The organism is Neorhizobium descurainiae (assembly GCF_051400715.1).
Lineage (GTDB): Bacteria > Pseudomonadota > Alphaproteobacteria > Rhizobiales > Rhizobiaceae > Neorhizobium.
In genome coordinates this window covers 111,631-166,858 of the sequence record NZ_JBLFFK010000005.1, presented here as the reverse complement: position 1 = coordinate 166,858, position 55,228 = coordinate 111,631, and the positions used below count along the sequence as shown (strand labels likewise).

The following is a 55,228-nucleotide window of genomic DNA, read 5'->3' as shown; positions in this document are numbered from 1 at the left end:
GCGATCCGTTACCAGGCGGCACTCGATCAAACGCCTCATGCAAACCGCCGCGATGCCGATAGCCCTTTCCAGCATGTGATAGGGATTGTGCTCGGTGTCCGCCTCCGCAAGCGCCTCAGCAAGATGTTGAACGATCCTGCGCTTCTGCTCGACGAGTTCATTCTTCCACGTATATGATTGCCAATCGGCGGAGGCCACGCTCCCTAATTTGCGCGCTTCCGCAATCCGCCGCTCTATTTCCTCGTCCGACATCGCCATTCCGAAACCCTCTAAGCGCAAGAGACTTATCCCACCTGTTCGACCGCGAGTGCGCCGGCCGGAAGAGGTTTGATGAGCGACTTCGCTGAAACGGACTGATCGAGCCAGTCGGCCCAGGCGCTGCGCTCGAGGATGACGATCTGGCGATCGTGATACGGCGCGATGTCGGAGCCCGGCTCCATCGTTAGCATCGTGAAGGCCTCACCCACCTCCGGCACCTCGCGCCAGATGCCGGCGATGCAGAAGATCGGTTCATCGCGCTTGGTGAAGAGCCACTTGTCCTTGCGCTTCTTTCCCTTCTCGGCCGGATCGGTGAACTCGTAGAAGCCGTCTGCAACAATAAGGCAGCGGTTCGACGTGAATTCACGTCCCTCCGAACGGAAATTGTACACCGGCCGCTTGTTTGGGCCCGGCCAGCTCCAGCGCCGCTGCACCATGTCGCCTTCGCCACGCAACCCCTCTACGGTGCGGATGATCGGCGCGATGTCGGTGATCTTGATGTCCTCGCGCGCCTGAATGTTCGGCGCCCCTTCGCCGAAGCGGATCTTGATCTTGAGGTCGGCGAAATCGTCCACGATGGAAGCGACATCCACCAGAAGTCGGTAATCATTACACATCGGTCCTCCGTCTCGATCGCCATTGCATCACGACCGTGTTCTTGTTATGTTCGCATGGTTATGAGCGCGAAGGTTTTCGATTCCAACGCATCGCTCGACGAACGCCGCGTCATCATAAGGCGCTACGGCGGCGATGTTGAGATGGTGGAGCTGTCCTGGGGTCTGCAGCCTCGCGAAGTGGGAGGCAGACCGTTCACCGTCGTGCGTGCCGAGGGCCGGACATTTCCCAGTCATCGCTGCCTTGTACCGGCTTCCGAGTTTCGCCATCGCGACCGCGGCAAGGCCTACAGCTTCTCTCTCGCTGACGGCGACTGGTTCTATTTCGCGGGCATCTGGCGTCCGGCGACGCGCGATTGGCCGGAGGCTTATGCGATCCTGACCATCGCAGCCAATGACGACGTGGCGCCGTTCCACGATCGTCAGATGGCGGTGCTCCGTCGTGACCAACGCATGGCGTGGCTGGATCGGACCTGCCCGGAAGAGGATCTGCTCCGGCCCTTGCCCGCCGGTGCGTTCTCGGTTTCGCGCCTTCGCGAGCCTTCGCAGCAACCAGCGTTCGCGTTCTGAAATCCGTAAAGCCTGAGTTCCGCAAATGCGGAATCACGAACATGAGGGGAAGGCCTTCCCCTGCGGCCGAGCCATCTCGTCTCGGCCGACCCCTTCTGCGGGGAGACCCCGCAACGCCCCCAGAGTGAGAGTACGGACCGGCTTTGCCGTGACGGGTTGAGGGCTGGGAGAGAGGCTCCCGGCGCCCGTCGCGGAGACCCGCGATGTCCAGACAGACCGCATCCGCTCGCCCCGGCCAGGACCGGACGAGCCTCTATGACGAAATTACCGGTAAGATCATCGGCGAGCTGGAGGCCGGGCGCGTACCCTGGGTCCAGCCCTGGGGAACCGCAGCGGCGAAAGCGCCGCTCGCCATGCCGAGGAACGCTGCGACCCGCCGGCAGTATTCTGGGATCAACGTGCTGATCCTTTGGGGCGCCGTCATCGAGCACGGCTTTCCCGGCCAGAGCTGGCTCACCTTCCGCCAGGCGCTGGCGCTCGGCGGCAATGTCCGCAAAGGCGAGCGCGGCACGACCGTGGTCTATGCCGACCGCTTCGTGCCGAACGATGAGAAGCGACGCGCCCGCGAGACCGGCGACGACGCTCAAGCGATTCCGTTCCTGAAGCGCTTCACCGTCTTCAATGCCGCGCAGTGCGAGAATCTGCCGGATGACATCGCGACCGTCGCACCGCCTCCGCCCCCTGGCCTAATCGAGCCGAGGGTCGAGACCCTGATCCGCGCGACGGGCATCGACTTCCGCATCGGCGGCGACCGCGCCTTCTATGTCCCGGCGCTCGACTATGTGCAGGTCCCGCCACCACAGGCCTATTTCGAGCCGATCAACTGGCACCGCACGGCGCTGCACGAGCTCGGCCACGCGACCGGCCATCCATCCCGTCTCGGACGCGACATGACCGGAGGCTTCGGCACCAAGAAGTATGCGTTCGAGGAGCTGGTCGCCGAGATGAACGCGGCCTTCTGCTGCGCCTCGCTCGGCATCGTGCCGACCGTCAGGCACGCGGACTACATCGGCTCATGGCTTGAGGTTCTGCGCGAGGACAATCGCGCCATCGTCCGCGCCGCGTCAAAGGCCAGCAAGGCGGCGGACTGGCTCCTTACCTTCCTCCCGGATGAAGAAACCGGCGTCGAGAGTGAGCTCTCAGCTGACACGAGGGCGGCATGACCCTCGTGTCCCCCGAGCTTCGCGAGCGGCTCCTCGCCAACGGCCTTAATCGAAGCACCGACCAACATCCCCATGTGAACTTCTTCAACCCGATTGGCGAAGGTGTCTGGCTCGCCACCGAACTCGACGAGGGCGGAGACACATTGTTCGGTGGAAACGAGGTTAGGCTAGGTTAGCTTGCTCTTCCTATTCCACGGGGCTCAGATAGCCCAGTGTCGGCGCCTCGGGTTGTAGAAGCGCTCGATATAGTCGAACGCATCGTCGTCTAGGCTATCCGCCCGCGTGGTCGTTGCCACCGTGCGCGGCGATGAACATGGCGACGGCCGACCGGCAATAGGATTCGATTTCGTTGTCGTCCTCTGCTCTCGCCTCATCGAAGCGTGCGATAATCAGGAGATCGGATCCTTTGAAAAGCGCGGCAAACAAGCGGGCGGACCCAAGAGGATCGGGCACGTTCAGAACCGCCTTGGCGTGCAACTGACGCAACAGGGCCTCGATTTGGGCGATGACATGAGCGGGGCCGGCTTCGTAGTGGAGCTTGCTTAACGACGTTTGATTCGTCTTGTCGGCCATGATCATGGCTTCGACACTGCGCACGTCCGGGCTCAACAGCGTGCGAAGCAGTGATGTTCCCGCCGCCATGAGCTGCTCTTCGACCGAACCGTCGACGCCTTCAAAAAGGGCCTGTGGTGCAAACTGATGGCAGCGGGCCGCGATGGCCGCGCCGAACAGCGCCTCCTTGTTCTCGAAGTGCCGATAGATGCTGAGCTTGGATATCTTCGCTCGCTGGGCGACCTTGTCCAATGTCGTCGCATGAAAACCCAACTCCACAAAGAGTTCGTATGCTGCGTCGACTATCGTTTGGCCAAGCGCCTCGTTGGCAGGCCGGCCGCGCCGGCCCTGGCTATTTTCGGTCACGTCAATTCCAGTCCTTGACAGTATCCTAATTCCTACATTACGATACCATGTAGTATCTGAAATGTGCAAGCCAATGTGGGTTTCAACCAGGCCCACCACACGGAGCCCATCACCATGGATGACGTCATCATTATCGGCGGCAGCTTTGCCGGCCTCGCCGGTGCCCTGCAGCTCGGCCGTGCCCGCCGCAAGGTCACCGTTCTCGATACCGGCCTGCCGCGCAATCGCTTCGCCGGCCACTCGCATGGCCTGCTCGGTCACGATCACAAGCCACCGCTGGACATCCTGGCAGAGGCGCGGCAGCAGCTGGCGCGCTATCCCACGATCAGGCTGGTCAATGCCCGGGCCGACAGCGTCTCCGGCGCCATCGACGATTTCTCCGTCCTCACTGCCGATGGCGCAAGCCTTGGGGCGCGCCGCCTGATCCTGAGCTATGGCGTCGCCGACCAGATGCCTGATGTTCCGGGCTTTGCCGAAGGCTGGGGCACGTCCATCGTGCCCTGCCCCTATTGCGACGGCTTTGAAGTCGCCAGCCAGCATTGGGGCCTCGTCTGGTCCGGCCCGCAGTCGCACAATCAGGTCAGGCTGTTCCACGATTGGACCGACAGGTTGACGCTCTTCGCCGATGGTCACGACATTCTGCCCGATACCCGGGCCGATCTGGCGCGTCGCAACATACCTGTCGTCGAGGGCCGGATCACCGAGATCGCCCATCACGGGGGCCATAGCGCCACCGTCAAGCTCGATACCGGCCCCGATGTCGCGGTCGACATCCTGTTCGCGCATCCGCGCAACAAGCCGTCCGCAAGCCTGCATGAATCACTGGGTCTCGCCACGGTCGATACGCCCCTCGGCATCGCCCTCAAGGTCGACGAGCGCCGCGAAACCAGCATGCCCGGCATCTACGCCGCCGGCGACCTCGCCAACCCCCTCATGCCCTCGGTCACCACGGCATCATGGCAAGGCGCGATGGCGGGTATCTTCGCCCAGCAGTCGATGCTGGTTTGAGAGCACAGATTGGAGATGAGCATGGCCGTCGAACCGGACAGCGCGGGTGTGCGCTTCCCTCCGCCCTTCGTCTATCTCGGAGCGCTGCTGTTGGGGCTGGCGGCGGAGCGGTTCGTCACCCTGCGCTCTTTCGGCATCGACTGGCGGTTGCTGGTCGCGACGGGCGCGCTGCTGTTCGTTGCCGGCGCGGCGATGATGCTTGCGGCGGCGGGGCTGTTCCGGCGGCTGGGCACCAACGTTCCGCCGTCGCAGCCAACGATCCTCATCGCAACGACCGGTCCTTATCGGTGGACCCGAAATCCCATGTATCTCGGCATGGCGCTTATCTATGCCGGCCTTGCGATCGGCTTCGACGGGCCGATCGCCTTTGCCTTGCTCCCGTTGGTGCTGATCGCGATCCAGACGCAGGTGATCGCCCGCGAGGAGCGCTATCTCGAAGCGAAGTTCGGCGACGACTACCGCCGCTACAAGGCCGAGGTTCGCCGCTGGCTCTGACTATTCCGCCGCCTCCGCCTGCAGGGCCTTCTGATAAACAAGCAACGGCTTCCTTGCCGCGAGCTATCATATTCTGAAGGTTGCGGGCCAGTGTCACGGAAAACCGACTGGCCGGCTGTCCCCGCAGGACACTCGGCGCCTGAGGAGACGCACATGTCCAAAACCGGAGACAAGGCATTTCGAGCCTTGCGGACCACTTTTCTCGTCAATGTTTGTTTGTGCAGGCCGTAGACGGGTAAGGCAGCGCCAGCCTTTCGCCATTTGGCGGGCCGTGCCCGCCGTTCGGATACGGCCACACAAACAGAGAGTGAGAGGGAGGACGGGATTTCCGTGACGGGTTGGAGGTTGAGAGAGAGGCTCTCGGCCGCCCGTCGCGGAGTAAACCCCCGATGGCTACTGCAGTTCAGAAGATCGTCCTGTCGTCCTCGCGCGACATTCCCTTCAACAAGCTGGTGCTCAGCCAGTCCAATGTCCGGCGCGTGAAAGCCGGCGTTTCGATCGAGGACCTTGCGGTCTCGATCGCCCGCCGCGGCCTGATCCAGAGCCTCAGCGTCTTCCCCGTCGTCGACGCCGAGGGCAACGAGACCGGCATGTTCGAAGTGCCGGCCGGCGGCCGCCGTTTCCGCGCCCTGGAGCTGCTGGTGAAGCAAAAGCGCCTCGCCAAGGTCGCGCCGGTGCCCTGCGTCGTTCGCGAGCGCGACGGCGCCATCCTCCCCGAGGAAGTGTCGCTCGCCGAGAATATCGAACGCGCACCGCTGCATCCGTTGGATCAGTTCCGCGCCTTCCAGGACATGCGCGGCAAAGGCATGTCCAAGGATGAAATCGCCGCAGCCTTCTTCGTGCAGGTCTCTGTCGTGAAGCAGCGGCTCCGGCTGGCTTCCGTCTCGCCCGCGCTCCTCGACGTCTATGCCGACGACGGCATGACGCTGGAGCAACTCATGGCCTTCACCGTATCGGAGGATCATGCCCGCCAGGAGCAGGTCTGGGACGCGATCAAGGATGCCTGGTCGAAGGAGCCCTATCAAATCCGGCGCATGCTCACCGAGACGACCATTCGCGCCTCGGACAAGCGCGCCGTCTTCGTCGGCGTCGACGCCTATGTGGCCGCCGGCGGCATCGTCATGCGCGACCTGTTCCAGTCCGACGATGGTGGCTGGCTGCAGGACGCCGCGCTCCTCGATCGGCTCGTCGCCGAAAAGCTGAAGGGGGCGGCCGAGGATATCGCCGCCGAAGGATGGAAGTGGATCGAGGTTGCGGTCAGCTTCCCCTATGACGCCACGAGCGGCCTGCGTGCGCTGCAGGGTGAACCGCTCGACCTGACGGCCGAAGAACAGGCGACGATTAACGCACTTAACGCCGAGTATCAGAAGCTCGAGGCCGAATATGAAGGCGCCGACGAGCTGCCCGAAGAAGTCGATCAGCGTCTCGGCGAGATCGAGACCGCGCTCGCGGCCTTCGAAACCCGGCCGGTCCGCTTCGAGGCCGACGACATTGCCCGTGCGGGCGTGTTCATCAGCATCGCTCATGACGGCAGCCTCGATGTCGATCGCGGCTACGTTCGCCCGGAGGACGAGGCGTCGATCGCCCCCGAGGGCGAAAACCGCATCGATGCAGGCTCCGATCCGACCAAGCCGGTCGTGCAGCAGGCCGTCATCACGATCGGCGGCCAGCCTGCCGAGCCGGAGGACGACGAGGAGGATACGATCAAGCCGCTGCCGGACCGTCTCGTCACCGAGCTGACCGCCCATCGCACGCTGGCGCTTCGCGATGCGGTCGCCAACAACCCGCATGTCGCCATGACCGCGCTGCTGCACAAGCTGGTCTCCGACACCTTCCAGCACAGGATGTACAAGGGCGCGCTGGAGGCTTCGGTCAATCACGTCTTCTTCCCCGTGCAGGACGAGGCGCTGAAGGACAGCCCGTCGGCCCGCGCGGTACAAGAGCGGCACGAAGCTTGGGCCGGCGATATCCCGGCCGACGACGATGCCCTATGGGATTGGCTGGCAGGCCTCGACGACACGAGCCGCATGGCGCTGCTCGCGCATTGCGTCAGCTACGGCGTCAACGCGCTTTACGAGAAGCCCAATCCCTATGGCGGCAACGGCGTCTCGCAGCATGGCCTCGACATGCGGCTTAGCCAGGCCGACCGGCTGGCGCGCGCGACCGGGCTCGACATGGTGGAGGTCGGCTGGCGCCCGACGGTCGGCAACTATCTCGGCCGGGTCACCAAGCCCCGCATCCTCCAGGCGGTCCGCGAAGGCGTCGGCGAGCAGGCCGCGCAGCTCATTGACCACCTGAAGAAGGCCGACATGGCCAAGGAGGCCGAGCGCCTGCTGGCGGAGACCGGCTGGCTGCCCGAGCCGCTGCGCCTTGTCGGCGATGCCGACGCGCCCGCGCCGGAGGTCGAGACCGGCGGCGAGGACGACAGCGCAGCGCTGCCCGCATTTCTCGCCGGCGACGACGAGGACGTCGCGGCCGAGGCCAACGGCGATGAAGCGCCCCTTGTCGCGGCCGAATGAAAGCACCCGGAGCGGCTTCGGCCGCTCCGGCCATTTCCCCGATCGAAGGAGCATCGCCATGCCGCGATCCACCCCGTCGCCACGCCGCGTTGTTTTCCAGTACCTCGTTCCCGTGCATGTCGCGGTCGAGGACGGGATCGTCGGCCGCGTGACGATCATCGACGAAACCCCGGTGCGCGACCCCGTCGTCGTCGAAGGCGATGCCGCCTATCTCGCCGACGCCGTGCGCGCCGCCGACGATGGCCAAGCCTGGCCATCCTGGCAGTTCGGCTACTAGCCGCCGCCCCGAACCCATCCCGAGCCCGGCCCGAGCGCCGGGCTCTTTTCGTTTCCGGAGCCCGCCATGACCGATTTCTTCATCCGCTATTCCTGCCTGCTCGACGTCGGCACCTCCGCCAACGCCGCGCGGGCCTTCGACATCTATGCCGCCCTTATGGCTGAGAACGGCCGAGAGGACCCGCCAGCCGAGCCGTTTCACCTGTCTGTAACACCTGAACATGGCGCATCAAGGCTGTGGTTGCAGGCCCCCGGCAGCGCCGATCCGCAGCTCGCGATCACCTTCGTGACGCGCTGCGCCGAAGCGTTGGGCCTGACCGGGCGCTGGGGGATTCCAGTGGGCCGGAATTGCCTCCAACCCCATGGTCGACGGCTTCTCCGGCGGCGCCCATGTCCTCGATCTCGCCACAGGTCAGACCATCGCATGGGTGAGCACCGGCCGTTGGCTTGCCCATCGCCTTGCCGAGGGAGGCGCGCGATGACCATTCGCGACTATGCCCCGGAGCTGCAACGCACTTTTCATCGCAGAACCATGCTTGCGCGGATTGAGCGCTCAGCAAAGGCAGCTTTCGACACCATTACGGTCATTTGCGAGCTTCTAAACCAATGGCAGCTTCTGGCCCACAGCCGACGTCTGGAATGTCTGCTCGTGGGCGGTCGTCGCCAAATTTATTCCCTTCCGATTGCAAAGCTCCTCAATGGTTCAAAACGCATTCAGCAAGGCATACTCTGTCAGATGGGCCGGCACACCAAGCGATTCCATGCGCTTACGCAGCTCATCAAGATCCCCGTAGTAGCTGACTTTCCAGCGCACCCGCTTGACGTCGATATTCGCGATGACCTCCTCAAAATACGGGTGATCGACCTCCGACACCGAATGTCCCATCACAACAATCCGATCTACATCTGACAGCCCAGCAAAGAAGGCTGCGTTTTTCTCGATGACTTTGGCGGTGGGTTTGAACGTGTCGCTGAAGTAGTCGTCGACAATCCCCTGCCCTTCGACGACACGCATATCCGCATCCTCCGGATCCTGCTCGAAACGGTAGGGATCCGGGTTTGGATCGGGCTCCCATCCATGACCCAGCACCAACGTCTCCGTTGGGTTCGCCGCCGCGCCATGGATGTGCAACACGTTGATATCGGGAACCCCATACAGGCGTTGCAGCGACGGCGTGTAATTGAAGTTCAAGAAGACCGCCGACGAATTTAGCGGCACGCGCTGCCCGCTGAACTCAGCAGCCCATGGGACAGGAAGCTGGCGTATCCATTCGGCGAAACGCAACCGCAACGTCGTCGAGATCGCCTCGACCGCCTGCTGAATCTCGTACTGGTAATCGTGGTGGTATGCGTCGCTCCAATCCTCGGCACCATATCCGACCAGAAAGTTGGACGCGTCCTCGATCAGCGAATCGCTGTCGAAAGAGGCCAACCGATCCTCGAATTCAGCCCAGAGCTGAGCATCCATCGCGAAGTATTTCTCGACGACCTCATAGGTCTTGGCATCCGACAGCCGGAGATACTCGCCGAACGCCTTATAGGATGATGGAATTCCGTGGTGGAGATCGAAGCCGTTTCCGATGATGTAAAGCGTTTTCTCCATCCCAGCCCTTCACTGCTTTCCCGTTTGCCAACACATTCGCGCATCTGCGATGCTCTTCAATCGCTCACGTCCATATCCGGCTCCGCGATCAACTCCTCCGCCAATTCCGAAAGCCAGGGCGAAACATCCTCGATCTGAACCGCGCTGGCGTGAGCCGCGTAATAATCGCCGACCGTCCGGAAGCGCTCCCCGAACCGCTCCGTAAACATCCTCTGCAGCTTGGCGTTTCTGCTCAAGACGCTCGACATGGCGCGACCACCTCGCAAGAACCTGATCGCATGCTCCGTTCCGAGCAAATAGAGGTGCTTGCGCTTTGCCGTTGGATGCTCCGCAAGCAGCAGGTAATCCTTGAAAACCGAATTCTGACGGATCGTCTCGGGCCCGCCTCTCCACTGAATGAATTTGAACTCGGCAACCCGAACATTCGTCTCCAGATCGAAATCGCGGCCCGTATTTCCCGCACCGAGAGACACAGATTCGACGCGCTCGTCCGGCTCGAGAATATGTGGCAGGCACATGAGGATGCCGAGCGCGTGGATTGTGACATTGATCTGTCCGGCAAGTCGCTTCATGCCGGCCGCGGCCGCCAACACCTCTCGGCCAGCCCCGGCATTTGCGAGAAAGCCCGTGCAATCGCCGGCCGACACGCCTCGCACCGCACCTTCTATGCGCGATAATGTCCGCGTCAAATCCGGCCCCGTAAAGCGGCCGAGCAGTTTTACGATCTCAACAGGATCCGCAGTCAATCTGCTCACTCCAGCTCGGCGCGCATCCACTCTGTCAACTCTTCGTCCAACGCAGCGTCGACATAGACATCGCAACGCGGCGCGATCCCTGCCTTCACGTCGATCACCAGATGAAGCCCAACCAGATACCCGTAAGCCCCGGCCTGCTCCGTCATTCCCTTCAGTTTCCAGATGTCCCCATCGAAGTCCTTGTTGGTCGACTTCTTGACCTCGACGACGAGCAAATTTTCACGCTTCCCGACCCGATGTACGATCAGGTCAGGCACGATCGCGTCCTTCCCAATCAACTCATCATCGCTCAGGTCATAGCGAAGGCGCTTGATCACATCCTCGCGGCGGTTCCATTCCAAATCAATCGACCAGCCGGCATATTCCCCATGCAGGAAATCCCGAATCCGAGCGACAAGCGCCCGCTCGGCGGGATCCGCATAGGCAAGATCCTTATCCAGCAAAAGTGCTCGCACTGCAGCCGCGAATACCGAAAGTATTTCTTGCACATCATCTCTCATAACTTTCATCTACCACGAAATACCTCAATGAAATCGGGACCGCGACGTGAAAACCGAATTCGCCCGCAAGAACACGAGACCCAACACTGTTTGCTTTTCCTATATCCGTGTCGATGGCATCGGGGTCCCGCGAAATTCTGTCAGGAAACCCCAGCCACTTGCCGGGCTCTCACTTGGTACCGCGATCGCAAAGTTGACGTTCGGCCTGGCGCACGTGCCTGAGCTCGCAGCAAGCGCTCCCTCGCCTACGATCAAGGTATTTCAGGCAATCGAGCGCGATGCGATCACAGTCGATTTCGAGTTGGAAGACGATCACCAATTCTCGACATTGCAGGACATCCTGAAGGCCGCGACGCCGGTGTTGAAACCTTTGCCCATCTCGCCGATCACGGCCGTCGACGATCCTGGTTTCATCCCCGCGTTGAAAGCCAACATCAACCTCCCGGCTATGTGAAGCAAGCCCTCTAGCCGGACCGAACAGCCGAAGGCGACGTAATGCGAAAAGTCTCGCAGTGGGAGTTCGATTTCTACGCATTGTCGCTCCCCCGCGGGCACGGTTTCGGCGAAGAGCCTCCCGTCGGAGCATGGGGTGGGTCGGACGGCCTCGCCTGCGGGATTGTCACCCGGAATGTCGCCACCGAGACGTTTGGCACGATTGTGATGCGCCGGCGCGTGGACTCGGTCTGGACGATCACCGGGCGAGCGAGCGGCTTCAGCTCAATGGATGCGGCAGTCGAAGCTTTAGAGCCCTCGCTGGCGGAGGGCATGCCGCCGGAACCTGTCCCCTCCGGCGTTGTCGCACACCCGCCCCTTTTTGACCTCAAGGATCGTGAGCCGAGCGATTCATTTCGACTACTGGCAACTGCCGCGCGTCGGCCAGCCGCCTGGGCTCTGAACCAACTCTATCTCGCCCTGCCAAGGCCCGACCGCAATTGGGTCAGCGACTGCCAGACCACCAATTTTCACACGCGCATTTGGGAGGCTCAGCTCCTCGCCTCGTTTCGAGAACAGGGACTGCTGGTCGAGCAGCCCTTCGAGTCACCCGATTTCCGCATCGAGAGCCGCCTTGGCGGAGAAGCTTGGATCGAGGCAGTCACGGCAAATGCGCCGGTGCCCTACAATCACGTCAATGCGCCTTTCGCGGAGATACCGACGGACAGGGAGGAGATTTTCTTCGGCAGCGCCGCCCTGCGCTTTGCAAAGACGATCGGCAACAAGCTCGCGAGACGGTACGATCAGCTCCCCCACGTCATTGGAAAACCCTTCATCCTGGCGGTCGCCGATTTCCACGCGTCCGGATCGATGATGTGGAGTCGTGAGGGCCTAATCGGCTATCTCCAGGGGTCCGGCGCGACCGTGGCCGAGGTCGACGGCCGGCTTCAAGCTGTGCCGATGCCAGCTGAAACGCTTCTTGGGCCTGCCCAATTCCCGGCCGGTCTGTTCGCAAATGACCGCCATGCAGAGCTTTCAGCCGTCATTTTTTCTAACGCGTGCTCAATCTCAAAGCTCAACCGAGTGCCTATTTCCGCATCGGGTGCGCCAGCTGGCTACCGGTATACGAGGTTCGGAGAGTTCTTTGATCGGGCACCGGGCGCGCTGAAGGGCATCCCGTTTTGCCTCGACATAACGAGCGAAGAATATCGCAACCTTTGGCCACATGGGTATGAACCCTGGACCGCCGAAATGGAGGTCTTTCACAACCCCTTTGCCCGCCATCCCGTACCGTTCGAACTGCTGCCGGAAGCACAACATTGGTTCGAGGCCAATGGCGAGTGGCAGTGCAGCTCGGTCTACGAGACATCAATCCTGTGGTCGCAGACATGGGTCACCGACGCTGATAAGCCGGCCCCCACCCTGCAAGATTTTATGGAGGGAAAGAAGCGCAGCACTGACGCTTCTTCATTCGGCGATAGATGAACCGAATTCGGCGAACGCCGAGCGTCTCGGCAATGAGGGCGAGCGTCACGGACGCCGAGACTTTTATCCCAGAGATACGAACCGATAAGCGAGACAGACCTCGCGCGACAGGCGTTCTGCTTGGATGTTCGCTTTTCGGCTCGGCGCCAATGACGGCTATTTGCACGAAGCGGCCGTTGCACGTTGGATAGCTGCCTGTCCGCTTCCCACCCCACTTGCGCCATAGGCGATTGCGTGCCGCCTCCACCAGACCGCCACCTCCCATTGCCCATCGACGCGGGCAAAGCCGATCGGCCGGTTCTGCGGGGCGGCGTTCGGCTTGGTGGAATCGAGGACGATCTGCGTCATGCAGGTCAAGTCGGGGCCGACGCCGCCCGGCGAGCAGTCGCCGAGCTTCAGCGTCGCGTTCGCCAGCGACGTGCCCGTGAACAGGCGATGACGCCGAACGGCTGCGCTGGCCTCGTCCTCGCTCGGTTGGGCGACGCCGGCGGCGACAGCCGGAGATGCGGCGACCGGCGCGATCACCGGGCCGGAGCACGAAGCCCGCGCCGAAGCCCACCGCCAGACATGCCGCGCCAAGAATACCGATCGCGCTGCCCTTCATCTCGCCTCCCATGCTCATCATCCGGCGCAGCGCCCGGTGTGCGAGGCGCTGCGGCTTCTATTCCTACGAGAGCTTAGCGTCCCATCCGTGCGGCCGGAAGCCGGTGCGACAGGCCGGGTTCTGCCCGCGCCAGAGTGAGAGGGTGGCCGGGACGGGTTTGAGCCCGTCCGGTCCAGAGAGAGCGCCGGGCCGGCTCGTCCGTGTCCCGCTCTCCGAGGTTCCCTCCATGCTTCATGCTCCGATCCCGGCCGCCGAGGCGGCTTCGCTTCCGCTCGCCCCGTCTGCGCCGCCGGCCGCCGCCATCCTCGCCGCCGCCGAGCGTATCCTCTCCCGGCTCGAACACGGCCGCACCGTCGATGCCGCCATGCTCCGCAGCGCCATGGAGGACGCCTTCGGCGCGTCGGACGCCACCGGCGCGTGGGATTGGAAGATGGCCTATGACGCCTGCGAAGTCGCGACCGTCCTGTTCCTGCGCAAGTTCGGAAAGCCGCTTTTCCGTAAAGCCGCTTCGCCGGGTTCACGCTTGTCGGCGCTGGCCAAGATCGTCGGACTGCTGCCGACGCACACACGCCGGTCTGAGGAGGCGCAGGCCTTCCAGCAGTTCTCGACGCCGGTCCCGCTGGGTCTTGCCGCGCTGACGGCGGCAACATTGTCCTCGGCCGATCGCGTGTTGGAGCCGTCCGCCGGCACCGGGCTGCTCGCCGTCCTCGCCGAGACCGCGGGCGCAGCGCTCATCCTCAACGAGCTGGCCGAAATCCGCGCCGATCTTCTTGACCATCTCTTTCCGGCCGCGTGCGTCACGCGCTTCAACGCGGCCCAGATCGACGACCATCTCGATCCGGCCGCCGTCCCGAGCGTCGTCATCATGAACCCGCCGTTCTCGGTGATGGCGAACGTCACCGGGCGGGTTGCTGACGCTGCCTACCGGCATATCGCCTCAGCCCTTGCCCGGCTTACCGATGGCGGGCGCCTGGTCGCGATCACCGGCGCTAATTTCTCGCCCGAGCTGCCGGCCTGGCGGGACGCCTTCGTGCGCCTGCAGGCACGCGGCCGGGTCGTTTTCACCGCGGCGATCGCGGGTTCGATCTATGCCAAGCATGGCACGACCATCGAAACCCGACTGACCGTCATCGACAAAGCGCCGGCCGAAGATCCCGAGTGCTTTCCCGAGTCTGCCGGGACCGCGCCGGATGTCACGACGCTGCTCGGCTGGATCGACACGCAGCTTCCCGCGCGCCTGCCGGTCGCGATCGCGCGTCCCGCCGCGATGCCGGCCGCCGGGCCTCGCACTGTGCGTGGCTATCTCGCCCGCGCGGCGACGACCCAGGCCGCCCGTCGGATCACCCAGCTCGAAGGCGAGCCGCTCGCCTATGAGACCATCGACTGGTCGCCGCCCAAGAGCGGGCGCCTTTCGGATTCGATCTATGAGGCCTATGCGCTCCAGTCGATCCGCATCCCGGGCGCGCAGCCGCATCCGACCAAGCTGATGCAGTCCGCCGCCATGGCCTCGGTTGCGCCGCCGAAGCCGAGTTACCGGCCGATGCTGCCGGCGCCGATTGTCGCCGTCGGCATCCTGTCCGACGCCCAGCTCGAGACGGTGATCTATGCCGGCGAGGCTCATAGCGAATACCTCGCCGGGTCCTGGGCCGTGGACGAGACCGGCGATCTCGTCACCGCCGCGCCGGACGATGCCCCGAACGCGGTCCGCTTCCGCCGCGGCTTCATGCTCGGCGACGGCACCGGCGCCGGCAAGGGCCGCCAGTCGGCCGGCATCATCCTTGACAACTGGCTCCAGGGTCGCCGCAAAGCCGTCTGGATCTCCAAGTCCGACAAGCTGCTCGAGGATGCCCAGCGCGACTGGTCGGCGCTTGGCATGGAGCGGCTCCTGGTCACGCCGCTCTCACGCTTCCCGCAAGGCACGTCGATCCGGCTGAACGAAGGCGTCCTATTCACCACCTACGCCACGCTACGGTCCGACGACCGCGGAGAGAAGCTTTCGCGGGTCAAGCAGATCGTCGAATGGTTGGGCTCCGATTTCGATGGAGTGATCATTTTCGACGAGAGCCACGCGATGCAGAACGCCGGCGGCGGCAAAGGAGAACGGGGTGACGTGGCGCCGTCGCAGCAGGGCCGTGCGGGCCTCCGGCTCCAGCACGCGCTCCCGAACGCCCGCGTCGTCTATGTCTCGGCGACCGGTGCCACCACCGTCCACAATCTCGCCTATGCCCAGCGCCTCGGCCTGTGGGGCGGAGAGGATTTCCCCTTCGCCAACCGCGCCGAGTTCGTCGAGGCGGTCGACAATGGCGGCGTCGCGGCCATGGAGGTGCTGGCGCGCGATCTGCGCGCGCTCGGCCTCTACACGGCCCGGTCGCTCTCCTATGACGGTGTCGAATACGAGCTCGTCGAGCACCAGCTCACACCCGAGCAGACCCGCATCTACGATGCCTATGCCGGCGCCTTCGCCATCATCCACAATCACCTCGACGCGGCGATGCAGGCCGCGAACATCACCGGCGAGACAGGCACGCTCAACCGGCAGGCGAAGTCGGCTGCACGCTCCGCCTTCGAGAGCGCCAAGCAGCGCTTCTTCGGCCATCTCCTGACCAGCATGAAGACGCCGACGCTGATCCGCTCGATCGAGCAGGACCTGGCCGAAGGCCATTCCGCCGTCATCCAGATCGTCTCGACCGGCGAGGCCCTGATGGAGCGCCGCCTGGCCGAGATCCCGACCGAGGAATGGAACGACGTGCGAGTTGACATCACGCCGCGCGAATATGTGCTGGATTATCTCGCCCATTCCTTTCCGGTGCAGCTCTACGAGCCGTTCTCGGACAGCGAGGGCAATCTGTCCTCGCGTCCGGTCTATCGCGACGGCCAGCCCGTCGAGAGCCGCGAGGCCGTCGCGCGCCGGGACGAGTTGATCGAACGGCTCGCCTCGATGCCACCTGTCCCGGGTGCGCTCGACCAGATCGTCCAGCGCTTCGGCACCGATGTCGTAGCCGAGGTGACCGGGCGATCGCGGCGCGTTGTGCGGAAGGGCGAACGCCTTGTCGTCGAGAACCGCGCGGCTTCTGCCAATCTCGCCGAGGCGGCCGCCTTCATGGATGACGACAAGAGGGTTCTCGTCTTCTCCGACGCCGGCGGCACCGGCCGCAGCTATCACGCCGATCTCGCGGCGAAGAACCAGCGCCTGCGCATTCATTATCTGCTCGAACCGGGCTGGAAGGCCGACGCCGCGATCCAGGGGCTCGGCCGCACCAACCGAACCAACCAGGCGCAGCCGCCGCTCTTCCGGCCGATCGCCACCAACGTGAAGGCCGAGAAGCGCTTCCTCTCGACCATCGCGCGCCGGCTCGACACGCTCGGCGCCATCACGCGCGGCCAGCGCCAGACCGGCGGCCAGGGCCTGTTCCGGCCTGAGGACAATCTCGAATCCCACTATGCGCGCGACGCGCTGCGCCAGCTCTACCTGCTGCTCGTGCGCGGCAAGGTCGAGGGATGCTCGCTCGATCGCTTCGAGACCGCCACCGGCCTCAAGCTGATGGACAACAACGGGCTCAAGGACGAGTTGCCGCCCATCACCACCTTCCTCAATCGGCTGCTGGCGCTGACCATCGAGCTGCAGGGCATCCTGTTCACCGCCTTCGAGCAGCTCCTGACGGCGAAGATCGAGGGCGCGATTCGCAGCGGCCACTACGATGTCGGGCTGGAGACGCTGCAGGCCGAGAGCGTCGTAATCACCGACAGCCAGGTCATCCATATCCATCCCGGCACCAGCGCGGAGACGCGGCTCCTGACCATCACGCGCCGAGAGCGCAATCGCCCGGTCACGCTGGAAGGTGCGCTCGACCATCTCGGCGATCCGCGCGCGCGGCTGCTCGTCAACGGCCGCTCCGGACGCGCCGCGGTGCAGATGCCGGCCCCGTCGATGATGCTCGACGACGGCGAGATCGAACGCCGCGTCTGCCTGATCCGGCCGATGGAGCAGCATTATGCGCCGCTGCGCATGATGGACGAGAGCCATTGGGAGGAAGCCGATCGCGACCGCTTCGCCGCCGCATGGGAGGCCGAGCTTGCCGACATCCCGGAGTTCTCCGACAGCACGATCCACATCGTCGCCGGCCTGCTGCTGCCGATCTGGAAGCGTCTGCCGGACGAGTCGACACGAGTCTACCGGCTCCAGACCGACGCGGGCGAGCGCATCATCGGCCGCCGGGTCTCGCCGGCCTGGGCCGCCAATGCCGCCTCGCAGGAGGCGAGCACGCTGACGCCAGAACATGCGTTCGCCGCGCTGATGGAGGGCGCCACGATCCTCGACCTCGCTGAAGGACTACAGCTTCGCCGCGCCCGCGTCATGAGCGCCTATCGCCTGGAGCTGACCGGCTTCACCGAGGCGATGCGCGATCGGCTGCGGGCCTATGGCCTGTTCAGCGAGATCATCTCCTGGAAGCTGCGCTTCTTCGTGCGGATCGACTCCAGCGGCGTGAGCGTGCTCGCCAAGCTGCTCGACACCTATCCGGTGGCGCGCATCTCCGAGCGGGAGGCCGCGTGATGTCCCGTCACGATGCTTCCGATCTCGCGCAGCGTCTCGGCCGGCAGGCCGAGGCGGTATGCCGGCAGTACCTGTCGAGCGGCAGGCGCGAGGGCCGCTACTGGCTGGTCGGCGACGTGCGCAACACGCCGGGACGCTCGATGTATGTGCGGCTCAAGGACTCGCCCAAGGGGCCGGCCGGCAAATGGACCGACGCCGCGACCGGCGAGCATGGCGATCTCCTCGACGTGATCCGGGAGAGCTGCGGCCTCATTGACTTCAAGGATGTCGCCGACGCGGCGCGGACGTTCCTCAGCATGCCGCCGCCCGAACCGATGCCCGCACACCCGCGTCAGGCCCCGGCGCCGCACGGCTCGCCCGAGGCAGCCCGCCGCCTGTTCGGCATGTCGCAGCCGATCACGGGCACGCTCGTACAGTCGTACTTACGCGAACGCGGCATTACGGATTTACGCGGAACAGGAAGCCTGCGCTTCCACGCGCGCTGCTATTATCGGCCCGACGAGCACCCGCCGACCGAGACCTGGCCGGCGATGATCGCCGCCGTCACCGACCTTAGCGGCAAGATCACCGGGGCGCATCGGACCTGGCTCGACCCACGACGCCGCGACAAGGCGCCGCTCGACACGCCGCGGCGGGCGATGGGCGATCTCCTCGGCAACGCGGTCCGCTTCGGCATCGGTGGCGAAGTCATGGCGGCCGGCGAAGGCATCGAGACCGTGCTGTCGGTCAGGCAGGTCCTACCCGACATGCCGATGCTGGCGGCGCTCTCGGCAGCCCATCTCGCTGCCATCCTGTTCCCGGACACGCTGCGCCGGCTCTACATCCTGCGCGACGACGATCCGGCCGGTGACGGCGCGCGAGACACCCTGGTCGAACGGGCGAACGCGGTCGGGATCGAGGCGATCGTCATCTCGCCGCAGCTCGGAGACTTCAACGAGGATCTCCGCACCCTCGGCCTTGATGCTCTCCGCAGCCAGACGCGGATGCAGATCGGGCCGCAAGACGTAGCGCGCTTCATGGCGCTCGCGGCATAGTCGGCAAGGAGGATGGTGGCGACGGTCGTGGCGTGCCCGTCCGGATGCGCCAAACCGTCTGAGAGAACCGCGCCTCGGCCTTCGAGAGGGCGATCGGCCCACAGTCGGGCCGGCCCGGCAATGGCGGCGGCCGACTATTTTCCGGCGCGGCCTTCGGCCGCTTTCCATCGCGAGGCAAAATAGCCGGCCTTAGCCATCAGGCCCTGCGCTGCGCTCCGGGTGCAGGGCCGTCCCGCCGGTGGGCTTCGTCGCCATGAAGGCCGCGACGGTCGCGGTCTCAACCGACGGAGCATCCCATGGACGACCACGACAACTTCGAACCGCACCACGAATCCTCGCCCACCGACCATGTCCTCAACGAACTGCAGCTTCACGGCTACCGGCCCTTCGCCGACGAACCGGACCGGCGGCTTCTTCCGGACGGCAATGCAGTCGCAGGAGCTGTCGCCGACATCTTCGACGCCCTGATCGTCACGTTGGAGGACACACGCCTCGAACCCGACCTCGACGATCTTCTCTGGTCGACCGTCAACGTCTTCCATCGGGCCGCCGAGCGGATCGCACGCGAGCTCGACGACAATGAGCAAGCCCAGAAGCGCTCGCAACGGGAGCAGGACGGCAGCGAGGTGAAGTCATACGATCTCGAGCGCCTGATCGCCGAGGGCAAGACGCTGATCGAGCGCCAGAACGCCTTCGAGCTGATGCGTGACCAGGCCGCCGAACACTACGAGCGCCAAGTCGGCAAAGCTTGGCTTCCGCGCAGCGGGTCGAAGGTCAACCATCGCAATCTCACCTCGGCGATGATCGACAGCCGCGACTTCCTCACGGCGAAGAAGCGCGCCGAGCAGGAGGTACTCCTGCCTCCCGGCCCGAAGATCGTCGTCACCGGCGGGCTCGACTTCAACGATCACCGGCTCATCTGGGCCAAGCTCGACCAGGTCCACGAAAAGCACCCGGACATGGTGCTCGTTCACGGCAAGTCGCCAAAGGGCGCCGAGAAGATTGCCTCGCTCTGGGCGAGGAACCGCAACGTGCCGCAGATCGGCTTCGCACCTGACTGGACGAAGCACGGCCGGGCCGCGCCCTTCAAGCGCAACGACGAGATGCTGCAGATCGTGCCGAGGGGCGTGATGCATTTTCCTGGCACCGGCATCAACGACAACCTCGCCGACAAGGCGAAGAAGCTCGGCATCCCAGTCTGGAAGTTCGGCGGCGCCTGAGCGCCGCCCATCTCCCTTGCGAACCGCTCGTTCGAACTTGCGAGTTATTAGCCTATTATTACACCGCTATCCGAGGAGACCCGGGATTGGACTGGACGCACATGCTGTTAGATCGAGCGTTCGATTGGATTCCCGTGAAGACTGGAGAATCGAGCGACGCAGTTTATCGACGCAGCGATGGCCTCGCATACGCGAAAATCGCGCCCGCCCACCGATCTGTCGACCTTGCAGGCGAGCGTGATCGACTCGCTTGGCTCAACGGATTGGGGGCCGCCTGTCCGGAAGTCGTTGATTGGCGCGAAACTGAAGATGGCGCCTGCCTGGTGATGACCGCCATTCCCGGCGTGCCAGCGGTCAATCTGCCCGGAACCGATTTGCTCACGGCCTGGCCATCGATCATACGTCAGATTCGAATTCTTCATGACCTACCGGTCGACCAATGCCCTTTCGATCGCAGTTTGACGTTCATGATCAAGCGTGCCGCGGACGTTGTTGCGCGTGACGCGGTGAACCCTGAGTTTCTGTCCGATGAGGACCAAGAAACGCCTGCAAGCGAGCTGTTGGCGCGCGTCGAACGTGAACTACCAACCCGGTTCGATCAGGAGGCCGTTGATAAGGTTGTCTGTCATGGCGACGCCTGCATGCCGAACATCATGATTGACCCGATCGGCTTCCAATGCACCGGCCTGATCGACCTCGGCCGCCTCGGAACTGCAGATCGTTATGCCGATCTCGCGTTACTGGTTGCCAACGCAGGCGAAAGCTGGGTCTCGCGAGAACAAGGGGCTCAGGCTTTCGCTATCCTCTTCGATACGCTCGGAATCGATAAGCCCGACAAGGAGCGGCTCGCGTTCTATCTCCGACTTGATCCGCTTACTTGGGGCTGACCGACGACGTGGCGTTGCGTTCGGGGACCCAACCTCGACTCGGTGACATCGGCCAAGCAGTGCCACCGAGCCGGCACGTCTCCTTTGAGGCTCGCACCGTTCCCGCTTCATTGCGCTGATCCTTGGTCGGACTGATCGCTTGTCGCCATCAACCCATAAAGGGTCGGCTATGCGAGCATGCCGCCACTGCGGCTGCGCCTGCGCGGTGATCGCAGCGGTCAGTCCGACACATCGGGCGCCTGTCAGCGGGGGATGGTCCTCCGCTCAAAACAGGAGCCGGATCGATGTCCCTCAATGACGCACACGCCTTCGCCTTCAGCCTCGCCACCACCCTGATGGCCGCCATCATCATCTTCCAGGCCGGCGACGGCACCCTCTCGGTGATGCCCGCCAGCGAGTATGATGGCGACCTGGCCGCGATCGTCCATGAGATCGATCCGTTCGACCCCTGAGCTGGGCGAACCGACCGGCCGAGCGGAGATCGACGCAGATTTCCGCTCCCGGCGCGGTCCGTCTTGCGCTATATTTCTGGTGCGCCGTGGTGGTGGTGGAAGGCGCGACCGTCAGACCTTGTCCTAACGGAGTCCACCGCCATGTTCATCATCGCAATACTTGCATCCCTTGCAGCAATCGGCCTGCTTTGCTGGCTGCTCTTCACGCTGGCCGTCTTCGCGCTGCCGGCATTCGTCGGTGTGACCGTGGGTGCCTGGGCGCATGGCACCGGTGCCGGCATTCCCGGGGCCATCCTTGTTGGCGCCGTCGCGGCCGCCATCACCCTGGCAGCCGGATATCTGCTGATAGCCTTCGCCCGTCCGATGTGGCTGAAGCTGATCGTGGCTGCCACCTTCGTCGCACCCGCGGCGATCGCCGGCTTTCATGCGACCCATGGCATCGTGAAGCACCTCATGCCGTCAGACGCATGGCAGACCGTATTCTCCGTCATCGGCGCGGCAGCAGTCGGCGTCACCGCCTTCGTGCGGGTCGCGGGAATGGCGGCGGCGCCGGGCGCGTCCGGGCGGGATCTTGCGTGAGCCTGACCTTCGTCATCGCCATTAAGAAGGCCAGACCAGCGGTGGCCGACGACTCCGCGTCGTCTCGGGCTGTTGCGATGGACGTATGCAGCGGATCGCGTCTCGGCGCGGGAAGCGGTGACCGTCGGAGCGCTGCGGCGGCAAGACCATGTCTCGGCCGCATACCGAAAACCTGGCACGGCGATCCCCCCGCGGCGGTCAAGGGCCAGGATTGCAGCAAACTCGGCCTGCCGGGAGGAGACGAAGCCGGTGAGGATCCGGGACGGTCTGCCGGTGCGGGGCGGTCGCCATCTTCTCCGTTGTCTGACCGTGCCAAGACCGCTCCAAACGGCCTCTTCAATGGCCTGATTTGGCCGAAGGCTGGCTGCGCCTCGATCGCCTATGACGCAACAGCCGCGTCGGACTTTCTTCCCCTGCCGGCTGCGCCGCCATTCCTCGCGAAACAAGAAAGTCCTCCTTAGCTGTCAGGCCCCTTCGGGGTGCGCCGTCGATCGCCTCCGGCCTGCCGATCGCCATCGAGGCTGCAATGGTGCGGGCTCGAATACGAGAAACGGAGACTACAATGGCTACCATCGGCACCTTCAAGAAGACCGGCTCGAACGAGTTCACCGGCGAAATCGTCACCCTCAGCGTTCAAGCCAAGAACGTGCGCATCATCCCCGACACACGCGCCACCGGCGAGAACGCCCCCAGCCACCGGGTCCTGGTTGGCCGCGCTGAAATCGGTGCTGCCTGGTCCAAGCGCTCCAATGAGGGCCGCGACTATCTGGGCCTCAAGCTCGACGATCCGAGCTTCAACGCCCCGATCTACGCCAACCTCTTCGACGACGAGGAAGGCGAGACCTTCTCGCTGATCTGGTCCCGCCCCAACGGGCGGCGCGGCGACTGAGGCCCCGCGCAAGGCCCCGGCCGAACAGGCCGGGGCCTTCAGAATAAGAACGACCGAATCAGCTAGCGATGAAACCGCATTAGCGGCTGCCATATAGCCGCTTCCGAGTAGCAAATTGCGCAAAGGACGACTATTATAGTCGTAGTTCTGGCGTGCGCGTAGGTCCGAGTGGGAGGTGATCATGCATGATCACCGCCCGACAATCGCGGGCCGCACGCGCGCTGCTGGGTTGGACGCAGGAGACGCTCGCTGACAAGGCCCGAGTATCACTGACCGCGCTCAAGCGCCTCGAATCTGAAAGCGGACTCGAGGTGTACGAGTCAACGCGGGACGAAGTCAGGCGGGCCTTCGAACGCAGCGGCATTGTCTTCCTCAACTCCGACCAAGGCATGGGAGTGATGCTGGTCAATGCCAAGAAGGAAGGCTGAGGCTTCAGCTGCAAACGAAGCCGCCCTGCCCTCTCCGCACTCGACAATGGCCTCGTTGGCGTGGCCAAAACAGCGTTAACAATTCGCTCCAGAATGGATAGAACTTCCATCAGGGGAATGAAGGTGACCAAGGACGACTTTTTAGATCAGCCGCCTGGCGGCGCTTCGCTGACGGCCTATGATGAGGCCCACGCCAAGCTCTATCTCCGGCTCCTTGATGCGGAAGCGCAGGGCGCGGCTTGGCAGGATGTCGTGGAAGTCCTGTTCGGCCTTAGTGCCAAAGATGAGCCAGAGCGCGCGTCACGGGTCTATGCCGCCCACCTCGCACGGGCGCGATGGATGACTGAACACGGCTTCGGCCAGCTCGTGGGATCGCGGCTGCACTAGCTTAGTGATGCAAAAACCGCATCACGTTGATCCGCCTTCGTTCTTCCCCAGCAAAGTTCAACTTGGAATCGTGGCGACCTTACAACTCGCGTTGAACTGATTGCGGGCAGAGGGTTGGAGGATGTCCCAAGATGAAACCTGGCGGTCCGAGACCGCCTACGACTATATTGAGGCGCTAACGCCAGGCCAGATCGCTTGGGAGTTCTTGCGTCGCAATCCGGAATACAGGAAAGCCTTTCAGGAGTTCGTGTCGAACGGCCGAATATCACAGCAGGATGCTGTCGCCTTCGCCGAACAATGGGGGTTGCGATTTCCCGGCAGAACCACGGCTAACCGCCATCGCGCAGCCGATCTTTTGGACCCCAGAAACCGACCCTGGCGCGATCCTGCTCCAGCCCGGTTCCGCGCCGCTGGGAAGCTTCCGCCTTACCGCTGACGATCTTCGCGTAGGCGCGACAGCCTCGCTCCGCGACACGCAACTCCATGTGGTGCTGCGTGGAGAACATTTCGACGCAAGCCTCGCCGATCCCGACTTCGCCGGGCCGCTTGCGGCCGTGGTGCTGATCGACGACGACACGCCAGACCGGCTCGATATGCTCGCGCGCCTGTGGACGACGGCGCGCGGCCGCCGTGTACCTCCGGACCAACGAATGACGGAGCAACGACGCCAGCGTGCGAAACAGATGTTGCGTGTGGTCGATGCCCGCGACGCAGGTACGACCTATCGGGCTATTGCAGAGGTGATGTTTCCGCAGCACGTACCTGACGCCGCATCCTGGGTCGGAAGCGCAATCCGTGAGACCACTATCCGTCTCGCCCGTGACGGCGTGAAGCTGGTTCGTGGGGGGTACCGGCTGCTGCTTAGACGCCCACGACGGAATCGCTGATACCCGTTCTGGTGTCGATTTTAGCATCCTTACTTCGACATCGTCCGAGGCGCCGTCTTCGCGCCACCGTGCTCGCAACCCGCCGCTCGTTCGCAGCGGCCTCCCGCGAGACCACGGAGGTTCGATCATGGCCGAAAAAGCCGCCAATCTGCCGCCACGCTACCTGAGAACGCAGGAGGCGGCCCGCTTCCTAGGCCTGTCCGAGCGCACCCTCGAAAAGCACCGCACGTATGGAACCGGCCCCACTTACCGCAAGCTCGGTGGCCGCGTCGTCTACTCGGTCGATGACCTCCAGACGTGGGCCGATCGGGGTCTCGTCACCTCGACCTCCGATCCGCGCTGCGGCACCGTGCTTCCGGCCAAGCGCCAAACGTCTTCTCCCGCCACCGTAGGCGGCCGCTTCCCACGCTGAGGCGGCCCGCACATGTCGTCCCGCCACCTCCATCGCGATGAGCGCGCGCAGCTCGATCTCTTCCGGGCGCTGCCCGGCGACCTCGCACCCCGCGATGCGCAGGACCTCATGGCCTACCCCTTCTTCTCGCTGGCCAAGTCGAAGCGCCTGGCGCCGATCGACTTCAGGTCTGGCGCGGTAAAAGTCCGCGTCGAGGCCGTGCCCGAGCACGGCATGGCGACGATCTGGGATGCCGACGTCCTCATCTGGGCGGCCTCGCAGATCGTTGAAGCGCGCGATCTCGGGCTCCGCCCGTCGCGCCTGATGGCGACCACGCCCTACGAAATCCTAAACTTCATCGGCCGCGGCGTCAGCTTGCGCGACTACGACCGTCTGAAGGCGGCGCTCGACAGGCTGCAGTCGACGACGGTGGCGACATCGATCCGTCAGCCGACCGAGCGGCGGATGCACCGCTTCTCCTGGATCAACGAATGGAAGGAACGCGCGGACGCCAGAGGCCGGCCGCTCGGCCTCGAGTTGATCGTGCCGGACTGGTTCTATGCCGCCGTTCTCGACGACGCGCTCGTGCTGACGATCGACCGCGACTATTTCGGTCTAACGGGCGGGCTCGAACGCTGGCTCTACCGCCTGGTGCGCAAGCACGGCGGCAGGCAGGAATTCGGCTGGAGCTTCGACTTCCCGCATCTCCATGCCAAGTCCGGCAGCCTCTCGCCGCTCAAGCACTTCGCCTACGACCTGCGGGACATTGTCCGGCGCCAGCCGCTCCCGGGTTACCGGCTCACCATCGAGCAGTGCCTCGGCGGCCCCGAAATCCTGTCCTTCGCACCCACCGATCCCGACGCGCTCGGCACACCCCGCCGCCGTCGCCGCTCGACAACTCGCATTGGGGATATGCTGTGAATCGCCTCGTGCTATCAGGGACCGGCACTATCGTGCCATCGGGGACCGGACTCTCGTGCTATCGGGGACCGGAATCGCCGAATCCTCGCGCTGAATCAGCAGCTTGCGAGCTCCGTAACTTATCTAACCTAGATTCCTTCGGAATCTTTCTAACGGGACCGGCATTTTCGCGATCCGTGGACAACCGCGCCGTGATGGCACGGAGCGCGCCATGATCGTCGCGCTCCTCAACCAGAAGGGCGGCGTCGGCAAGACGACGCTCGCCCTGCATCTCGCCGGCGAATGGGCGCGCTGCGGAAAGCGCGTCACGCTGATCGACGCTGATCCGCAAGGCTCGGCACTGGACTGGTCGCAGCAGCGCAGCCGGGAAGGGCTGGAGCGCCTGTTCGGCGTCGTCGGCTTGGCGCGCGACACTCTCCACCGCGAGGCGCCCGAGCTTGCCCGCAATGGCGACCACGTCGTCATCGACGGACCGCCGCGCGTCGCCGGCCTCATGCGCTCGGCGCTGCTTGCCGCCGATCTCGTGCTCATCCCGGTGCAGCCGTCGCCGCTCGACGGCTGGGCCTCAGCGGAGATGCTGGCCTTGCTCCGCGAGGCGCGCATCTATCGCCCCCAGCTCGCCGCCCGCTTCGTGCTGAACCGCTGCGCGGCTCGCACTGTGCTCGCACGAGAGACCGCCGAGACGCTGGCGGATCATGACCCGCCGCTGCTGGCGACCACTATCGGCCAACGCATCGTCTTCGCCGATGTCGTGCAGACCGGCCGGCTTGCCGCCGAACAGGATGAGGATTGCCCAGGCGCGCGCGAGATCGCCGCGCTCGCGGCCGAAGTTGCGAGGATCGGCGCATGAGCGAACGGTCCCACAAGCGCAGCTTCGCATCCCGGCCTGCCGATCCGGAGAGCTGGATCAAGGCGCCCGACCGCCAGGTGCAGCGCGTCCTCCCCGCTGAGGACTTCTCGGCCAGGCTGACGATCGACGTCACCGCTGACATGCGTGGCCGGATCAAGATCGCGGCCTTCCAGCGCGGCCAGACGGTCGCAGACATGCTGCGCGCGCTGTTCGAGCGCGAATTCCCACCCCCGTCAGGAGAAGGTCTATGACCGGTCTTGCCACCCGATTCGTGCGCGCCGGCTGCGACGTTCACGCGCCGCCGGAAGATCTCACCCAGGTCGAACTCGTCTGGATCGAGAAGCAGATCGAACACTGGATCCGCTTCGGCCGCCCGGCGCACGAACAGGTCCTCGACCGGCGCCGTCGCATCCTCTTCTTTCCTCCCGGCTCCGTCTTTGCGCTGGTGCGCTGGGCCGCGAACAAGCACGGCACCGTGCTCTCGCGCCTAGACATTCTGCGCGCTGTCGGTCGCGGCGAAACCTGCCAGACGATCCCGACCGTGACGCCCGGCGGCGACATCCTGCTGCGCGTCGATGGCTGGCCGAAAGTGGAGCGCATGCTCCAACTCATCGACACGATCGAGGCCGGCGACATCGATCCGGCGGATGTGTCGTCCGATCACTGGCGGCACGTTCACAACCGCCTTGCCGCCGGCGAGACGCCGCGCGCCTACACGATGCAGCGCCATCGCGCCTTCCTTCTGCGTCGGGAGATCGGCGCATGACCCGGCGCGGTTACGCGATCACCACGACCGGCGCCGTGTCGTTGCTTGGCATCCTGTCGCTCGTCTCCTTCACGCCGAAGCTGATCTGGAATGCGTCGGCCAGCACGCCGGTCGGTCTCTACTCGATCGAACCCGAACGATACCCGCAAGTCACCGATCTGGTCGCCGTGCGTGCGCCGGAGCCGCTTGCCAGCTTCCTCGCCGACGGCGGCTACTTGCCGCGCGGCGTGCCGCTGCTGAAGCACGTCGCCGCGCTTCCCGGCCAGCGTGTGTGCAGGATCGGTCTCGCCATCACCGTCGATGCCGTGCCGATCGGCGACGCGCGCGATCACGATCGCCACGGCGAGCCGCTGCCCGTCTGGCAGGGCTGCCGGGTCGTCGCCGAGGACGAGCTGTTTCTGATGAACTGGCAGGTCCGCGACAGCCTCGACGGTCGCTACTTCGGACCGCTTCCAGCCTCGGCCGTCATCGGTCGGGCCATCCCTCTCTACACCGACGAAGACGGCGATGGCCGCTTCGTCTGGCGCGCGCCGACGCGGTGACGACGCACCCATGCCCAACCTCACCGCACATCCACGGAGGCAATCATGTCCCTGATCGGCCAGTTCACCCGCGACAGTTCCGGCTTCATCGGCCATTTACAAACACTCTTCCTGCACCAGGACATCATCATCGTTCCAGCCGATCCTTCGGACGCCGAGAATGCGCCGGATTTCCGCGTTCACGTCTTCGACGGCATGAACAACGAACCCGGCGCTGAGATCGGCGCAGGCTGGAAGCGCACCGGCGAGAAGGCCGGCGATTACGTTTCGCTGCAGCTCGACGATCCGACCTTCGCCCAGCCGATCCGCGCCAATTTGTTCCAGTCGGCAGATGACAAGTCGGCTTGGGGTCTGCACTGGAACCGCCCGCCCAAGCGCGGCGAGCGGGACTGAGCGATGCCGGCCCGCCGCCATCGCACTGTCGTCGGACGGTTTCCCACCGTCCGGCGTACAGCCTTCCTTCTCCTTTCCGGCCTGCTCGACGCTCTCCCGTCACCCGTTCCGGCCGTAGCGCAGGACGCACCCGTGGAGCGGGCTTCTCCCGCTCATCCCTATGCCGGTCACATCGCTGAGGCAGCGCGTCGGTTCGGCATTCCGGAGGCGTGGATTCGTGCCGTCATGCACGTGGAGAGCCGCGGCGACGTGCGCGCGATCTCGTCGGCCGGCGCGATGGGCCTGATGCAGATCATGCCCACCACCTGGACCGAGCTGCGCGCCCGGTATGGGCTCGGCAACGATCCGTATGACCCGCGCGACAACATCATGGCGGGCGCTGCCTATCTGCGCGAGATGCACGATCGCTACGGTTCACCCGCCTTTCTCGCTGCTTACAATGCCGGTCCCGGCCGCTACGAGGAATATCGCGCGACCGGCCGCCCGTTGTCGGCCGAAACACGCGCATATGTAGCCGTTCTCGCACCCCTCATCGGCGGCGGCGATCTCGCTGCCCCCGCCACTGTAGCGGTTGCCGATCCGCTTGCCTGGACCCGTGCGCCGCTCTTCATCGCACGCGCCGAGCGCAGCACGGGTGCAGATCAACAGCAGCACGACAGCAATCCGCCTGCATCGTCCGCAGAGGCGACCGGGCGCGGTCTGGCGCCAGCAGCGCCGCAAACCGAGGGGCTATTCGTGGTGCGAACCGACAGTGGGCAGCCGCGATGACGCGCTTCGCACCCCATACGACGCTTTCGGGCTCTGGCGTGGATTTGGCGTCGGAGGCGGGAGGAGCAGGCACCGCAACCGCACGATGGCAGGATAAAGGGCCACGATGTGCGGCCTTGTGCGGTTGTGGTTTTTCAACGGGTTATGGCGCGTTTGCGCGATGTGCGCTCGATCGGCGCAGCCTGCGCGCGCGGCGCTTTCCCAATGATTTCCGCGGCTTTGCGCGATGTGCGGGGCCACACCGATGAGCGCCGAGGACGATTTCCGCATCCGGCCCGGCCGCATCCGCTCGACGCGCGCCCAGCAGGCCAGACCCTTTATCGCGCAGGCGCTCGCCGCCGCACAGAAGGCCGGCGGCGCAGTCTCCCGGCAAGGAAGGATCGGTCCCGGCAACCGCTCGCGCTTCGGCCGCGGGCAGCGCGCGGCGGTGCAGGCCAACCGGCTGCTGACCGCCCGCTCGCGAGGCGCCGTCGTCAAAGCACGGGTCGTGCGCCAGGGCGGACGCAACGCGCCCCTCGGCACCCACCTCAATTATCTGCGCCGCGAGGGCGTGACCCGGGATGGAGAGAAGGCCCGGCTGTTCGGCCCCGGCGGGGATGACGCCGATCCCAAGGCGTTCGCGGAGCGGTGCGAGGATGACCGCCACCATTTCCGTTTCATCGTGTCGCCCGACGACGCGGTGGAGATGGCCGACCTCAAACGATTCACCCGCGAGCTGGTCGGGCAGATGGAGAAGGATCTGGCTACCCGCCTCGACTGGGTCGCCGTCGATCACTGGAACACCGAGCATCCCCATGTCCATCTGATCGTGCGGGGCGTGCGCGACGATGGCGAGAACCTCGTGATCTCGCGCGACTACATCAAGGAGGGCATGCGCGACCGGGCGCGCGATCTCATCACCCAGGAGCTGGGACCGCGCACCGATCAGGAAATCCGCCGGACCATCGAGCGCCAGGTCGAGTCCGAGCGCTGGACCAATCTCGACCGCCAGCTCGCGCGCGACGCCTACAGGACCGGCATCGTCGACCTCGCCCCGCATCCCGACCGACAGCCCGATGAATTCCACGCCCTGAAGGTGGGTCGGATGCGCAAGCTGGAAACGCTGGGTCTGGCGGATCAGATCGGCCCTGGCCAGTGGATGATCGCCGAAAAGGCCGAGGCAACGCTGCGCGAGCTCGGCGATCGCGGCGACATCATCAAGCGCATGCACCGCGCCTTGACCGAGCGCGGCATCGAACGCGGCGCGGCGAGCTACGTTCTCGCCGGGGAAAGCCTAAACGACCCCGTCGTCGGCCGACTGGTGACGCGAGGCCTCGATGACGAGCTCAAGGGCACGGCCTATGCCGTCGTCGACGGGGTCGATGGCCGCACCCACCACATCAAACTGCCCGACCTTGAAGCCGCCGGCGACAGCCCGCCAGGTTCGATCGTCGAGCTGCGCAGGTTCGACGATGCGCGGGGGCTGCGGCGCGTCGCGCTCGCCGTCCGCTCGGATCTCGACATCTCCGCCCAGGTCACCGCGAGCGGCGCCACCTGGCTCGACCGGCAGGCGATCGCCCGCGAGCCGGTGGCGCTTGGCGCTGGCGGGTTCGGCGCCGAAGTGCGGGACGCGATGGACCGCCGCGCCGAGCATCTGATCGAGCAACGCCTGGCTGAGCGCCACGGCCGCAGCGTCATCTTCTCTCGCAACCTCATCGACACGCTGCGTCAGCGCGAGGTCGAATCGCTCGGCGCGAAGCTCGCAGCCGAGACCGGACGCCCATTCGCCAAGGCGGGGACCGGGGAATATGTCGCCGGCGCCTATCGGCAGCGCTTTGCTCTCGCATCGGGCCGCTTCGCGATGATCGACGACGGCCTCGGCTTCCAGCTCGTGCCCTGGTCGCCGTCGCTCGAAAAGCACCTTGGCCAGCAGGTATCCGGCGTCGCCCGTGGCGATGGCGGGGTTGACTGGAGCTTCTCCCGGAAGCGAGGGTTGGGCCTCTAACCAGCTTCCACCCGTTGCTTGTCGAGGTCGATCACCGAGTCAGTGTTCGCAATGACGCTTCGACGGTGCGTGATGGCGATCACCGTGACATCGCGGGCGAGTAGACGGATGTGTTCCATGATGTCGCGCTCGGTGGCCTCGTCGAGCGCCGAACTCGCCTCGTCGAGGAACAGGATCGCCGGATCGCCATAGAGCGCGCGGGCGATGGCGACGCGCTGACGCTCGCCGCCCGAGAGCTTGAGGCCGCGCTCGCCGACCTTGGTCTCGAAGCCTTCCGGCAATGCCTCGATGAAGGGCAGGATCGCCGCCTTCTCGGCCGCGCGACGCAGGCGGGCGTCATCGCGCGGCCGGCCGAGCAGGATGTTGTCGGAAAGGCTCTCGTTGAGCAGCACGACGTCCTGCGGGACGACGGCGACTGCGCTGTACCAGTCCGCCCGGTCGATCGTCGCGAGATCGACGCCATCGACCAGGACGCGGCCCGCCTCGGGTTCGATCGACTTGAGCGCCAGCTTGAAGATCGTCGACTTGCCGGAGCCGGTCTCGCCGACGAGGAAGGTGATCGCCCCGCGTTCGGCCGTGAAGCGGATGTCCTTCACGCCCCGCCCGTTGTCATAGGCATAGCCGACATCCTCGAAGACGATCCGGCCATCCCCCGGCACGAAGGTCGGAGCGTGCGAGACCTGCCGCTCCTCCGGGGCAGCCCACATGGTCGCCAGTGGGGCGAGCGCGGCACGCGAACGCACCACATCGTCGATCGCATGGGCGATCATCTCGAACGGCATGTTGAGCTGGAGCAGCAGCGTGTTGAACAGCACGATGTCGCCGACGGTTAGCGCTCCAGCCTCGTAGCGGGGCAACAACAACCAGAACGTCACGGCGAACTGAAGCGTCAAGCCAATGCCGAGCAGTGCGATATAGCCGACACGCTGCAGCACATAGGCGCGCCAGTTGTCGCGCACTTCCCCAGCCTTTGCGGTGAACCGCCTTGTCATCCAGTCATGGCTGCCGAAATGCCGGAGCGTCTCCATGGCATTCATGGCGTTGCCGACGAAGCGGGCGTTCTCCTGACCGGCCTCGATGGCCTTGTCGAGGAAAACGCGGGCTCGGCGGGCCGAGATCAGCGTGAGCGTGACCGCCGCGATGCCGTAGAGGACAACGATTCCAGCCACCTCGATATTGATCAGAGTGCCAAGGGTCACCAGCGTGAGCAGGATTTGCGTTGCGCCGGGGATGAAGACGATGAGCCCGAGTTGCACCAGGGTCGTCAGGGAACTGCGTCCGCGGGAGGCCGCGCTCTGGATCTCGGCCGGATTGTGCTCGACGAAGAACACTGCGGTCTTCCTCAGCAGGCGCTCGAAGAAGCGCGTGCCAGTGATAAAGCCGAGATTCTCCGCGCTCATGAACGAGAGGTACTGCACCATATGCTGCAGCGCCGACGCGACACCCAGCAGCACGGCGTAGATCACGAAGCCCCACGCCAGGGACGACACTGCACCGTCCTGGGGCAGCCGATCGATAAGGCGCGAGAAGAGGAAGGGCGCAGCGACACTCGCCACGCTGGACAGGAACACGACCACCGCGACCAGCAGCAGCGTCCAGCGATCGGACTTCCAATAGGCCCGGAGGATTTCTGAGATCGGGGTGAATACGGCGGCGGGTTTGCTCATGGGCAGCGGCGACTCGGATGGACAATCGGACCGCCCAGCCTAACCCGATGAAGCGTCGGGAGTTTGTCGATCGCGCCCCGCAGATCGGAAGCAGTCCTTTGTGCCGCCGATACTATCCGTTTGATCGACTGGCGCTTCCACCCACTTGAACTTCAAGACGATCTCTCTCCACCGTTGGGCCTTTGCCTGGGCCGGAGCCTATGTCCGCTACGAAAATCTTGTGGGGCCAGATTCTTACCGTCTTCATGATCGTGCTGCTCACGACCTGGGCCGCTACGCAGTGGACGGCATGGCGGCTCGGCTTCCAGGCGCAGCTTGGGCCGGCGTGGTTCGAGCTCGCCGGCTGGCCGATCTACTATCCACCGGCCTTCTTCTGGTGGTGGTATTTCTACGACGCCTATGCGCCGCCGATCTTCGTCGAGGGCGCCTGTATCGCAGCATCGGGGGGCTTCATCTCGATCGCTGTGGCCATCGGTATGTCGGTCTGGCGGGCGCGCGAGGCGAAGAACGTCGAGACTTATGGCTCGGCACGCTGGGCGCGCGCAGACGAAGTGCGCGGCGCCGGTCTGCTCGGTCCCGACGGCGTCGTGCTCGGGAAGCTCGATCGCGACTACCTGCGCCACAACGGTCCCGAGCACGTGCTGTGCTTCGCCCCGACCCGCTCCGGCAAGGGCGTCGGCCTCGTCGTGCCCTCGCTGCTCACCTGGCCGGGCTCGGCCATCGTCCATGACATCAAGGGCGAGAACTGGACGCTGACCGCCGGCTTCCGATCGCGGCACGGCCGCGTGCTGCTCTTCGATCCCACCAATCCGAAATCGGCCGCCTACAATCCACTACTGGAGGTTCGCAAAGGGGAATGGGAGGTCCGCGACGTGCAGAACATCGCCGACATCCTGGTCGATCCGGAGGGAAGCCTCGAAAAGCGGAACCACTGGGAGAAGACCAGTCATGCGCTCCTCGTAGGCGCCATTCTTCACGTCCTCTATGCGGACAAGGACAAGACACTCGCTGGCGTCGCCGCCTTCCTCTCTGACCCGAGGCGGCCGATCGAATCCACGCTGGCCGCCATGATGAAGACCGCGCATCTCGGCGACGCCGGCCCGCATCCCGTCATCGCCAGCGCCGCGCGCGAACTGCTGAACAAATCGGACAACGAACGCAGCGGCGTGCTCTCCACCGCCATGTCGTTCCTCGGTCTCTACCGCGATCCCGTCGTCGCCGAGGTGACACGGCGCTGCGACTGGCGCATCGCCGATATCGTCGGCGGCAAGCACCCGTCGACGCTCTACCTCGTGGTGCCGCCCTCTGACATCAACCGCACAAAGCCGCTGATCCGCCTGATCCTCAATCAGATCGGCCGGCGCCTCACCGAGGACCTGCAGGCGAAGGGCAACCGCCACCGGCTGCTGCTCATGCTCGACGAATTTCCGGCGCTCGGCCGTCTCGACTTCTTCGAGAGCGCCCTGGCCTTCATGGCTGGCTATGGCCTCAAGAGCTTCCTGATCGCCCAGTCGCTGAACCAGATCGAGAAAGCCTATGGGCCGAACAACTCGATCCTCGACAACTGCCATGTCCGGGTGAGCTTCGCCACCAACGACGAACGGACAGCAAAGCGCGTCTCGGACGCGCTCGGCACCGCGACCGAGATGCGGGCGATGAAGAACTATGCCGGTCACCGGCTCTCGCCCTGGCTCGGGCACATGATGGTGTCGCGCTCCGAGACGGCCCGGCAGTTGCTCACCCCCGGCGAGATCATGCAGCTCCCGCCATCCGACGAGATCGTCATGGTCGCCGGCACGCCGCCGATCCGCGCCAAGAAGGCCCGCTACTATGAGGATCGGCGGTTTCAGGAGCGGATCTTGCCGCCCCCGGCACTCACCAAACCCGACCGCGTGTCCGACGATGACTGGAGCAAACTGGCATTGCCGCCGGCTCCGGAGATCCTAACTGCGGCAACGCCAGCTAGCCCCGACGAGGAGGATACGACCGAATCCGAGCGCCGCCGCCAGCCCGAGCTGAACCGCGTGCAGCCGATCGAGAAGAAGGCGCCGATCGAGAACGAGTTCGAGATCGACTCAATCGACGACACCGACGACGACGTGGCCCGAGCCAGTCGCATGCGGGATGCGATGCGCCAGGTGGCGCGCCAAGCGTCGCTTGATCCCGGCGACGGCATCGAACTGTAAGAGGCCCGCTTTGACGAAATCGCCAAAGAAGCAGCGGCTCTCCGTCTATCTCGAGCCCGAGGTCATGAAGGCCCTTGCGGCACATGCGGCGCGGCGCGGCCATTCACTGTCGCTGGTCGCCGAAGCCGGCATCGCCTCCTTTCTGTCGCCAGACGCGGCGGAGCGACAGGAGGCGGCGATCACCAAGCGGCTCGACCAACTCGACCGGCGCATGACGCGTATGGAGCGCGACGTCGGGATCTCCGTCGAGACCCTGGCCATCTTCGTTCGGTTCTGGCTGACCACGACGCCAGCCTTGCCAGAGCCTGCTGCTCAGGCCGCTCGCGCCAAGGCCGGCGAGCGGTATGACGCGTTCATCGCAGCTCTGGGCCGTCGGCTCGCGAGCGGGCCGAAGCTCAGGCAGGAGATTTCGGAGGACGTCGATCCCGCGCGCGATGACTAGAGATCGTGTAGATGCCGCTTCACGGCCGGCTTTCGTGGTGAACGGACGACCCGGCACCGGGAAAGCGGCGGCCATAACTGCCGTGGCAGACACCATCAGCTTCGACGCCGACGCTTGTACAAACCTTTACACGGCCCTGCTTTCCCGAAACGTTTCCTTGAACAGTTCGAACGCCGTGGTCCCCCTCCGATCAGGATAGTAGAGGTGGTAGCCGGCAAACGGCTCGCACCACGGCTCCAGCAGGCGGATGAGACGGCCATCGGCAATCGGCGCCGCCACCAGATCCTCCAGAATGTAGAGGATGCCGAAACCCTCAAGGGCGGCGGCCACCAGCAGGTCGCCATCGTTGAACACCGGCCCGCGGCCTGGCGTGACCGTCACCGCATGGCTATTGCGCTCGAACGACCAGGGAGACAGGTCGCCATGCGCGTCGCCGTAGGCGACACAGCGATGCGCCGTGAGGTCGGCGGGCTCCATCGGCGCCGGATGGTTGCTCAGATAGCCGGGAGTTGCCACCACCGCGACGCGAAGCGGAGGCCCGACCGCCAGCGCGATCATGTCCTTCTCCAGTCGCTCGCCAAGCCGGATGCCCGCATCGTAGCGGCCCGCAACAACGTCTGTCATCCCGCCCTCCACGCACACCTCCACCTCGATGCCGGGGTGACGGCGCATGAAAGACGGGAGCATCGGCCACAGCACTGTGTCGGCGGCATGTTTTCCCGTCGTGATCCGAACAGTGCCGATCGCTGTCCCGCGTTCCTGGGACAGCGCCTCGATCTCGCTGTCCAACCCTGCCAATGCCGGCGACAGGGTGGCAAGCAGGCGCTCACCCGCAGCCGTGGGAGCGACACTACGCGTCGTGCGGGTAAGCAGGCGAAATCCGAGCTGGCCTTCCAGCCGCTTCATGGTCTGGCTCAACGCCGACTGCGTGACTCCGAGCCGCCTCGCGGCACGTGTGAAGCTGCGGTCGGAGGCGATCGCCGCGAAGACGGCGAGGTCGCCGAGCTGATCCGGACGCATTGATGACCCCCACTACTGGGCCCTATTACTCATTAGGCCATTATTTCCATCCATTAGCATGGCTACATAGTTAGTGACAGTCGGATGAAGCGAGGAGTAGGCGATGGGCAAGGTTTGGCTGGTCACGGGCGCAAGCCGAGGACTTGGACGCGAGATCACGCGCGCGGCACTCGGTGCGGGCGAAACGGTCGTGGCAACGGCGCGGTCGGCCGACGCGGTGCGCGATGCCTGCGGGGGTGAACACGATCGCCTGCACGCCCTCGCGCTCGACATCGCCGACGCCGAAGCCGCGAACTCGGTCGCCGCCGAGACCATCCAGCGGTTCGGTGCGATCGACGTGCTGGTCAACAATGCCGGCTATGCCGAACTGGGTTTCTTCGAGACCTTCACAGATGCCGCAGTACGGCATCAGTTCGAGGTCAATCTGTTCGGCACGATGAACGTCGCGCGCGCGGTCGCCCCTCACATGCGTGAGCGCCGCTCAGGCCTCTTCGTCACCATCTCGTCGGTTAGCGGGCTGGTCTCCAACGGCGGCGGGTCGGTCTACTCCGCTTCTAAATTCGCGGTCGAGGGATGGATGGAGGGATTTGCGCAGGAACTGGCACCGTTCGGCATCCGCTCGCTCCTGGTCGAGCCGGGGATGCTGCGCACCGACTTCATGGACGGTAAATCGGCGAACTTCGGCACCATCGACATTCCAGACTATGCCGACGCGGTCGCGCAGTATCGCGCGTTCGTGGACGGGGCGAACGGCAACCAGCCGGGCGATCCGAAGCTGCTCGCCGCACGGATCGTGGCGCTTGCTTCCCATGACGAGGCCCCATCGCGGCTCATCTTCGGCGACGACGCCCGCCAGTGGGCCGGCGCGAAAATCGACCAATTGCGGCAGGAGATCGCCCAGTCCGCCGATCGCGGCTGACACGGGCATTCGCGTTCATGAGTCTACCGCCTGTGGCCTTTTGCCGGAGCCTTGTTGATGCCGCGTTGCGGATCTACCCAGTGGCGAATACCTGCCACTGAGGTTCCTTATGCGTATCCGTTCTTCGCTCTATTTCCTGGGTATGGCAGTCGCGTTCGTGCCGGCCATGATCAGCTGCACGTCCGCAGAGATGGCTCCGGTTGCGGCTTCTCCTCTTGCCACACCGGATGTCGTGATGGCTGCTGATCCGCGGCCGCCATTCACGTACTGGGCCCCTAGAAACTCGACAATCCGAAATCATCCGCGTCAGCCGGGTATCTGGATCGCAGAGTCCCCGGATGGCTCGCGCAAATATTACTACGGCGACCAGTGCCGTGCGTCGAAATTTCAACGCTTCGTCGGTCAAAGCGTCGACGCGCTTCCGGAAAAGCCCGCCGATGCGACGTGGCGCCTGACCTGTTCGACATGCATGGCAACGTCTGACCTGGGTTGGAAGCGGATGAATGTTTCGTACGATCAGCAAACGAGAATGATCAACGACATCTCGTGCGGTTAGCGCGCCAATACAATCGTCCTAGTATTCTGGCGTTCCCGCCGTTTCCCTGTCTTTGTACGCTACAGTACGACGACCACATTTCGGTTGTTGTAATGCCCTGAATTCTGCCTCTTCTACTCAACCCCGATCCAGGGCCGCACATCGCGGGCCCGCACGAGAACGGGGACGACGTGGCGGCAACTCACCAGAAATCCGAGGCGATCCTTCGCGGCGTGCGCATGCTGCGCACCGCCCTTGGGCCGGCGATCGCGCGGTTTCTGGAAGACCCGCTTGTCGTCGAGGTGATGCTCAACCCCGACGGGCGGCTCTGGATCGACCGGCTTTCCGAGGGCCTGGCCGACACGGGTGAGCGGCTGTCGCCTGCCGATGGCGAACGCATCGTTCGTCTCGTCGCGCACCATGTCGGCGCCGAGGTTCATCCCCGCGCCCCGCGAGTTTCGGCCGAACTGCCGGAAACGGGGGAGCGGTTCGAGGGCCTGCTGCCGCCGGTCGTTGCCGCGCCGGCCTTCGCGATCCGGAAGCCCGCCGTGGCCGTCTTCACCCTCGACGACTATGTCGCGGCCGGCATCATGCCCGCCGGTCAGGCTGAAGCGCTGCGCGTCGCCGTCGCCGAGCGGCGCAACATCCTCGTCGCCGGCGGGACATCCACCGGCAAGACTACGCTCACCAACGCGCTGCTCGCCGAGGTGTCGAAGACCTCCGACCGTGTGGTGCTGATCGAGGACACTCGCGAACTGCAATGCGCAGCGCCGAACCTCGTCGCCATGCGCACCAAGGACGGCGTTGCCTCGCTGTCTGATCTCGTGCGGTCCTCGCTGCGCCTGCGCCCCGATCGCATTCCGATCGGCGAGGTGCGCGGCGCCGAGGCGCTCGACCTCCTGAAGGCATGGGGCACGGGGCATCCCGGCGGCATCGGCACCATCCACGCCGGCACAGCCATCGGCGCGCTGCGGCGCCTCGAGCAGCTCATCCAGGAAGCCGTCGTCACCGTTCCGCGCGCCCTGATCGCCGAGACCATCGATCTGGTGGCCGTGCTCTCGGGCCGCGGCACCTCGCGCCGTCTCGCCGAGCTCGCCCGTGTCGAAGGGCTCGGCGCCGACGGCGACTACCGCGTCATCCCCGCCAGCCAGCACCCCGCAGGAGATCCGTCATTATCCAGCATGCCATGCGCATCCGCCGCCATATCGTGACGGCGGCTTCCGTCACCTTCCTCAGCCTGGCGCTCGCACCTGCCGCCCACGCCTCCGGGTCGTCCATGCCGTGGGAGCAACCGCTGCAGCAAATCCTGCAATCTATCGAAGGGCCAGTCGCCAAGATCATCGCGGTGATCATCATCATCGTCACCGGTCTGACGCTGGCCTTCGGGGACACGAGCGGCGGCTTCCGACGCCTCATCCAGATCGTCTTCGGCCTGTCGATCGCCTTCGCCGCGTCGAGCTTCTTCCTGTCATTCTTCTCTTTCGGCGGCGGGGCGCTGGTCTGATGGCGACGTCGGCCGACACCGCAACCGAAGTTCCGGGCTTCTCGGTGCCAGTCCATCGCGCGCTCACCGAGCACATCCTGCTCGGCGGCGCGCCACGGTCGATCGCTATCCTGAACGGGACGCTGGCGGCGGCGCTCGGTCTCGGCCTGCGCCTCTGGCTGGTCGGGCTGGGACTGTGGGCCGTCGGGCACTTCGCAGCCGTCTGGGCCGCCAAGCGCGATCCGCAATTCGTCGACGTCGTGCGTCGGCATCTGCGCATCCCCGGCCACCTGTCAGTCTGAGGGCGCGGCCATGATGAACCTCGCCGAATATCGCAACCGCAACACCCGGCTCGCCGACTTCCTGCCCTGGGTCGCGTTGGTCGACGAAGGTGTCGTCCTTAACAAGGATGGCAGCCTGCAGCGTACCGCACGGTTTCGCGGGCCGGATCTCGACAGCGCCGTGCCGGCTGAACTGATCGCGGTCGCCGGACGCCTCAACAACGCCTTTCGGCGTCTCGGCTCCGGCTGGGCGATCTTCGTCGAGGCGCAGCGGCACGGCGCCGCGACCTACCCCACCAGCATGTTCGCCGACAGCGCCTCGGCGCTCGTCGACGCTGAACGCAAGGCCGATTTCGAGGAAGCCGGCGCGCATTTCGAGTCCAGCTACTTCCTCACCTTCCTCTACCTGCCACCAGCCGAGGACGCGGCGCGAGCAGAAACCTGGCTCTATGAGGGTCTCGATCACACGGGAGTCGACGCCCACGAGATCCTGCGCGGCTTCGTCGATCGCACCGATCGCATCCTCCAGCTCATCGAGGCCTTCATGCCGGAATGCGCCTGGCTCGATGACGCGGAGACGCTCACCTACCTTCACTCAACAGTTTCGACGAAACGCCATCGCGTCCGCGTGCCCGAAACGCCGGTGTATCTCGATGCGCTACTCGCCGATCAGCCACTCACCGGCGGCCTCGAGCCGCGTCTCGACGACACGCATCTGCGCATCCTCACCATCGTCGGTTTCCCGACGGCGACCACGCCGGGCATTCTCGACGAGCTGAATCGGCTCGCCTTCCCCTATCGCTGGTCGACGCGGGCCATTCTGCTCGACAAGGCCGACGCCACCAAGCTGCTGACGAAAATTAGGCGCCAGTGGTTCGCCAAGCGCAAGTCGATCGCCGCCATCCTCAAGGAGGTGATGACCAACGAGGCCTCGGTGTTGCTCGACACCGACGCGGCCAACAAGGCGGCCGACGCCGACATGGCGCTGCAGGAGCTCGGCGCAGATTACGCCGGTCAGGCCTATGTCACGGCCACGATCACCGTATGGGATGACGATCCGCGCATCGCCGCGGAGAAGCTGCGTCTGGTCGAGAAGGTCATTCAGGGCCGTGACTTCACCGCCATGCCCGAGACGATCAATGCGGTCGACGCCTGGCTCGGGTCTCTGCCGGGCCATGTCTACGCCAATGTGCGTCAGCCACCCATCAGCACACTCAATCTCGCCCACATGATCCCGCTGTCGGCGGTATGGGCGGGACCGGAACGGGACGAGCATCTGGCAGGGCCCCCACTGCTCTTCGGCAAGACCGAAGGCTCGACCCCGTTCCGGCTTTCCATCCATGTCGGCGATGTCGGCCACACGCTGGTCGTCGGGCCTACGGGCGCTGGCAAGTCCGTGCTGTTGGCGCTGATGGCGCTGCAGTTCCGTCGTTACGAGCGCTCTCAGGTCTTCGCATTCGATTTCGGCGGCTCGATCCGGGCAGCGGCGCTCGCTATGCGGGGCGACTGGCACGATCTTGGCGGCGGGCTGACCGAAGGCGCCGACGACAGCGTGTCACTCCAGCCGCTGGCGCGGATCGACGATGTCGCCGAACGTGCCTGGGCGGCCGACTGGCTGACCGCGATCCTTGGACGCGAAAGCGTCGCCATCACGCCGGAGGTGAAGGAGCATCTCTGGTCGGCGCTGTCCTCGCTTGCCTCAGCGCCAGTTGGCGAACGCACCCTGACGGGCTTGTCGGTCCTGCTCCAGTCGAACGACCTCAAGCAGGCGCTACGGCCGTTCTGCGTCGGCGGCCCCTATGGTCGGCTGCTCGACGCTGAGGCCGAACATCTGGGACAAGCCTCGGTGCAGGCGTTCGAGACCGAAGGGCTGATCGGCACCGGCGCCGCCGCGGCTGTCCTGGCCTACCTCTTCCACCGTATCGAAGATCGTTTGGATGGTCGGCCCACGTTGTTGATCGTCGATGAGGGCTGGCTTGCCCTCGACGATGAGGGTTTCGCCGGCCAGCTTCGCGAGTGGCTGAAGACGTTGCGCAAGAAGAACGCCAGCGTCATTTTCGCGACCCAATCGCTTTCCGACATCGACGGCTCGGCGATCGCGCCGGCAATCATCGAGAGCTGCCAGACCCGCATCCTGTTGCCGAACGAGCGCGCCATCGAGCCGCAGATCACCGCGATCTATCGCCGCTTCGGGCTTAACGACCGCCAGATCGAGATCCTCGCTCGGGCGATTCCGAAGCGTGACTATTACTGTCAGTCGCGGCGCGGCAACCGGCTGTTCGAGCTCGGCCTATCGGACGTGGCGCTGACCCTGTGCGCCGCCTCGTCGAAGCAGCATCAGGCGCTCATCGCCGAAGTCCACGCCCGCAGCGGCACCGACGGCTTTCTCGCCGAGTGGCTTGCCGAAAACCGGCTCGCTTGGGCTGCCGACCTCATTCCCGATCTCACCAATGTCATCCCCCCAGCAGATTCGGAGATAAACCTATGACTTGTTCCACCCATACGCGCTCGCGTGCGATGCGCGTCGCTGCCCTTCTGTTCGCCGCGCCCATCGCGCTCTCGCCGATCCTGACCACACCGACCGCGGCGCAATGGATCGTCTACGACCCCACCAACTACGTTCAGAACGTGCTGTCGGCCGCCCGGGCGCTCGAGCAGATCAGCAACCAGATCACCTCGCTGCAGAACGAGGCGACGATGCTGATCAACCAGGCCCGCAATCTCGCGAGCCTTCCCTACTCGTCGCTCCAGCAGCTTCAGCAGTCGGTTCAGCGCACCCAACAACTCCTTAGGCAGGCACAGCGTATCGCCTACGACGTCCAGAACATCGATCAGGCGTTCCAAAGCACCTACGGCAACGCCTCGATGTCGGCCTCCGATCAGCAGCTCGTCGCCCAAGCGCGAGAGCGCTGGCAGAACACGGTCGGGGGCCTCCAAGACGCGATGCGAGTCCAAGCGGGCGTCGTCGGCAACATCGACACCAACCGGAGCCAGATGTCCGCCCTCGTCAGCGAGAGCCAGGGCGCAACCGGTGCGTTGCAGGCGACCCAAGCCGGCAACCAGCTTCTCGCGCTTCAGGCCCAGCAGCTCGCTGACCTCACCGCCGTCGTCGCCGCCAACGGTCGGGCGCAGGCACTGTCAGAGGCAGAGCACGCAGCTGCCGCCGAACAGGGGCGCGAGCAGCGCCGCCGCTTCCTCACACCCGGCTCCGGCTACCAGGCAGGCAACGCCCGCATGTTCCCGAGCAGCGACAACTGAGGACGCGGCAATGGACGGCAAGGTGCTCGCGCGCATCGGCGCCATCGTCTTCGTCGCGGTCGCCATTACTGCGGCCGCGATCGAGATGAACCGGAAGGAGGGTCCGGCCGAGAACTGGTCCTCCGGCCAGCCTACCGTAGCCCCGTCCGATCCACTTCGCGACGAACTGCTGCGCTGCCAGGCACTTGGCGAGGCCGGACCCCACGATCCTGACTGCCGTCGCGCGTGGGCGGAGAACCGCCAACGCTTTCTCGCGCCCGGTGCACGGCCAGCCGAACGACTGCCCGACGCGCCTCAGCCGCCGCGGATTTCCTCGCCCTCACAGCCCGCTGAGGAACAATAGGACCATGGGCAACACCGGCGTCATCGATCATTTCCTCGAGGTCTTTACCCGCTACATTGACGGCGGCTTTGGCCTGCTGGGGGGTGAAGTCGCCTTCATCGCCACCACGCTGATCGTGATCGACGTGACACTGGCTGCGCTGTTCTGGTCGTGGGGCGCCGACGACGACATCATGGCGCGTCTGGTCAAGAAGACGCTGTTCGTCGGTGTGTTCGCCTACATCATCGGCAACTGGAACAACCTTGCTCGCATCGTCTTCGAGAGCTTCGCCGGCCTCGGCCTGAAGGCATCCGGCACGGGCTTCACGACGGCGGATCTCCTGCGTCCTGGGAAGGTCGCGCAGACCGGCCTCGATGCGGGCCGGCCGTTGCTCGATTCCATCTCCAGCCTGATGGGCTACTGGTCCTTCTTCGAGAACTTCATCCAGATCGCCTGCATGTTCCTGGCCTGGGCACTGGTGCTGCTCGCCTTCTTCATCCTCGCCATCCAGCTCTTCGTCACGCTGATCGAATTCAAGCTGACGACGCTCGCCGGCTTCGTCCTCATCCCCTTCGGACTGTTCGGCAAATCCGCCTTCATGGCCGAGCGCGTGCTCGGCAACGTCATCTCCTCAGGCATCAAGGTTCTGGTCCTCGCCGTCATCATCGGCATCGGCTCGACGCTCTTCTCCGAATTCACCTCTGGCTTCGGTGGCCAGAATCCCTCGATCGACGAGGCGATGGCGATCGTGCTCGCCGCGCTATCGCTCCTCGGCCTCGGCATTTTTGGCCCTGGCATCGCCAGCGGCATCGTTTCTGGCGGCCCGCAGCTCAGTGCTGGTGCGGCGGTTGGTACGGGTCTCGCAGCAGGCGGCATGGTCGCCGCCGGTGCCGGCGCGGTCGGCGCGGTTGCATCCGGCGGTGCGGCGCTTGCCGGAGGCGCTGCCGCCGCGGCTCGGGCTGGCGCCGCGATAGCGGGCGGAGCGTCCACAGCTTACAGCATCGGAGCAGCCGGCCAGTCCGGCGCCGCTGGTATCGCGTCAGGTCTCGGCGGTGTTGCCCGCGCCGGCGGCAGCGCAGCTGTCTCACCGCTTCGCCGTGCAGCGTCACGCGCCACCGAGAGCGTGCGCGCGAGCTTCAATGCCGGCAGCAAGGCGGTGTTGGAATCCACCGGCGGCTCCTCGTCGATGGGCACGCTCAGCAGTGACGCTGCAGGAGATGGCGGCTCGGTCGCCGCTGCTGCTGGCGGCCCACCCGAATGGGCGCAGCGCATGCGCCGCTCCCAACGCATGACCCATGCCGTCCAGGCGACGGCGCATGCCATCCGCTCTGGTGACGCCCATGGCGGCGGCTCTTCCGTCAACCTGTCCGAAGGCGATCGCTGATGTTCAAACGTCCTTCTACCCATTACGGCAAAGCGCCCGAACCCGAGACTCCTTATCAGCGCGCCGCGCAGGTGTGGGATGAGCGAATAGGATCGGCCCGCGTCCAGGCTCGTAACTGGCGCCTCATGGCTTTCGGCTCGCTGATCCTGTCCGCGGGCTTCGCGACCGCGCTTGTCTGGCAATCGGCACGCGGCACGGTCGTGCCCTGGGTCGTGCAGGTCGACCAGCTCGGTCAGGCGCAGGCCGTGGCGCCTGCTGATGCTGCCTATCAACCGACAGATCCGCAGATCGCCTTCCACTTGGCGCGTTTCATCGAGCAAGTCCGCTCGATCCCGTCTGACGCCATCATCGTTCGGCAGAACTGGCTGCGCGCCTACGACTTCACCACCGACCGGGGTGCGGCGGCTCTCAACGATTATGCCCGCGCCAACGACCCCTTCACGAAGGTCGGCCGCCAACAGGTCGCCGTCGAAGTATCCAGCGTCATCCGCGCGTCCCCGAACAGCTTCCGCGTCGCCTGGACGGAGCGCCGTTACGAGAACGGTCAACTTGCCACGACCGAGCGATGGACGGCCATCCTCACCATCGTGGTGCAGACGCCGCGCAATTCTGAGCGCCTGAGGGCGAATCCCCTCGGCATCTACGTAAACGCCATCAGCTGGTCCCGGGAGATGAGCCAATGAAGGGACAGATTTCCCGCAGGGTCGGGAAGCCGCTTTTCCCTAAATCCGCGTTTGCGGCAATCCTGCTTTCCGCCACGACACTTGCCGGCTGCGCCACGGCGCCAAAGCCGCCGCAAATCAGCTACGACGCCGATGTCCCGCCGTTGCCGCCCGTTCCTGCCGCCGTCACCGACGAGCGACCCCGTCCGCTCCACATTCCTCCGGCGTGGACGCCGGCGAGAGGTGGAACCGCGGCTACCACGCCGACAGGCCGTGTGCAGAATGCCAATGCGGCTGCGCGGGTCGAGCCGCGCCGCGAGGGATACTACAATTCGATCCAGATCTATCCCTGGAGCGAAGGCGCCCTCTACCAAGTCTATGCCGCGCCCGGGCAGATCACCAATATTGCGCTTGAGCCCGGCGAGAGCCTGACCGGTGCGGGCCCGATCGCCGCCGGCGACACCGCGCGCTGGATAATTGGCGATACCGAGAGCGGTAGCGGCGTGACCCGGCGCGTGCATGTGCTGGTGAAGCCGACCCGGCCGGACCTCTCCACCAACCTCGTCATCACCACCGACCGGCGCATCTATATGATCGAGCTGCGCTCGGGCGAGCGGCCTTATATGCCGGCTGTCGCCTGGGCCTACCCGCAGCCGCCGGCGTCGCAGCGGCAGACCGTTCCGGCAACACCAGCCATCCCGGCGCTGGCCGCACGCAACTACCGCTATGGCCTGACCGGCGACAGGCCACCCTGGCGGCCGGTCTCCGTCTATGATGATGGCCGGCATGTCTATGTCGAGTTCCCACGCGGCATCGTGCAGGGCGAGATGCCCCCGCTCTTCGTCATCGGCGCAGACGGCGAGGCACAGATCGCCAACAGCCGCATCTACCAGAACATCCTGATCGTCGACCGGCTCTTCGGCGCCGCCGAACTGCGTCTTGGCAGCGGAGACCGCCAGCAGACCGTCCGGATCGTCCGCACCGATGGAAGGCCCTCGTCATGAGCGAGAATGAAGCACAGGCAGAGGGCGACCTCCCGCTGACGGGATCGCCAGCGACCTCAGCGGCATCGATGCGGCTCCGCTCAGAGCCGCCCCGCGTCACACGGCTTTCGCGCCGGGTATTGGCTGGTGTGGCTCTGGTTGGCTCCATCGGCCTCGGCGGTGCGCTGATCTACGCGCTCCAGACGCGTGACGCCGGCAAGAGTAGTGAAGAGCTCTATTCGACGGAGAACCGGCCGACTGCAGATGGACTTTCGGGACTCCCCCGCGACTACACCGGTCCCGTCCTTGGTCCGCCCCTGCCGGGCGATCTCGGACGTCCGATCCTTGATGCGCAGAATCGTGGCCAACCTGTCACCCCTCCGCCGGCCGCGACGCAGGCGGTGGATCCAGAGGAACAGCGCAGGCTGGCGGAGGAGGAAGCGGCCCGGACCTCACGCGTGTTCTTCCAGACAGAGACGAGAACAGCGGCCGCGCCGGGAGCACCTGGCGGCAGCGCACCCATGCTCTCTGGGCTGCCCGGTCTCGGACTGCCGGGGCAATCTGCGCCGACCTCACAGGATCGCCAAGTCGCCTTCCTCAACGCAGGCGTCGATCGCCGGACGGTCGCCCCCGATCGCGTGATGGCGCCCGCGTCTCCTTACGTGCTTCAAGCGGGCGCAGTGATTCCGGCCGCAATGATCACCGGCATCCGCTCCGATCTGCCCGGCCAGATCACGGCGCAGGTTACTGAGAGCATCTACGACAGCCCGACCGGCCGCCTGCTGCTCATCCCGCAGGGCACCCGCATCATCGGCGAGTACAGCAACGATGTCGGCTTTGGACAGCGCCGCATCCTGCTGGTCTGGAACCGGCTGATCTTCCCGAACGGCCGCTCCATCGTGCTGGAGCGTCAGCCCGGCGCCGACGCTCAAGGCTATGCCGGTCTTGAGGACGGCGTGGATTATCACTGGTGGGACCTCGCCAAAGCGGCAGGTCTCTCGACCCTGCTGAGCATCGGCGCCGAACTCGCCACCAACGATGAGGACCGGCTCATTCAGGCTATTCGCAATGGTGGCCAGGACACCATCAACGATGCGGGACAGCAGATCGTGCGCCGCCAGCTCAACGTCGCGCCGACGCTGACAATTCGGCCCGGCTTTCCGGTGCGCGTGATCGTCACGCGAGACCTGGTCCTCGAACCATATGGAGGGTGATTATGACCAAGCTGAAACTCGGCCGAATTTCAGACGCAAAGCCAGTAAAGGTGACGATCGAATTGCCGGCGGCGCTTCATAGCGACCTGATGGAGTACGCCGAAGTCCTGGCTCGCGAGACCAGGCAGGAAATCAGCGACCCGCTGGAGCTGATCGCGCCAATGCTCGCGCGATTCATGAACACTGATCGCGGGTTTGCGAAGGCGCGGCGGTCGCAGAGTAAGCCCCAGTCGAATTCACCCGGCCTTTAGGCCAGACATCTGCTAGCCAGGCCTGATCCGTTTCGTACAGCAGCGCCGCGCCCGCAATTGGTGCTCGCGAGCAGTTGGGCCGTCTGGAGGAAGCGCAGGAAGGCTGGATTATCATTCGCGGACGACCAGACCACGCTGAACGGCACGATATCTGCTCGGGCAGTCAGCGGCCGTAGCACCAGCTCTGGAACTTTGACGGCTGTCCACGCCGCCGAGACCAGGGTGATACCCTGCCCGAGGCTGACGAGGTTCATGAGCGTGTCCTGCAACGCTGCCTTCTCCTCGACGTCAGGATAGGTGCTGTAGTCGGCGGATCGACGAACGATGTAGTCATGCACCTCGGGACCCGGTTCTCCACGGCTCACGATGAAGTGCTCCGCCTTGAGGTCCGGCCAGTCGAGCTTGGGTCTGGCGGCTAGCGGATGGGATTCGGGCAGCGCGACATAGACCCGCTCGCGCCATAGCTCTCGCGTCTCACATCCCGGGACAGGTTCAGCGCCGGTAATAATGGCCGCATCCAATCGCCGGGCTCGGACCGCCGCGAGGTGTTCGCGCCGGCCGCCGTCGCGAACGTCGATCGTGACCCGCGGATGCCTCTCTGCATAGGTTTCGACGAGCTGGCGAAGGAAACCGCCCGCCAGCGAAGTCAGGATGCCGATCCTCACCACGCCGGATTCAGCTCTGCGGATACCGCGCGCAGAGCGCCTCGCAGACTCGAGCAGCTCGAGCGCCGGTGAGACGTCGGCCAGGAACTGTCGTCCCGCCGGCGTCAGCCGCACGCCACTGCGGGCCCGCTCGAACAGCGATATGCCGAGATGATCTTCGAGTTGTTTCAGGGCACGACCGACATTCGACTGATCGACCTGACACATTTCGGCAGTGCGCCGGAAACTCCCCACCTGAGCGGCAACCGAGAGGTAGTGGAGCTGCCGTAGAGCGTGCCTCATCGAAGGTCACCGGCGTCTGGATAGCTTCCCATTCTCGCTCGCCTGCTGGCTCGCCACGAATGGCGGGCACCATCAATTGGTGGAACTGAACGAAGCAGACCTTTGAGAAGCTTGCCTCCGGTCGATGTACCAAGAGAGCGAGAGATTGGGCGGTCGAACAGCGTTAGCCTCGGGTCCAATTTTAGGCGCGGAACACCGCGGTCGTCGCTCGTATCGTTCACGCTACAGAGGCACGCGGCGCGTGGAAAGCTGCCCCTCGCAGCAACGTACATCGCATGGCCCAACACTATCCTGCCCTCAAACCAACCTATCTGACGCGAACCACCAGAAGACCCGGCCTTATGAATGCGCACCCTCAGCACGCATTAAGTGAGTCATCGCTACAGCTCACAGCGCGCAGCCCACGACAAGCCATGAGCCACGGCGACCACACTGTATGTGTGAATATATACAGCATGACTCCGGACTGCATGTCAATGCGGTGAAGCTGTCAACTGCTGGCGCTGGCCACATCAGGCCAGCGCCGCCAATTGCCGACGGTCCGCCCTACAAACTGCAAAACATTCAGGAAAGTATCCATCAGCGTCCCAACCTTTCCATAGCCGCCAGCCTTAGACCCAACCCAATCAGGACCACGCCGCTCACGCGTTCCAGCCAGATCACGGTTTCCGGTGCGCGCGCAACAAGGCTGCCGACGCGAGCGGCAGCGATGGCTATTCCGCTCTCGACGATCAGTGCTGTAGACTTCATGAGCAGACCAAGTAGGAACAACTGAAGCCCTACCGGCCCCTCGGCCGGATCGATGAACTGCGGCAGAAAAGCGAGGAGGAAGATCATGCCCTTTGGATTAGTAAGGCTTGCAATCACTCCATCTCGCAGAGCCCACAAGGCGGTCGCCGGGCGCCTGCCCGGGGCGTTCATCGACACGCCACTGGCGTTCCTGATCAGGTGGACCCCTCGCCAGAGCAGATAGGCGGCACCGACGTAGCGGATTGCGTCGAGTGCCAGCGGTGACGATTGGATCACCGCCGCGGCACCAAGAGCAAGAAGGGGAAGCTGAACGACACCGGCAAGCGCGAATCCGAGCGCAGTGAGGCACGCCGCTTTCCGGCCCTGGCTTATCCCCCTCGTGACAAGAAGAGCCATGTCCGGGCCGGGCGTGACACTGAGGACGACCACCGCTCCGATGAATGCAACGATTGTTGAAGACTCAGGCACTGCCGCTCCAAATTACCTCAAAGCCCGTTCCGCTCCCCTGGCGACCGCAGGAGCTTACGGCCCCTGCGGCTCATCTAGTTTCATGCCAGCTCAGCCACTATTCGCCCAACTTCGGCGACGACGGCATTTCGCTGGTCAGCGGATATGGTGGGAATCTCGCAGTAGGTAGCCACAACGATTGCACCCTGGTCCGGTGTCCAGGCGACTGCAATATCGTTGTTGTTGCCGTGCTTGTTTCCGTTGCCGCCGGTCTTGTCCGCAATCATCCATGTTTCCGGCATGCCTGCACGCAGCCGGGAGTCGCCGGTCTTGTTCATGATCATCCACCCGGCCAGTTGCGCTCGCGATGCCCGGGACAAGACGTTACCGAAGATCAGTTTGCGGAGGGTCTCCATCATCGCTCCAGGTGTCGTCGTGTCACGTAAATCGTCTGGGCCGTCGTGCTCATTCAATTCAGGCTCGAAACGATCAAGGCGCGTTAATTCGTCGCCGAAGGAACGGACAAATTCTGTCAGGGCTGGAGGCCCCCCGAAGCTCTCAAGCAGAAGGTTCGCTGCCGTGTTGTCGCTCTGCGTCAAGGTCGCCATGCAGAGTTCCGCGACCGACATTCCGTCACCGCCGACGCGCGTCTCCGTGACGGGTGAGAAGAAGACGAGGGCGTCCGTCGAAAACACGATCCTCCTGTCCAGCTGTTCAACGCCTTTATCGACGCGCGTGAGGACCATTGCCGACGCAAGTGCCTTGAACGTGCTGCACATCAGAAATCGCTCGTCTGCCCGATGTCCCACACGCGCTCCGGTCGATAGATTGAGCGCGGCGACACCAACGCGGCCGCCATGGCGGCCTTCCAGCTTTGCAAGCTTGGCCTCGATCGCCTGCTGCGAATCTGCTTTGGCAATAGTTGTAACGGAGGCAAGCGCTGGTATGGCGAACACCGCTCCTGCGAGCGCGTTCCGGCGCGAAATCACGGTCGTCATTATCATCTTTTTCCTTTCTAGTTGTAGCTCTTCGGGTCGCCGTCACAGGCCGAGACCACATCGGTGGGCAAGGGAGGCGATCGGAGGTTTCGGCCAAGGGGCGAGATTTACGGGTAAGCCATGCCAGTCAGAATGCAGATCATTCGGCGGCGACTGCCGTATCCAAGACTTCCATGATCGTGAAAGCCGCCCTCACGCGCGCCTCGATGGGGTAGTTTTTGTTTGCGAGAAGGACGATGCCGAGTTTCTTCGCAGGCACGAAAGCGATGTAGCCACCGAAGCCGTTTGTGGATCCGGTTTTGTTGATCAACACCTGCTGCCGCGGGTCGAGCGGCGGTTTGAATGCAGTGACTGCATTGGGCTCCATTGACATCTTCAACGAATTGCCAGCGAGCAGGTCATCCAGGTTGGCGGGATAATCATACTCTTCCCAAATCAGGCCCTGCGTGGTGTTGCCGGCCTTGAAGTATCCTCTCCGCGTCTCATCGACTGCCGCCTGAATATCGGCGGGAACATCGACCATATGCATCTGGACCCGCAGAAAATGAGCAAGATCCGAGGCGGTCGTCTTCACACCGTAGGCCTCCGCCGCAAGCACTCCCGGCGACACGCGCGTCGGCTGGTCCTTTCGTGTGTAGCCCTGGGCATAGTTTACTTCCTCTCCCGGGGGGACAGTGAGAAACGTCTTCTTCAGACCCAGCCTTGGGAAGATCTCAGAGTGCATGACATCGATGTACGGCCTGTCCATGCTCCGCGCGGCAATAGCCCCGAGAAGGCCGATGCTCGGATTGGCGTAGGTGCGGTAGGCACCCTGCTGGTACGTGGGCCTCCAATCCTTGAAATATTGCATCATCTCCGCGTCATTCGTAACGTCGTCCGGGAACTGCTGTGGCATGCCCCCCGGCGTGTGTGTCCCAAGGTGCAAGAGTGCCACCTCCCCTAGCGGACTGCCCTCGAGCTCCGGCACATGGACGGAAACCTGGTCCGATAAGTTGAGCTCGCCCTTCTCCGCAGCGTACGTCGCCAGCGTCACGGTAAAGGTCTTGCTGATCGAGCCAACTTCGAACAGGGTCTCGTCATCGACAGGTTTCTGCGTCTGCTTCGACGCCACCCCATAGTTAAAAACCTCTGTGCCATCATCAGTCACAACGGCCACCGCCACACCTGGAATGCCATGCTCCTCAATCAGCGGCAGGATTACGCGATCGACATTTTCCTTGATGTTGCCGTTTCCATTGGCGGCGACGCCAGGCAACGGCATGAGGCAAGCCATGGCGATCCCCACGTTCAATAGATGGCGCAACTTCATATATCTGTCCTTTCTCCGAGGCTTCGTTCCGTGCCTCGGGGTGTGGGGATTAGCCCGCACCCATGCCTGTTCTCAAACGATCTTATCTGGCACGAGCCATGAGAAAGATTTGGGCTCATGGATTCGCACCCTCAGCAGAGATGGAACGAATTATCTCTCAAAGTGCCCCCGCGGCCTGTTACTTGATGTGTCATGCTGTACTTCATAACATATACAGCATGACTCTGTGTTTCATGTCAATCCAGTGGAGTTGCTTGGCACTCGCCGTCGATTCAGGCGCATGGATGCGGCCGACCGACATAAGGCGAACCTTGCTCGTCATTTGCCCAGACGCGCCTTTAGGAACGGGCCCGTTACCGACTGCTTGTCATTGATAATCTGCTCCGGCGTGCCCTGCGCGACCACCTGTCCGCCATCGCGGCCGGCGCCCGGACCCATGTCGATGATCCAGTCGGCCCGTGCGATCACGTCGAGATTGTGCTCGATCGCGATGACGCTCGAGCCGTTATCGACCAGCCGATCCATGAGGGCGATCAACCTCGCGACGTCGGACATGTGAAGGCCGGTCGTCGGTTCGTCGAGGACATAGGTCTGGCCGCTATTCTGGAGTTCGGTCGCCAGCTTGATGCGCTGGCGCTCGCCACCCGACAGCGTGCTGAGCGGCTGGCCGAGGGCGAGGTAGCCGAGACCGACCTCGACAACGCATCCGAGCGGGCCGCTGACAGGCGGCTGATCGGCGAAAAAGGCGGCCGCGTCCTCAGCTGTCAGCTTCAGCACCTCATCGATCGCCTTGCCGCGGTAGGTCATCGCCAGCACGTCGTCGCGAAACCGCCGGCCGTGACAGGCTTCGCAGATGTTGGTGATTGAATCCATGAAGGCCAGGTCGAGCGTCACCTCGCCGAGGCCGCGGCAGGCCGGACAGGCGCCTGCCGAGTTGGCGCTGAACTGCGAGGGGCTGGTACCGTTCTCTTCGGCGAAGAGGTCGCGCACCGGGTCCAGCACCCCAGTGTAGGTCGCGATGTTCGAGCGGATCGAGCCGGTCAGCGCGCCCTGGTCGACGCAGATAATGTCCGGATGCTGGCGCATCAGCACGCCGTTGATCAGACTGCTCTTGCCCGAGCCAGCCACGCCGGTGACGACCGTCAGCACCCGGCGCGGGATATCGACATCGAACGAAGTGAGATTATGGAGCTTCGCCTTGCGGATGCGAAACGATCCTTGTGCCTCACGCACATCGGCCTTCAACTTTACGCCGGCGTGCAGGAAGCGCCCGGTTGGCGTCTTGGCTTTGGCCAGTGCCGCCACCGTCCCCTCGAACACAACCGTGCCGCCATGCGCGCCGGCACCCGGCCCCATATCGACGACGTGGTCGGCAATGGCGATTACGTCGGGATCGTGCTCAACCACGATAACCGTATTGCCCTTGTCGCGCAGCCCGACAATCAGGTTGTTGAGCTGATGCACGTCGCGCGGGTGGAGGCCGATGCTCGGCTCGTCGAGGATATAGGTCATGTCGGAGAGGCTACTGCCGAGATGGCGGACGATCTTCAACCGCTGCGACTCGCCGCCCGACAAAGTCGGCGTCTGTCGGTCGAGGCTGAGATAGGAGAGCCCTATCGCCGCTAGGCTTTCGAGATGCGCAACGATCGCTGCGACGATTGTCACCGCCCGCGGATCCTCGACCGCGCGAACCACTGGAATGAGATCGGAAACGGACAGAGCGGCGAGTTCGCCGATATGACAGCCGTCGATCTTGCAGGCGAGGATCTTTGCGTTCAGCCGATAGCCATTGCAGGTCGGGCAGCGGCCGCGGGTGATGACGTCGGCCACCGCTTCGCGCTCCTGGGGCTTCATCTGCTCGGGCGATTTCTTCAAGTAGGAGCGGGTAAACCGCTCGACGACGCCTTCATATTTCGAGCTCTTGTACCACTCGGCGGGCGCATCCTTCAGCGTCATCGGCGTCTGGTGCATCAAGAGCCGCCATTCGGCCTTGGTGTAGCGCTCCAGCGGCTTGTCGTTGTCGAACAGGCCCGAGTGGACATAGCGCTTCCATCGATAGCCGCCGACCTTGAAGCCGGGGAAGGTTAGCGCACCCTCGTTGAGCGACTTGGAGCGATCGACGAGCTTTTCCTCGTCGACGGCGACCACCGTCCCGAGGCCGAGACAGGTCGGGCACATCCCCTCGGGATGATTGAACGAGAACACCGAGGATTCACCGACAAATGGCGAGCCGACACGCGAGAACAACAGCCGCAGCAGCGCGTAGATGTCAGTCGCGGTCCCGACGGTAGAGCGCGCGTTGCCGCCGATCCGCTTCTGATCGACGATAATCGCCGGAGAGAGGTTTTCCAGCGCATCGGCGTCCGGCTGGCCGTAATGCGGCAGCCGGTTGCGCACGAACGCCGGGAATGTCTCGTTGAGCTGGCGCTGGGATTCCGCGGCGACTGTATCGAAAACGAGCGACGACTTGCCCGACCCCGAAACGCCGGTGAAGACGGTGATCAGCCTCTTTGGAATCTCGACGCTGACATTCTTCAGATTGTTCTCGCGTGCCCGCACCACGCGCATAACATCGCCGCGGGGCCGTCGAAACCTGGTCACCAGATGTGCCTCGCAGGGAGATCAAGCGTGACGATCGTCACCGCTTCGCCCGTTTCCATTGGCGGCGACGCCGGGGAACGGCATGAGGCAAGCCCCACGTTCAATAGATGGCGCAACTTCATATATCTGTCCTTTCTCGAGGCTTCATTGCGTGCCTCGGGGTGTGGGGATTGGCTCGCACCATGGCACTCGCCATCGATTCAGGCGCATGGATGCGCGCTCGTTAGAGCCGCCAATCCCGCACCCTATGCCGCAGCGCCTACTCGTAAGCCGCTGCAATGGCCCGGGCTGCTGCTGCAATTGTGGCAGCACGCTCATCTTTGCCAGCTCGAGACTCGGCAACAAATGCGGCTACCGCGACGCGGCCGCCATCGGGGGCAGTCAGAATGCCGACGTCGTTGGTCACGCCATTGACACCGTTTCGGGTCTGGCTCGTGCC

59 protein-coding genes and 3 pseudogenes (2 of these 62 running past the window's edge) are annotated in these 55,228 nt (G+C 64.5%); 46 read left to right on the top strand and 16 right to left on the bottom strand.

Translation table 11 applies throughout. The features are described from left to right. Both ACMGE0_RS11800 and ACMGE0_RS11795 read right to left on the bottom strand, forming a co-directional pair. Positions 1–258: the start of a hypothetical protein gene (locus ACMGE0_RS11800; RefSeq protein WP_436816046.1), read on the bottom strand. It extends 393 nt beyond the left edge of the window; 258 of the gene's 651 nt are visible here — the first part of the coding sequence; it begins with the start codon at positions 256–258; its stop codon lies off the left edge, out of view. Between the two features lie 26 nt (positions 259–284). Continuing rightward, positions 285–875 (bottom strand): SOS response-associated peptidase, encoded by a 591-nt coding sequence (locus tag ACMGE0_RS11795; protein WP_436816045.1) that lies wholly within the window; start codon positions 873–875, stop codon positions 285–287. A gap of 60 nt (positions 876–935) precedes the next feature. Between ACMGE0_RS11795 and ACMGE0_RS11790 the strand changes: the two genes are divergently transcribed. From ACMGE0_RS11790 to ACMGE0_RS11780, 3 genes and pseudogenes are all read left to right on the top strand, one after another. Beyond that, positions 936–1,442, top strand: coding sequence for an SOS response-associated peptidase family protein (locus ACMGE0_RS11790; protein ID WP_436816044.1), 507 nt, complete (start codon positions 936–938; stop codon positions 1,440–1,442). Positions 1,443–1,645: 203 nt separating this feature from the next. Beyond that, positions 1,646–2,605: an ArdC family protein gene (locus ACMGE0_RS11785; protein ID WP_436816043.1), complete on the top strand. Its 960-nt coding sequence runs from the start codon at positions 1,646–1,648 to the stop codon at positions 2,603–2,605. Continuing rightward, positions 2,602–2,757 (top strand): annotated as a pseudogene (locus tag ACMGE0_RS11780) (DUF2958 domain-containing protein); the annotation flags it as partial. The gene ACMGE0_RS11785 and the pseudogene ACMGE0_RS11780, both read left to right, overlap by 4 nt. Before the next feature lie 34 nt (positions 2,758–2,791). On the opposite strand, the pseudogene ACMGE0_RS11775 reads toward ACMGE0_RS11780, so the two are convergent. Both ACMGE0_RS11775 and ACMGE0_RS11770 read right to left on the bottom strand, forming a co-directional pair. Next, positions 2,792–2,916: pseudogene (locus ACMGE0_RS11775) on the bottom strand (IS3 family transposase); the annotation flags it as partial. After that, positions 2,876–3,523: a TetR/AcrR family transcriptional regulator gene (locus ACMGE0_RS11770; protein ID WP_436816042.1), complete on the bottom strand. Its 648-nt coding sequence runs from the start codon at positions 3,521–3,523 to the stop codon at positions 2,876–2,878. The pseudogene ACMGE0_RS11775 and the gene ACMGE0_RS11770, both read right to left, overlap by 41 nt. 114 nt (positions 3,524–3,637) lie before the next feature. Between ACMGE0_RS11770 and ACMGE0_RS11765 the strand changes: the two genes are divergently transcribed. From ACMGE0_RS11765 to ACMGE0_RS11745, 5 genes and pseudogenes are all read left to right on the top strand, one after another. Beyond that, positions 3,638–4,531, top strand: coding sequence for an NAD(P)/FAD-dependent oxidoreductase (locus tag ACMGE0_RS11765; protein ID WP_436816041.1), 894 nt, complete (start codon positions 3,638–3,640; stop codon positions 4,529–4,531). Positions 4,532–4,552: 21 nt separating this feature from the next. Further along, on the top strand, positions 4,553–5,026 hold the full coding sequence (locus ACMGE0_RS11760) for a methyltransferase family protein (RefSeq protein ID WP_436816040.1): 474 nt from the start codon (positions 4,553–4,555) through the stop codon (positions 5,024–5,026). A 389-nt stretch (positions 5,027–5,415) separates the two neighbouring features. Continuing rightward, positions 5,416–7,545, top strand: coding sequence for a ParB/RepB/Spo0J family partition protein (locus ACMGE0_RS11755; RefSeq protein WP_436816039.1), 2,130 nt, complete (start codon positions 5,416–5,418; stop codon positions 7,543–7,545). A gap of 58 nt (positions 7,546–7,603) precedes the next feature. Then, entirely contained in the window at positions 7,604–7,822 is a 219-nt protein-coding gene (locus ACMGE0_RS11750; RefSeq protein ID WP_436816038.1) for a hypothetical protein, read from the top strand. Between the two features lie 66 nt (positions 7,823–7,888). Next, positions 7,889–8,303 (top strand): annotated as a pseudogene (locus ACMGE0_RS11745) (hypothetical protein). A gap of 221 nt (positions 8,304–8,524) precedes the next feature. Here ACMGE0_RS11745 and ACMGE0_RS11740 read toward each other — a convergent pair. Next, complete coding sequence (locus tag ACMGE0_RS11740) at positions 8,525–9,424, bottom strand: bacteriophage abortive infection AbiH family protein (RefSeq protein WP_436816037.1); 900 nt, start codon at positions 9,422–9,424, stop codon at positions 8,525–8,527. A 56-nt stretch (positions 9,425–9,480) separates the two neighbouring features. Then, a complete protein-coding gene (locus ACMGE0_RS11735; RefSeq protein ID WP_436816036.1) occupies positions 9,481–9,672 on the bottom strand; it encodes a hypothetical protein in 192 nt (63 codons plus the stop codon). Between the two features lie 30 nt (positions 9,673–9,702). Between ACMGE0_RS11735 and ACMGE0_RS11730 the strand changes: the two genes are divergently transcribed. Beyond that, positions 9,703–10,101, top strand: coding sequence for a hypothetical protein (locus ACMGE0_RS11730; RefSeq protein WP_436816035.1), 399 nt, complete (start codon positions 9,703–9,705; stop codon positions 10,099–10,101). A 74-nt stretch (positions 10,102–10,175) separates the two neighbouring features. On the opposite strand, the gene ACMGE0_RS11725 is transcribed toward ACMGE0_RS11730, so the two are convergent. Continuing rightward, on the bottom strand, positions 10,176–10,679 hold the full coding sequence (locus ACMGE0_RS11725; protein ID WP_436816034.1) for a hypothetical protein: 504 nt from the start codon (positions 10,677–10,679) through the stop codon (positions 10,176–10,178). 46 nt (positions 10,680–10,725) lie between these two features. Between ACMGE0_RS11725 and ACMGE0_RS11720 the strand changes: the two genes are divergently transcribed. Both ACMGE0_RS11720 and ACMGE0_RS11715 read left to right on the top strand, forming a co-directional pair. Beyond that, a complete protein-coding gene (locus ACMGE0_RS11720; RefSeq protein ID WP_436816033.1) occupies positions 10,726–11,133 on the top strand; it encodes a hypothetical protein in 408 nt (135 codons plus the stop codon). Between the two features lie 41 nt (positions 11,134–11,174). Next, a complete protein-coding gene (locus tag ACMGE0_RS11715) occupies positions 11,175–12,596 on the top strand; it encodes a hypothetical protein (RefSeq protein WP_436816032.1) in 1,422 nt (473 codons plus the stop codon). 156 nt (positions 12,597–12,752) lie between these two features. On the opposite strand, the gene ACMGE0_RS11710 is transcribed toward ACMGE0_RS11715, so the two are convergent. Continuing rightward, a complete protein-coding gene (locus tag ACMGE0_RS11710; RefSeq protein ID WP_436816031.1) occupies positions 12,753–13,175 on the bottom strand; it encodes a hypothetical protein in 423 nt (140 codons plus the stop codon). Between the two features lie 251 nt (positions 13,176–13,426). Between ACMGE0_RS11710 and ACMGE0_RS11705 the strand changes: the two genes are divergently transcribed. The 20 genes from ACMGE0_RS11705 (at position 13,427) to ACMGE0_RS11610 (ending at position 31,130) form a co-directional block, all read left to right on the top strand. Beyond that, entirely contained in the window at positions 13,427–17,752 is a 4,326-nt protein-coding gene (locus ACMGE0_RS11705; protein ID WP_436816030.1) for a strawberry notch-like NTP hydrolase domain-containing protein, read from the top strand. Further along, positions 17,752–18,786, top strand: coding sequence for a DUF7146 domain-containing protein (locus tag ACMGE0_RS11700; protein WP_436816029.1), 1,035 nt, complete (start codon positions 17,752–17,754; stop codon positions 18,784–18,786). Before ACMGE0_RS11705 ends, ACMGE0_RS11700 begins: the two co-directional genes overlap by 1 nt. Positions 18,787–19,082: 296 nt before the next feature. Next, positions 19,083–20,006 carry an SLOG family protein gene (locus ACMGE0_RS11695; RefSeq protein ID WP_436816028.1) on the top strand — a complete coding sequence of 308 codons (924 nt, stop codon included), beginning with the start codon at positions 19,083–19,085 and terminating at the stop codon, positions 20,004–20,006. Positions 20,007–20,107: 101 nt separating this feature from the next. Next, positions 20,108–20,893 carry an APH(3'') family aminoglycoside O-phosphotransferase gene (locus ACMGE0_RS11690; RefSeq protein WP_436816197.1) on the top strand — a complete coding sequence of 262 codons (786 nt, stop codon included), beginning with the start codon at positions 20,108–20,110 and terminating at the stop codon, positions 20,891–20,893. 284 nt (positions 20,894–21,177) lie between these two features. Continuing rightward, a complete protein-coding gene (locus ACMGE0_RS11685; protein WP_436816027.1) occupies positions 21,178–21,345 on the top strand; it encodes a hypothetical protein in 168 nt (55 codons plus the stop codon). A gap of 141 nt (positions 21,346–21,486) precedes the next feature. Next, a complete protein-coding gene (locus tag ACMGE0_RS11680; protein WP_436816026.1) occupies positions 21,487–21,924 on the top strand; it encodes a hypothetical protein in 438 nt (145 codons plus the stop codon). A gap of 562 nt (positions 21,925–22,486) precedes the next feature. Beyond that, positions 22,487–22,813 (top strand): DUF736 domain-containing protein, encoded by a 327-nt coding sequence (locus tag ACMGE0_RS11675; RefSeq protein WP_436816025.1) that lies wholly within the window; start codon positions 22,487–22,489, stop codon positions 22,811–22,813. Positions 22,814–22,998: 185 nt separating this feature from the next. Further along, positions 22,999–23,241: a helix-turn-helix domain-containing protein gene (locus ACMGE0_RS11670; protein WP_436816024.1), complete on the top strand. Its 243-nt coding sequence runs from the start codon at positions 22,999–23,001 to the stop codon at positions 23,239–23,241. Positions 23,242–23,358: 117 nt separating this feature from the next. Beyond that, the gene (locus ACMGE0_RS11665; protein ID WP_436816023.1) at positions 23,359–23,628 is read left to right on the top strand and encodes a DUF2285 domain-containing protein; all 270 of its coding nucleotides are present in this window, start codon (positions 23,359–23,361) and stop codon (positions 23,626–23,628) included. Between the two features lie 121 nt (positions 23,629–23,749). Next, positions 23,750–24,064 carry a transcriptional regulator domain-containing protein gene (locus ACMGE0_RS11660; protein WP_436816022.1) on the top strand — a complete coding sequence of 105 codons (315 nt, stop codon included), beginning with the start codon at positions 23,750–23,752 and terminating at the stop codon, positions 24,062–24,064. Then, entirely contained in the window at positions 23,967–24,515 is a 549-nt protein-coding gene (locus ACMGE0_RS11655) for a DUF2285 domain-containing protein (RefSeq protein ID WP_436816196.1), read from the top strand. Before ACMGE0_RS11660 ends, ACMGE0_RS11655 begins: the two co-directional genes overlap by 98 nt. Before the next feature lie 127 nt (positions 24,516–24,642). Continuing rightward, positions 24,643–24,927 carry a helix-turn-helix transcriptional regulator gene (locus ACMGE0_RS11650; protein ID WP_436816021.1) on the top strand — a complete coding sequence of 95 codons (285 nt, stop codon included), beginning with the start codon at positions 24,643–24,645 and terminating at the stop codon, positions 24,925–24,927. 12 nt (positions 24,928–24,939) lie between these two features. Next, complete coding sequence (locus ACMGE0_RS11645) at positions 24,940–25,827, top strand: replication initiator protein A (protein WP_436816020.1); 888 nt, start codon at positions 24,940–24,942, stop codon at positions 25,825–25,827. A 211-nt stretch (positions 25,828–26,038) separates the two neighbouring features. After that, positions 26,039–26,677, top strand: a complete 639-nt coding sequence (parA, locus tag ACMGE0_RS11640) for a ParA family partition ATPase (protein WP_436816019.1) — start codon at positions 26,039–26,041, stop codon at positions 26,675–26,677. Beyond that, on the top strand, positions 26,674–26,928 hold the full coding sequence (locus ACMGE0_RS11635) for a hypothetical protein (RefSeq protein WP_436816018.1): 255 nt from the start codon (positions 26,674–26,676) through the stop codon (positions 26,926–26,928). The genes parA and ACMGE0_RS11635 overlap by 4 nt, the downstream gene beginning before the upstream one ends. Beyond that, positions 26,925–27,443 (top strand): DUF2840 domain-containing protein, encoded by a 519-nt coding sequence (locus ACMGE0_RS11630; RefSeq protein ID WP_436816017.1) that lies wholly within the window; start codon positions 26,925–26,927, stop codon positions 27,441–27,443. The genes ACMGE0_RS11635 and ACMGE0_RS11630 overlap by 4 nt, the downstream gene beginning before the upstream one ends. Then, positions 27,440–27,985 carry a S26 family signal peptidase gene (locus ACMGE0_RS11625; protein ID WP_436816016.1) on the top strand — a complete coding sequence of 182 codons (546 nt, stop codon included), beginning with the start codon at positions 27,440–27,442 and terminating at the stop codon, positions 27,983–27,985. Before ACMGE0_RS11630 ends, ACMGE0_RS11625 begins: the two co-directional genes overlap by 4 nt. A 45-nt stretch (positions 27,986–28,030) precedes the next feature. Then, positions 28,031–28,378: a DUF736 domain-containing protein gene (locus ACMGE0_RS11620; RefSeq protein WP_436816015.1), complete on the top strand. Its 348-nt coding sequence runs from the start codon at positions 28,031–28,033 to the stop codon at positions 28,376–28,378. Positions 28,379–28,381: 3 nt separating this feature from the next. Further along, complete coding sequence (locus tag ACMGE0_RS11615) at positions 28,382–29,146, top strand: lytic transglycosylase domain-containing protein (protein WP_436816014.1); 765 nt, start codon at positions 28,382–28,384, stop codon at positions 29,144–29,146. A 244-nt stretch (positions 29,147–29,390) separates the two neighbouring features. Continuing rightward, positions 29,391–31,130 (top strand): relaxase/mobilization nuclease domain-containing protein, encoded by a 1,740-nt coding sequence (locus tag ACMGE0_RS11610; protein WP_436816013.1) that lies wholly within the window; start codon positions 29,391–29,393, stop codon positions 31,128–31,130. On the opposite strand, the gene ACMGE0_RS11605 is transcribed toward ACMGE0_RS11610, so the two are convergent. Next, a complete protein-coding gene (locus ACMGE0_RS11605) occupies positions 31,127–32,797 on the bottom strand; it encodes an ABC transporter ATP-binding protein (protein ID WP_436816012.1) in 1,671 nt (556 codons plus the stop codon). The genes ACMGE0_RS11610 and ACMGE0_RS11605 overlap by 4 nt on opposite strands. Positions 32,798–32,997: 200 nt before the next feature. On the opposite strand from ACMGE0_RS11605, the gene ACMGE0_RS11600 reads away from it, so the two are divergent. After that, the gene (locus ACMGE0_RS11600) at positions 32,998–34,983 is read left to right on the top strand and encodes a conjugal transfer protein TraG (protein ID WP_436816011.1); all 1,986 of its coding nucleotides are present in this window, start codon (positions 32,998–33,000) and stop codon (positions 34,981–34,983) included. Positions 34,984–34,993: 10 nt separating this feature from the next. Then, positions 34,994–35,425 (top strand): CopG family transcriptional regulator, encoded by a 432-nt coding sequence (locus tag ACMGE0_RS11595; RefSeq protein WP_436816010.1) that lies wholly within the window; start codon positions 34,994–34,996, stop codon positions 35,423–35,425. A gap of 126 nt (positions 35,426–35,551) precedes the next feature. Here the strand turns inward: ACMGE0_RS11595 and ACMGE0_RS11590 are convergent, their stop codons facing one another. Continuing rightward, complete coding sequence (locus ACMGE0_RS11590; protein WP_436816009.1) at positions 35,552–36,445, bottom strand: LysR family transcriptional regulator; 894 nt, start codon at positions 36,443–36,445, stop codon at positions 35,552–35,554. A 103-nt stretch (positions 36,446–36,548) separates the two neighbouring features. On the opposite strand from ACMGE0_RS11590, the gene ACMGE0_RS11585 reads away from it, so the two are divergent. The 13 genes from ACMGE0_RS11585 (at position 36,549) to ACMGE0_RS11525 (ending at position 47,737) form a co-directional block, all read left to right on the top strand. Next, a complete protein-coding gene (locus ACMGE0_RS11585) occupies positions 36,549–37,364 on the top strand; it encodes an SDR family NAD(P)-dependent oxidoreductase (protein ID WP_436816008.1) in 816 nt (271 codons plus the stop codon). 109 nt (positions 37,365–37,473) lie between these two features. Beyond that, positions 37,474–37,920 carry a hypothetical protein gene (locus tag ACMGE0_RS11580; RefSeq protein WP_436816007.1) on the top strand — a complete coding sequence of 149 codons (447 nt, stop codon included), beginning with the start codon at positions 37,474–37,476 and terminating at the stop codon, positions 37,918–37,920. A gap of 170 nt (positions 37,921–38,090) precedes the next feature. Then, entirely contained in the window at positions 38,091–39,110 is a 1,020-nt protein-coding gene (gene trbB / locus ACMGE0_RS11575) for a P-type conjugative transfer ATPase TrbB (RefSeq protein ID WP_436816006.1), read from the top strand. Continuing rightward, complete coding sequence (locus ACMGE0_RS11570; protein WP_436816005.1) at positions 39,086–39,403, top strand: TrbC/VirB2 family type IV secretion system protein; 318 nt, start codon at positions 39,086–39,088, stop codon at positions 39,401–39,403. The genes trbB and ACMGE0_RS11570 overlap by 25 nt, the downstream gene beginning before the upstream one ends. Then, complete coding sequence (locus ACMGE0_RS11565) at positions 39,403–39,684, top strand: VirB3 family type IV secretion system protein (RefSeq protein WP_436816004.1); 282 nt, start codon at positions 39,403–39,405, stop codon at positions 39,682–39,684. Before ACMGE0_RS11570 ends, ACMGE0_RS11565 begins: the two co-directional genes overlap by 1 nt. Positions 39,685–39,694: 10 nt before the next feature. Then, positions 39,695–42,151: a conjugal transfer protein TrbE gene (gene trbE / locus ACMGE0_RS11560; RefSeq protein WP_436816003.1), complete on the top strand. Its 2,457-nt coding sequence runs from the start codon at positions 39,695–39,697 to the stop codon at positions 42,149–42,151. Further along, positions 42,148–42,921, top strand: coding sequence for a P-type conjugative transfer protein TrbJ (trbJ, locus tag ACMGE0_RS11555; RefSeq protein ID WP_436816002.1), 774 nt, complete (start codon positions 42,148–42,150; stop codon positions 42,919–42,921). Before trbE ends, trbJ begins: the two co-directional genes overlap by 4 nt. Positions 42,922–42,931: 10 nt before the next feature. After that, positions 42,932–43,264 (top strand): putative entry exclusion protein TrbK-alt, encoded by a 333-nt coding sequence (trbK-alt, locus tag ACMGE0_RS11550; protein WP_436816001.1) that lies wholly within the window; start codon positions 42,932–42,934, stop codon positions 43,262–43,264. 4 nt (positions 43,265–43,268) lie between these two features. Further along, positions 43,269–44,627, top strand: a complete 1,359-nt coding sequence (gene trbL / locus ACMGE0_RS11545) for a P-type conjugative transfer protein TrbL (RefSeq protein ID WP_436816000.1) — start codon at positions 43,269–43,271, stop codon at positions 44,625–44,627. Continuing rightward, entirely contained in the window at positions 44,627–45,310 is a 684-nt protein-coding gene (gene trbF, locus ACMGE0_RS11540; protein WP_436815999.1) for a conjugal transfer protein TrbF, read from the top strand. The genes trbL and trbF overlap by 1 nt, the downstream gene beginning before the upstream one ends. Then, the gene (gene trbG / locus ACMGE0_RS11535; RefSeq protein WP_436815998.1) at positions 45,307–46,293 is read left to right on the top strand and encodes a P-type conjugative transfer protein TrbG; all 987 of its coding nucleotides are present in this window, start codon (positions 45,307–45,309) and stop codon (positions 46,291–46,293) included. Before trbF ends, trbG begins: the two co-directional genes overlap by 4 nt. Next, positions 46,290–47,486, top strand: a complete 1,197-nt coding sequence (locus tag ACMGE0_RS11530; RefSeq protein ID WP_436815997.1) for a TraB/TrbI/VirB10 family type IV secretion system protein — start codon at positions 46,290–46,292, stop codon at positions 47,484–47,486. Before trbG ends, ACMGE0_RS11530 begins: the two co-directional genes overlap by 4 nt. A 2-nt stretch (positions 47,487–47,488) precedes the next feature. Next, entirely contained in the window at positions 47,489–47,737 is a 249-nt protein-coding gene (locus tag ACMGE0_RS11525) for a DUF2274 domain-containing protein (RefSeq protein ID WP_436815996.1), read from the top strand. On the opposite strand, the gene ACMGE0_RS11520 is transcribed toward ACMGE0_RS11525, so the two are convergent. The 6 genes from ACMGE0_RS11520 to bla (ACMGE0_RS11495) all read right to left on the bottom strand — a co-directional run. Then, a complete protein-coding gene (locus ACMGE0_RS11520) occupies positions 47,734–48,684 on the bottom strand; it encodes a LysR family transcriptional regulator (protein WP_436815995.1) in 951 nt (316 codons plus the stop codon). The two genes, ACMGE0_RS11525 and ACMGE0_RS11520, sit on opposite strands and share 4 nt — an antisense overlap. Before the next feature lie 579 nt (positions 48,685–49,263). Beyond that, a complete protein-coding gene (locus ACMGE0_RS11515) occupies positions 49,264–49,902 on the bottom strand; it encodes a LysE family translocator (protein ID WP_436815994.1) in 639 nt (212 codons plus the stop codon). An 80-nt stretch (positions 49,903–49,982) separates the two neighbouring features. After that, complete coding sequence (gene bla, locus ACMGE0_RS11510) at positions 49,983–50,879, bottom strand: class A beta-lactamase (protein WP_436815993.1); 897 nt, start codon at positions 50,877–50,879, stop codon at positions 49,983–49,985. 139 nt (positions 50,880–51,018) lie between these two features. Continuing rightward, on the bottom strand, positions 51,019–52,188 hold the full coding sequence (gene ampC / locus ACMGE0_RS11505; RefSeq protein ID WP_436815992.1) for a class C beta-lactamase: 1,170 nt from the start codon (positions 52,186–52,188) through the stop codon (positions 51,019–51,021). A gap of 318 nt (positions 52,189–52,506) precedes the next feature. Then, positions 52,507–54,789, bottom strand: a complete 2,283-nt coding sequence (locus ACMGE0_RS11500; protein WP_436815991.1) for an excinuclease ABC subunit UvrA — start codon at positions 54,787–54,789, stop codon at positions 52,507–52,509. A 259-nt stretch (positions 54,790–55,048) separates the two neighbouring features. After that, positions 55,049–55,228: the final stretch of a class A beta-lactamase gene (bla, locus tag ACMGE0_RS11495; protein WP_436815990.1), read on the bottom strand. The gene runs 825 nt beyond the window's last position; only the last 180 of its 1,005 coding nucleotides appear in the window; its start codon lies beyond the right edge, outside the window; its stop codon occupies positions 55,049–55,051.

Bases quoted from the DNA above. Each gene is read 5' to 3' on its own strand.
- ACMGE0_RS11760 (WP_436816040.1), top strand. From the start codon at position 4,553: ATGGCCGTCGAACCGGACAGCGCGGGTGTGCGCTTCCCTCCGCCCTTC.
- ACMGE0_RS11625 (WP_436816016.1), top strand. From the start codon at position 27,440: ATGACCCGGCGCGGTTACGCGATCACCACGACCGGCGCCGTGTCGTTG.
- ACMGE0_RS11700 (WP_436816029.1), top strand. From the start codon at position 17,752: ATGTCCCGTCACGATGCTTCCGATCTCGCGCAGCGTCTCGGCCGGCAG.
- ACMGE0_RS11520 (WP_436815995.1), bottom strand. From the start codon at position 48,684: ATGAGGCACGCTCTACGGCAGCTCCACTACCTCTCGGTTGCCGCTCAG.
- ACMGE0_RS11620 (WP_436816015.1), top strand. From the start codon at position 28,031: ATGTCCCTGATCGGCCAGTTCACCCGCGACAGTTCCGGCTTCATCGGC.
- trbF (WP_436815999.1), top strand. From the start codon at position 44,627: ATGTTCAAACGTCCTTCTACCCATTACGGCAAAGCGCCCGAACCCGAG.
- ACMGE0_RS11565 (WP_436816004.1), top strand. From the start codon at position 39,403: ATGGCGACGTCGGCCGACACCGCAACCGAAGTTCCGGGCTTCTCGGTG.
- ACMGE0_RS11570 (WP_436816005.1), top strand. From the start codon at position 39,086: ATGCGCATCCGCCGCCATATCGTGACGGCGGCTTCCGTCACCTTCCTC.
- trbK-alt (WP_436816001.1), top strand. From the start codon at position 42,932: ATGGACGGCAAGGTGCTCGCGCGCATCGGCGCCATCGTCTTCGTCGCG.
- trbJ (WP_436816002.1), top strand. From the start codon at position 42,148: ATGACTTGTTCCACCCATACGCGCTCGCGTGCGATGCGCGTCGCTGCC.
- ACMGE0_RS11600 (WP_436816011.1), top strand. From the start codon at position 32,998: ATGTCCGCTACGAAAATCTTGTGGGGCCAGATTCTTACCGTCTTCATG.
- parA (WP_436816019.1), top strand. From the start codon at position 26,039: ATGATCGTCGCGCTCCTCAACCAGAAGGGCGGCGTCGGCAAGACGACG.
- trbE (WP_436816003.1), top strand. From the start codon at position 39,695: ATGATGAACCTCGCCGAATATCGCAACCGCAACACCCGGCTCGCCGAC.
- ACMGE0_RS11580 (WP_436816007.1), top strand. From the start codon at position 37,474: ATGCGTATCCGTTCTTCGCTCTATTTCCTGGGTATGGCAGTCGCGTTC.
- ACMGE0_RS11615 (WP_436816014.1), top strand. From the start codon at position 28,382: ATGCCGGCCCGCCGCCATCGCACTGTCGTCGGACGGTTTCCCACCGTC.
- ACMGE0_RS11660 (WP_436816022.1), top strand. From the start codon at position 23,750: ATGTCCCAAGATGAAACCTGGCGGTCCGAGACCGCCTACGACTATATT.
- ACMGE0_RS11645 (WP_436816020.1), top strand. From the start codon at position 24,940: ATGTCGTCCCGCCACCTCCATCGCGATGAGCGCGCGCAGCTCGATCTC.
- bla (WP_436815993.1), bottom strand. From the start codon at position 50,879: ATGACGACCGTGATTTCGCGCCGGAACGCGCTCGCAGGAGCGGTGTTC.
- ACMGE0_RS11590 (WP_436816009.1), bottom strand. From the start codon at position 36,445: ATGCGTCCGGATCAGCTCGGCGACCTCGCCGTCTTCGCGGCGATCGCC.
- ACMGE0_RS11755 (WP_436816039.1), top strand. From the start codon at position 5,416: ATGGCTACTGCAGTTCAGAAGATCGTCCTGTCGTCCTCGCGCGACATT.
- ACMGE0_RS11725 (WP_436816034.1), bottom strand. From the start codon at position 10,679: ATGAGAGATGATGTGCAAGAAATACTTTCGGTATTCGCGGCTGCAGTG.
- ACMGE0_RS11675 (WP_436816025.1), top strand. From the start codon at position 22,487: ATGGCTACCATCGGCACCTTCAAGAAGACCGGCTCGAACGAGTTCACC.
- trbG (WP_436815998.1), top strand. From the start codon at position 45,307: ATGAAGGGACAGATTTCCCGCAGGGTCGGGAAGCCGCTTTTCCCTAAA.
- ACMGE0_RS11705 (WP_436816030.1), top strand. From the start codon at position 13,427: ATGCTTCATGCTCCGATCCCGGCCGCCGAGGCGGCTTCGCTTCCGCTC.
- ACMGE0_RS11635 (WP_436816018.1), top strand. From the start codon at position 26,674: ATGAGCGAACGGTCCCACAAGCGCAGCTTCGCATCCCGGCCTGCCGAT.
- ACMGE0_RS11650 (WP_436816021.1), top strand. From the start codon at position 24,643: ATGGCCGAAAAAGCCGCCAATCTGCCGCCACGCTACCTGAGAACGCAG.
- ampC (WP_436815992.1), bottom strand. From the start codon at position 52,188: ATGAAGTTGCGCCATCTATTGAACGTGGGGATCGCCATGGCTTGCCTC.
- ACMGE0_RS11680 (WP_436816026.1), top strand. From the start codon at position 21,487: ATGTTCATCATCGCAATACTTGCATCCCTTGCAGCAATCGGCCTGCTT.
- ACMGE0_RS11790 (WP_436816044.1), top strand. From the start codon at position 936: ATGAGCGCGAAGGTTTTCGATTCCAACGCATCGCTCGACGAACGCCGC.
- ACMGE0_RS11630 (WP_436816017.1), top strand. From the start codon at position 26,925: ATGACCGGTCTTGCCACCCGATTCGTGCGCGCCGGCTGCGACGTTCAC.
- ACMGE0_RS11585 (WP_436816008.1), top strand. From the start codon at position 36,549: ATGGGCAAGGTTTGGCTGGTCACGGGCGCAAGCCGAGGACTTGGACGC.
- ACMGE0_RS11525 (WP_436815996.1), top strand. From the start codon at position 47,489: ATGACCAAGCTGAAACTCGGCCGAATTTCAGACGCAAAGCCAGTAAAG.
- ACMGE0_RS11715 (WP_436816032.1), top strand. From the start codon at position 11,175: ATGCGAAAAGTCTCGCAGTGGGAGTTCGATTTCTACGCATTGTCGCTC.
- ACMGE0_RS11670 (WP_436816024.1), top strand. From the start codon at position 22,999: ATGATCACCGCCCGACAATCGCGGGCCGCACGCGCGCTGCTGGGTTGG.
- ACMGE0_RS11740 (WP_436816037.1), bottom strand. From the start codon at position 9,424: ATGGAGAAAACGCTTTACATCATCGGAAACGGCTTCGATCTCCACCAC.
- ACMGE0_RS11795 (WP_436816045.1), bottom strand. From the start codon at position 875: ATGTGTAATGATTACCGACTTCTGGTGGATGTCGCTTCCATCGTGGAC.
- ACMGE0_RS11605 (WP_436816012.1), bottom strand. From the start codon at position 32,797: ATGAGCAAACCCGCCGCCGTATTCACCCCGATCTCAGAAATCCTCCGG.
- ACMGE0_RS11685 (WP_436816027.1), top strand. From the start codon at position 21,178: ATGTCCCTCAATGACGCACACGCCTTCGCCTTCAGCCTCGCCACCACC.
- trbL (WP_436816000.1), top strand. From the start codon at position 43,269: ATGGGCAACACCGGCGTCATCGATCATTTCCTCGAGGTCTTTACCCGC.
- ACMGE0_RS11750 (WP_436816038.1), top strand. From the start codon at position 7,604: ATGCCGCGATCCACCCCGTCGCCACGCCGCGTTGTTTTCCAGTACCTC.
- ACMGE0_RS11665 (WP_436816023.1), top strand. From the start codon at position 23,359: ATGAAGGTGACCAAGGACGACTTTTTAGATCAGCCGCCTGGCGGCGCT.
- ACMGE0_RS11610 (WP_436816013.1), top strand. From the start codon at position 29,391: ATGAGCGCCGAGGACGATTTCCGCATCCGGCCCGGCCGCATCCGCTCG.
- ACMGE0_RS11730 (WP_436816035.1), top strand. From the start codon at position 9,703: ATGCTCCGTTCCGAGCAAATAGAGGTGCTTGCGCTTTGCCGTTGGATG.
- ACMGE0_RS11530 (WP_436815997.1), top strand. From the start codon at position 46,290: ATGAGCGAGAATGAAGCACAGGCAGAGGGCGACCTCCCGCTGACGGGA.
- ACMGE0_RS11785 (WP_436816043.1), top strand. From the start codon at position 1,646: ATGTCCAGACAGACCGCATCCGCTCGCCCCGGCCAGGACCGGACGAGC.
- ACMGE0_RS11690 (WP_436816197.1), top strand. From the start codon at position 20,108: ATGCTGTTAGATCGAGCGTTCGATTGGATTCCCGTGAAGACTGGAGAA.
- ACMGE0_RS11765 (WP_436816041.1), top strand. From the start codon at position 3,638: ATGGATGACGTCATCATTATCGGCGGCAGCTTTGCCGGCCTCGCCGGT.
- ACMGE0_RS11695 (WP_436816028.1), top strand. From the start codon at position 19,083: ATGGACGACCACGACAACTTCGAACCGCACCACGAATCCTCGCCCACC.
- ACMGE0_RS11735 (WP_436816036.1), bottom strand. From the start codon at position 9,672: ATGTCGAGCGTCTTGAGCAGAAACGCCAAGCTGCAGAGGATGTTTACG.